The following is a 57,671-nucleotide window of genomic DNA, read 5'->3' as shown; positions in this document are numbered from 1 at the left end:
CCTCTATTCCACAAATTCAAACTCAAAGTCATTCATTCGAACCGTATCCCCGTCTTCTATTCCCATATCCTTAAGTTTTTGAATTATTCCATGTTTTTCCAAGACCTTATGGAAATATTTAAGGGATTCACTGTCATAAATGTTGGCGCTCATTAGAAGCCTATCTACAAAGGAACCACTGATAACAAAGGCTCCATCATCGTCTCTTTTAATTTCATATGTAAAACGCTTCTCTTCCGGAATAAACATCTCTTCTTCTTCAGCCTCTTCCACTGGAATAGTGTCAAGCAGGCTTGAAACGTACAGCATAAGCTCCCTTAGCCCTTGGTTGGTAGCTGCTGATATCTTAAATACTTTTATACCTATTTTATCCATCTCTTCTTTAAGCCTTTTTAAATTTTCCTCTGAGCCGGGTATATCTGATTTGTTGGCAGCGACCAATTGGGGTTTATTTGCAAGCTTCTCGCTGTATAGTTTAAGCTCTTCATTTATTTTATAAAAATCATCCACAGGGTCCCTTCCCTCAATGCCCGACACATCTATTACGTGTACTAAAAGTCTTGTCCTTTCAACATGTCTCAAGAATTCAATACCGAGACCTACCCCCTCGTGTGCTCCCTCTATAAGTCCAGGTATGTCAGCTAAAACAAATCCCTTTGCTCCATGTATATCAACCACTCCAAGGTTTGGAGTAAGAGTTGTAAAATGATAATTAGCTATTTTGGGCTTAGCCCCTGTCACCATGGAAAGAATAGTTGATTTACCTACGTTTGGAAAACCGATGAGACCTACATCTGCTAAAAGCTTTAATTCCAGCACAACCCATCTTTCTTCGCCGGGCATTCCAGGTTCAGCAAAATCCGGAGCCTGCCTTGTAGGAGTTGCAAATCTTGCGTTACCTCTTCCCCCTCTCCCGCCCTTTGCAACAGTTGCTCTCTGCCCTTCCTTTGTAAGATCAGCAATTATCCTGTTTGTTTCTGCATCTCTAATAACGGTACCAGGTGGAACCTTTAAAATTAAGTCTTCTCCATCCCTGCCAAACATATTGCTTCCTGCACCGTTAGCTCCACTCTGAGCCTCATATTTCTTTTTATATTTAAAGTCGAGGAGCGTTCTCATCCCATTGTCAACAACGAAGACTATATCTCCTCCATCTCCTCCATCACCTCCATCCGGACCGCCAAATGGAACATATTTTTCTCTGCGGAAGGAAACAGATCCATTTCCACCATCACCTGCTTTCACATATATTTTTGCAACATCTACAAACATTTTATCACCTGCCTATTGTTTGATCAGTTTTTGCCCACTTCGAGTATAACATATATGTCATTTTTTCTTCTGTTTATTTTCAAACTGCACTCTGACATGCTGTACAAAATTTCACTGTGTTCTGCAGATTTATCGTAGAGCACTTCCTTTTCTTTAGCGATATTAACATTAGAAAGAGATAGCTTAAAATGGTGCGGCTCTCCGGATAGATGAGCATATATTCTGTTTTTATCTAGTACCTGAAATACTCTATTTTCCTTTATCAAATCAAATGCTTTTTTTATATCTTCTATATTTTTTGATATGAAATCATTAGATATACATTCCAGCTCGCATGTGAACTCAAACTCACTTCCATTTTTCATGCAGTAATTCATATAGTCCTGAATAAGTAGTGAAAATTCAGGACATTCTAGATTAAAAACCATACTCATATCTGCCATTTTTCTGTTTATTCTCTTTATATAATTTACAGCTTCCTGAGACTTATTTACTTGTATATATCCATATATTATCTGCAGATAATTCATAAAGTCATGCCTTTGAATGCGCATCTGTTCAACAGCATATCTGAATTTCCAATCATCTTTTCTCATATTACCACTCCTTAAAATCAAAGGGTGTTAAGGATCAATTAAAACAAGGCTGACATTTTAATCAATAAAAAAGCACCCAAAAGGGTGCAAAATTATTGAGCTATATCAACGGGATATACGCTAACCTTCTTTTTGTCTCTTCCCATTCTTTCGAATCTAACAATACCATGAACCTTGGCGAATAGTGTATCATCCTTGCCGATTCCAACATTTTCACCAGGATGTATTTTAGTTCCCCTCTGTCTTACAAGTATGTTGCCTGCAAGCACATATTGTCCATCTGCCCTCTTCACTCCAAGGCGTTTGGATTCGCTGTCTCTACCGTTCTTGGAACTACCCACACCTTTTTTGTGTGCCATTAATAACACCTCCTTACAAAGGGTATATATGTTCATTAAGCTTCGATTTTTTCAATCTTAATTTGAGTATATGGTTGACGATGGCCCTGCTTTCTTCTATAGTCCTTCTTCTTCTTGAATTTGAAAACTATTATCTTCTTAGCCTTACCATGCTTTAATACAGTAGCTACAACCTTTGCTCCTTCAACCACAGGTGTGCCAACAGTTAACTTACCATCCTTTGAAACAGCAAGAACTTCGTTGATTTCAACAGTTGAATTTGCTTCAGCATTTAGCTTTTCAACAAAAAGAACATCTCCTTCTTGTACTCTGTACTGCTTTCCTCCAGTTGCTATTATTGCGTACATTTGAACACCTCCTCCTACCAGTCTCGCCGTTAGACAGGCACGCTGTGCGTTTAAAGCCTGCTCCGTGCGGTCTACAAATGCCATTCTATCATAGCTGTACTATGTTGTCAACTTTTATAGTGCATTTTTGGAATAAATTTGACTCCCTAATCATGAATTTTAATATCAATGGAAACTACACCTTCGTTGTTTTCTTCATATTTTATTACTTTTCCCATTATGGTTTTATTGTTCAATTCAACCTTTGCGTAATCTTCCTCATCATAATCTCTAAAACGATAATTTTCAATGAAATCTGCCTTAATAAATTCTAAGAATACACCGTATCGTTCTAACATGAGCTTTTGAAAGTCTTTATAGGTAGCTCCCAGCTCGTCAAACAAATATGAAGATACATGTAATCTAAATTTATTTTTATTATATTGCCTTGAAAGTCTGGCGCACGTGTTTTCAATACTTTTAAGTGCAAAGGCTGAACTATATATATCTTTCCCCTCGTCAAAATAAACAAGCTCCGAAGTTCTTTTTCCCTTCCTTGATCTTGCCATTTCCACGAGCCCAAGGGAGGTAAAACCGTATATTCTGCTTGAGATCCTGTCGCTTTTAAATTGCTCCTTTAAAAAAAGCAATATCTGCTCCCGTTCTTCGCTGATGCGCATATCAATAAAATCAATCAAAATTATGCCTGAAAGGTTTAAAAGTACTACAGCTTTCCTTATGGCGCTGCAGGCTTCTATGTTAGTATTAAAAATAATATCCTTATCTTCACTATTTGCAATAGAACTGCCTGTATTAACATCAATAGAAGTAAAGGCTTCAGTCCTGTCAATCAAAAGATATCCTCCCGAGGGGAGATTGATTCTTTTATTAAACAGAGCTTCAATATCCCTTTCCAATTTATCAAACCTGCTGAAGTTATACATGTCATACTTTACTTTAATACATGATGCGGGATAAAAATTTTTTATCATAACCTTAAGATGGGTTAAGTCCTCATCATTGTTTACATATATATATTCTATATCCTGTTTAACGAACTCCCTGAAAATGTAATCTATAAATCTTCTGGAGTTGAAAAGTAAAACAGGCGGTTTTATATATCTACACTTATTGACAATATCCTGCCAGAGCAGTTTTAAATATTCATATTCTTTTATTATATCCTCATCGCGAGCATTCGAAGCCTCACTTCTTATTATCAGTCCAAATCCCTCTTCGGCAAAATTCTTCGAAAGGTTTTTAAGACGGCTTCTTAAACCCTCATCACTTATTTTTCGGGATATGCCTGTATATCTGCTCCCTGGAAGGAGCACGATGTATTTACCCGGAATTCTTATCCTGCCTGTTACTCTTGGCCCTTTATCACCTGCCCCTTCCCTTATAACCTGAACGATTATATCCTGACCTCTTTTTAAATCGGATGTGCCTGCTGTGTCTTCAAAGTGCAAAAGAGCATTTTTACCAGTACCAATATTAACAAAGGCAGCGTTAAGTCCCGTTACAACATTCTCAATCCTTCCAATATATATATTACCAGCTAAATTGCCTATATCGCTGTTTTCAATATGAAGATCTATTAATCTTCCGTCTTCATATAAACCAGCCCTGCATTGTGTAATACCCCTATCTATATATAACTCCTTCATCAAATCACTTCCCTGAGAAGTACTCATCAAGCACAATCCATTTTTCATCCTCTATAGAATAAATGTCTTCCCTAACTATCTCCGGGAAGCCATATATTCTATTTTCTGAATACTCCTTGAGCACGTCAACAATAATCTCGGGATTAAGATTATACCTGCTTCCTGCGCATAAATAGCATTTAAAAACAACAGAATCAACGTTCCATGCTTTTATAGCTATATCCCTTATCAATGGCCTTATATTCACCATTTTTACTCCCGTCTTGGTTTTCTTTTCTTTAATAATTTCCTTTGATGACATTATACGGTTAACTACATCGGTTAAATCTTCAAATTTGAGATTGTGCTTTAGCTTTATGTGGTATTCTGCCCCCATCACTGCTGACATGGAAGGCGGAAGTTTTTTTTCAATATAGATAACTTTTAAAACCTGAATACCCTGCGGCAGCTGTTCATTGAGCCTTTTTATAAACTCCTCCTGTGGAATATATTCGCTAAGCTCAACGTCTGCATATTCCCCATTGCTTGATATACCAAGGGAAAGTGGTGCTGCAATTGACAAACTAGGGTGAGGATTATATCCCTTTGAATAAGCAACCTTAATGCCTGCCCTTCTAAAAGCCCTCTGAAGCGTTCTCATGGTGTCGAGGTGGGATATAAACCTGGCTTCGTTATTCTTGGTAAACTTTATTAAGATTCGCTCCATTGAAGCATTCACCGCCTTTCAAATATGCTGTAATACCGCAGCCGGTACACCCCAGCCTGCAGTCCCTGGTTAGCGCCCCTTCCTGTGCCATCTTAAGCTCTCTTTTAAGATAAGCTTTTGTCACACCGACATCTATAAAATCCCATGGAAGGATTTCATCAAGGCTTCTTCTCCTATATGCATAAAATTCGGGATCTACTCCGCATGCTTTAAAAGCCTCCATCCATTTGTCATAATCGAAGTATTCCTGCCATCCATCAAACTTGCAGCCAAGTTCCCATGCTTTAATAAGAACCTTCGTAAGCCTTCTGTCTCCCCTTGAAAATACGGCTTCTAGAAAGCTTATGGGAGATTCATGCCAGTTGTAGGTTATACTCTTACTCTTTATTTTCTCTTTGAGGAATTTCTGCTTTTCCACAAGCACCTCTATTCTATCCTGTGGTTCCCACTGAAATGGGGTAAAGGGCTTTGGAACAAAGGATGATGTACTAACGGTTACATTCAGCCCTTTTTTCCTTTTATTCTTTGGAATAGAATAGTAAGTATCAACAACCTTTTCAGCGAGTTTAGCGATTCCCTCTACATCCTCAAAGGTTTCAAATGGAAGCCCTATCATAAAATAGAGCTTTATGGAACTCCAGCCGGATTCAAAGGCGCTCTTTGCAGAATTTATGAGATCCTCCTCCGTAACCCCCTTATTAATAACATCCCTCATTCTCTGGCTTCCAGCTTCTGGTGCAAAGGTTAATCCTGTTTTTCTGATTTTTTGTATTTCATTGATCAAATCAACAGAAAATGAATCTATTCTAAGTGAAGGTAGCGAAATTCCTACCTTATCCTCTTCATGATTTTTTACAAGTGTTGTTACGAGGTTTTTTATATCGGAGTAATCACATATGCTCAGCGACGTCAATGAAATTTCATCATATCCAGTGCTCTTAATAAGTTTTTCAGCAAGTTCAGTGATGGTCGCTGTTTTACGCTCCCTGACAGGCCTGTAAATCATTCCAGCCTGACAGAATCTGCATCCTCTTGTACATCCCCTAAAGGTCTCTATCATGATTCTATCATGTACTATTTCAGTTAGTGGCACCACAAGTTTATCAGGATAATAACTTTTATCAATGTCTTCGATAATCCGCTTGGTTATTACTTCAGGATATTGCCTTTTCTTTTGCACTCTTCTTTTTATTGTTCCATCCTCGTTATATTCAATGTCGTAGAATGAAGGAACATAAATACCCTGTATTCTGCTAACTTCCTCCAGGAATTCAATCCTTGAAGCCCTGCTCTTTTTCCATTTAATATAAATATCCAGTATTTCATCGATTACCTCTTCAGCTTCGCCCAGAACAAAGAAATCTGCAATATCCGCCAGAGGCTCAGGATTATATGCACAGGGCCCTCCAAAAATAACAAAAGGCCCCTTAGCCCTCTGACTGCTTAAAAATGGTATTCCTGCAAGATCAAGCATGTTTATAATATTTGTATAACTCATCTCGTATTGAAGTGTAAAACCTACAAAATCAAATTTACTAATTGGATCCTTTGATTCAAGTCCATACAGGGGTATGTTATTCTCCCTCATTTTGCTTTCCATATCAGGCCATGGTGCAAACACCCTCTCACAATAGGAGTCTTCCCTATCGTTTATCTTATGATAAAGTATTTTAATTCCCAGATGCGACATGCCTACTTCGTACACGTCAGGAAAACACATAGCAAACCTGACATCCACACTTTTCGGATCCTTATATACTGCATTTATCTCTCCGCCCGTATATCTCGCAGGCTTTGAGACAGACAATAATATTTCGTTGCCAATATCCACCATTTTCATTCCTCCTGTGTATTTAAATATGACATACATCTCCCTAATGAAATGTTTCCATATCTCAAATAATACTTTATGATATCCATTTCGCTAATGGTAAAATCAGGCTTCCCTTGAAAAGCATTAAGAACCATATAATATTTATTAAAGCAAAAAAGCTTTATAATATCAACAAGGGTTATCTCATTTGAAAAAACTCTATATTCAACCTTTAAAAATTTAATGGAATTAAACATTCTTTGTTTATACAAAACATCACTTATAGTTTTTATAAGTATTTGCCCTTTATTCCATATACTTTTTATAATCACCATAACTCCCAGAAATATAAAAAACAGGTTCTCAATATCTAAGTCCCTGAACAACGACACAACAACTATTATACATCCCAGAAGCAATCCATTCAAATTGATTATTTTATATGCATAATAGAAGCTTATGTTGTATGATATAATAACTCTTAAAATTCTTCCTCCGTCAAGAAATCCTGCAGGAATTAAATTAAATATTCCAAGGACAAGGTTTATATTTTTCAAGAGCTCACATCCATTCAAGCCTCTTTTTGAAAGAATGTAAAAAAACACAAAAAAAACAAAATTTATTAAGGGCCCTGACATACTTATCTTTATATCATCAAGGGGCTTAATAAATTCATCCTCAAAATAAACATATAAGCCAAAGGGTAAAATATAGAACCTTCTGTACTTATAGCCTAAAAGAAGTCCCGTAATACAGTGGCTTACTTCATGAATAAATATAAATACCACATATAAAATGTAATTCTTTATCAGAAGTGAAGCAATGATGAGTACTATTATTGAAACAATATTTTTTACAATGTATTTATAATCCATAATAGCCTCAGTTCGTACTTGCTTTAAGATAATTCAAGGGATTTACCGGCTGCTTACCATCATCTACTTCAAAATAGAGCTTTACAGAATTCGAATTTTCAGGTTTTCCTGCTTTGCCTATAACAGTACCCTTTACAACCCTGTCATCAGTATTCACTTTAATATCCGATAAAAATCCGTACACCGATTTAAATTGATTTCCATGGTCAATAACTATTGTAACAAGTCCGGTTCCGGTCTCTACGCTTTCAACAACTCCATCAAACACAGCCTTTACATCGCTGCCTTCTTTGGTTTCAATCAAAATTCCATTGTTAAATACTTCCTTTTTAGTTGTTTCATCAACCGTCTTACCAAATTGGGAGACTATCTTGCCTTCAACAGGTAAAAACTCTAAACTAAATCCTTTCTTATCATTTCTATTAATTAGATTGTTAAACACTACTTCGCTGCTTTCTAATCGATTTTTAAAGACCTCGGTTACCTCCTTGGTCATATCCTGATAAAATATCTCACGTATTTTATTGTTTATCTTTACCGTATTTGGATTATCTGTAAACTTAAATAGCAGCAATATTACAAAAAATATAAGCATTATGCCAAGTTGTTTCGCAAGCTTTACTGAATAACTTTTCTGTGTTTTTTTTCTGTTAAATTGGTTTTGATAGTACATAACACTCCCTCCAAACATATCATATAAATATTATATTTATATGATAATGAATAAATTACATAAAAAAACAGCGTATTTTCAACGCTGCTTTTTAGCTACTTTATCGAATTTATTAAAATGTGTGCCGTAGCCAGATTGGTAGCAACCGGCACGTTATGGACATCACATATCCTGACAAGAGCAGTTATATCCGGTTCATGGGGCTGCGCTGTTAATGGATCCCTTAAAAATATTACGAAATCAATCTCTCTACAGGCAATTCTGGCACCTATTTGTTGATCACCACCAAGGGGCCCGGAGAGAAACCTGTGAACATTAAGTCCTGTTACTTCGCTTATAAGCTTCCCGGTTGTTCCCGTTGCAAAAAGTTTGTGATCTTTAAGCACTTCACTGTATTCCTTTGCAAATTCCACAATTTCATTCTTCTTTTTATCATGTGCAATAAGAGCTATATTCAAACTAATCCCCCCTAAAAATTAATTTTCTGCCTCCTCATCCCTACATTCAATATTAGTGATATAGACACTACGCTTGTAAGGAGAGAACTTCCCCCATAGCTCATAAAGGGAAGAGGTATTCCTGTAATTGGCATCAGCCCTATATCCATGCCTATGTTTTGAAGTATCTGGAATGTAAACATGGAAAGAACGCCAAATACAACGTATGTTCCAAACTTATCCTTTGAAGTTCTTGCAATCTTAATTCCCTTAAATATTATGTTAAAATACAGAGCAAGTAAAATTACAGAGCCAAGAAATCCCCACCTTTCAGCAAATACAGTGAATATAAAATCCGTATGGGCTTCAGGTATAAACTTTCCACCTGACAGAGCATCGCTGGATGAAAATAGAGAGAAAAACTTTCCTGAGCCAACCGCCATTTTTGCAAGCATTGCATTATACCCGCTTCCAAGCCTGTCAAGTTCAGGTTTGAAAAATACAAGTATTCTATTCTTCTGGTACGGTTCAAGTATATCAAAGTTCCACAAAACCAGGACTCCCGAAATAGCTGCAATAAGACCTCCATAGATAAACTTTAAATCAAGACCCGCAACAAAGAGCATGCCGAGTATAGTCATTGCAAATATAAGGTTCGTCCCTGTGTCAGGCTGCAGCTGAATAAGTCCTATTGGTATAAGAGCATACAGTGCTATTTTCCCAAGATTCTTTGGAGTGTTTATATTTTCCATATCCTCCATAATCTTAGCCAGCGTAATGATCGTTATAATCTTTGCAAACTCAGAGGGCTGAATTCCAAGAGAACCAACTCCAAGCCAGGCCTTTGCTCCGTTTCTCTCAGAGCCGACTAATAAAACAAGCAAAAGCAAAATATTTATCCCGACATATAATATTTTATAATATCCTCCGATAACATTATAGTCAATGATTAAAATGTAAAATCCAGCAGCACTGGCTATGATGAACCATATGATCTGAGTTATAAAAGTTCTTGATGCACTTAAGTTAATATATGGTGGTTGGAATGATATAGCGTTTGTTGCAAATCCTATTGAAATAGTTCCAAGTATAGCTATTGCAATTACACTAAATAAAATGCTGTAATCAAGATATTTGAAAAGCTTCCTGTTCATTTTCATTTATAACACCTCATATTGTATAATACCAAATTATATCATTTTTTTCTACTAACAAAAAATGAAAAAGAGATAAGACATGATCTTATCTCCCCATATCCTTCATTTTCTTTATTGGTATGTTTGCAACAAGGGCCGGAGTGCTGGAGTTTTGTTCTCCCGTCCTGGTCAACTTTATCTCAAGACCGTCCTGATCAATTTCAGCGTAATCGGATATAACCCTTATTATATCACCCTTTACCATTTCTAAAAATTGAGGTGAAACGTTGGCTCTATCGTGAATGAGTATAAGCTTCAACCTTTCCTTGGCAACATCTTTGGATGGAGATTCCTTGCTAAAAATTTTAAATAAATCCATACAATCCCCTCCTATCTTTTAAACAATTTTTTAAGAACACCAAAGAAACCTGTATTTTCATCTTCCAGATCCAAAAACGGTACTTCTTCTCCCAGAATCCTTCTTGCTATGTTTTTGTAAGCCTGTCCAGCTTTTGAATGATCATCCGTTACTGCTGGCTCACCCCTATTAGTAGAAACTACAATTTTTTCATCATCAGGTACTATTCCCAGAAGTTTTATTGCAAGAATATCCGTCATATCCTCTATATTGAGCATCTCACCTTTTTTTGTCATTTCATATTTTATTCTGTTAATAATAAGTTGATGGTCATCAAGCCCCTTGGCCTCAATTTTACCGATAATTCTATCGGCATCCCTTACAGCCGAGACTTCAGGAGTTGTAACTATAATAGCCCTATCGGCACCGGCCACTGCATTTTCAAAACCATGTTCAATTCCTGCTGGACAGTCGATAATGACATAATCAAACTCGCCCTTTAATGTTTCAACGATATTTTGCATTTGTGATGGTGTAATTGCCGTTTTGTCCTTAGTCTGCGCCGTTGGAAGAAGAAAAAGGTTGTCAAACCTTTTATCCTTTATAAGTGCCTGCTTTAGCCTGCAAGTTCCCTCTGCTACGTCTATAAGATTATAAACTATTCTATTTTCTAATCCTAAATGTAAATCAAGGTTTCTTAACCCTGTATCGGCATCCACAACAACAACTTTTTTCCCAAGCATAGCGAGTGCAGTACCTATATTAGCAGTTGTTGTAGTTTTTCCAACTCCACCTTTTCCAGATGTAACAACTATAGATATGCCCATACTTTAAATCCCTCCAAGTTATAAGTATTTGTTTGGTAAATAGGGTTCAATAATAATGATATCGTCTTTTATCCTTGCAACTTCAGGTATACTGGATTTTTCAGTTCTTTCATCCGGTGACCTTGCAATAATGTCAGCTATCCTTAACTGGGAAGGCTGAAGAATGTAGGCGGCAACAAAAGCTCTTTTATTGCCATTATAGCCTGCGTGAGCCATACCCCTAAGCGTTCCGAGCACGATGATATTGCCATTTGCTACGATTTCAGCACCTGAATTAATATCACCAATTACAACTATATTACCATTGTAGGTTATGCGCTGTCCTGACCTTATTGTATTTTTAAAGAATTTTGTTCTTCCCTCATATATACCTGAAAAAATCTTCTCTTTTTTCTCTTCTTTATCACCCTTCTGATATAATAAAGTTATTCCAAACTCCTCTCTAAGATAATTCTCTATTTCGCGGTAGCAATCTAAGGATATATTTTTTTGTTCATCTACTATGTACATCCTGCATCCTGTGAAAAAATCCCTTGCCCTCATTATTCTTTGAGCCAATTCTTCTCTAAGCTGCTGGTAGCTGCATGAATTAACATAAACCTTTAGCCCATCCCTATATCCTTTTATGTTTATACTGCTCATAGAAACCTCCAGATGTAGCATATATTTTATAATTCTTCATATTATCCAATTTTCCTTCTTTAATCCAGAATTATTTTATCTACTAATTACAATTTTATCATACATATATTAACATAAAAATATATTTTTCAAACTAATTAGACTAACCTAATCTTCTGTACAAGCGAGGCAGTGAATTTAAGATATTTTTAAAAATATATTTACTTTATCGTAACATCCCTAAAGAATTTCTAAAACGCGAGGTGGCCAACAAGCTTAGTCAATTCGTTAAACTAGTACACGTTCAAATATAACGAATTGACACTTTAGCTTTTCAGCCACCTCTTCTCTTAGAAATTCTAATTGTTTCGCCAAAATTTTATTACAATATTTTCGTGATTTCCTATGGTTTGTTTCTTAACAATATGTCAAAATGTCAGAAAAATCCTGCAAACCTTCTCTTTAAAAGTCCACTTTTTAAAAATTTTACTGACCTTCAACAGCCTGCGCCTTCTTAGCAAGATAATCCTGCATTCTAAGGTCATCCTTGAAGTATACATCATAGATCTCTTTCGCAACACCTGCCGCATAATTTCCGTGACCTCCGTCATATATGACAGTCACTACAACGATTTGAGGGTTATCAAGTGGCGCAAAGCTTATAAACCAGGCATAGTTATCTCTATACTGTTCTATCTTATCTGATCCTGGCTGGGCAGTGCCTGTTTTACCTCCTGTCTTTATCGGGTATGTGCTGTAAATTACTCTTGCCGTACCTCCAAGCTCCTGTGTAACCTTTCCCATACCTTCAATTACCATGTCCACGTTTTCTTTTTTTAAGTTGATTTTGCTAAGAACTTCCGGTTCAATTTCCTTCTTAATGGAACCATCGGAGTTTAAAACCCTTTTAACCAGATGGGCCTTATATCTCGTACCTCCATTTAAAATGCTTGCAAGGTACTGAGCCATCTGCACCGGAGTTAAAGCTACATAACCCTGTCCCATAGCCATATTTAGTACATCTACTTTATTTATTGCATTTTTCCTGACAAGCTCTATTTTGCTCTTAATATAGTTTTTAGCTGCCTTATTGGTGTATCCCAACTCATTAATCTTCTTTTCGTCATAACTACCTTCCACAAGCATATTGAATAACTCATCGTAGTATGCTGTTCCATACTCTATTGTATAACCACCGTATTTCGAACTTTTTAAAGTGTTGATTATATCTTTCATTACACTTTTGGCCATATTCTTCCTTATTTCCTCTGGAGTTCCAACACTTCCCGTAGATTCATTTATTTCAATACCCGTACTTGGCCTCCTATTGTTTTCATCCCTTGTCAATCCAAATTTCCTGGCCCATTCAGCAAATCTATCAAACCCCAGCCTGTTACCAACTTCATTAAAGAAATAATTGCATGAAACCTTTAAAGCCTCAACAACATTAACAGTTCCATGTCCAATACCTTTGTCTCCATATATCCAGCATTTGATTGGAGGCGCACCCTTTGCATATTCATATGTACCATCATCATAAACTGTTGTGTTCCTGTTAATTACGCCTTCTTCAAGGCCTACAATTGCAGTAAATGGTTTAAATGTTGAGCCAGGTATTACAGCGCCCTGAGTTGCATAGTTAAACATTGGCCTTGGAATTGTATCATATGGGTCGTTGTTTAGCTCTTCAGGATTATCAAGGAGATATTTTTTAATAATTTCATCGTCCTGAGGTCTTCCAGATTCTGCAAAATAGTTTGGGTCATATCCTGGCCTGCTTGCAAGCACAAGTATCTCTCCCGTGTGAATATCCATTGCTACCACAGCACCTCTCTGAGCCCTAAACCTTTCAGCAAATCCTCCATCTCTTATCCTGGCCATGATATCATCAAGGGCTTTTTCAGCAGCAGCCTGCATATCTATATCTATGGTCGTTACTACTGTGTCACCTGATATAGGTTCTATATTAGCAGCTTCTTCTATAACTCTGCCTAATTTATCTACTTTTACATAACTTACTCCCGGTTCACCCCTAAGTTGTATACCATATTCATTATGCTCCCTATTTTCCAGCGCATACTCCAGGCCACTTACTCCCACAAGCTCCTCACTTACGTCATACCCCAACCTTTCATAGGCCTCAGCGTTGCTTATTTTCCCCATATATCCAAGAAAGGCAGATCCAACTTCTCCATATGGATAATATCTTATTGGGTTTACCTGACTCGTTATTCCATAAAGCGTATTGCTCTTTATCTGTATCTCCCATACCGTTTCCTTAGAAACGTTTTTTGCTATATATACATCCTTATATTGCCTATATTCAGCGCTTTTTAGTAAGTATCTTAAAGCAACAACTCTATGAAGCTTTTCAGTATCCTCTTTAGCTAAACTATACTTATATGTAATCTTGCCATATTCATCTATCGATACAAGCTTGTATTCCTCGGCAATCCTATAGAAGGCTTCTTCAGCATCGTAATTCGGATTAAAGTCTGCAAGATATTTTTCATCAAAGGTTTTTATTTCATCATTTATTTTATCTTTGCTTATTGTTTTAAGCTTATTATCCATATTCTCTATTAGCGAATAATCGAAATTCTTATCAAAACTTGTTTTGATGTCATTATTATCTTTAAAGTTTTTTATTTTTTTATAAACATCAAACTTGCTATCTGAAGAAAAACTATAACCAAATTCTTTTGTTATTGAATCATAATTAATTGGAAAAGTATTTATAATCAGCTTACTCTGGTCATTGTTTTGATAAATGATATTTATAAATTCTATCAAACTTTTATTCAATTCATCTTCATCTTTTTTATTAGCTGGATAACTATAGGTAATTGCAAAACTAAGCTTGTTTGTAGCAAGTTTTTTACCATTTCTGTCTAAAAGTTCTCCACGTGGTGCTATTTCTGTTTTAGGTTTTTCTCCCATAGCTTCTGCCATTTCTCTATAGTAATCTCCGTTTATTAATTGTATATGTACAAGCCTTGATAAAATTATACCAAACACCAGCATTACCACAACGAGAAAGGCAGTAATTCTATTAAACTTTTTTTTCATAAGAATCATCCTTATTTAAAATTTCCAGTGGTGCTTCAATATCCTCAAGGAATCAAATTTCAAAACAAGCTTATAAATAAGTATGCTAACAATCGAGTTATAAATAGCTTCAAGCAAAATTATACCAAGAGCATATTCTCTTATGTTAAATTTGTAGGACATTATATGAAAGAAAAAAATATATATAAAACCTTTAATATATGTTAAAATGAAAGTAAAAAAAGAAGGAATCATGATACTGTCTTTATATATTCTCCTCTGAATAAATCCTACAAGATATGCTATTAATATGTAAATTAAAGTATTTAAACCAAATAACCCGGGGAAAAGGGAATCTTTAATTACCCCGGTGAATAAAGCAACTATAACACTTTCAACGCTATCCCTTATCAATGAAAAGCATATGATATATACAAAGACTAAATCAAGGCTGGTGCCCATAATTGATATACGGGCAAAGACGGCTGATTGAATCATTATTATAAAAATTGAAATCAAGAACAGAAATAAAAACTTCTTCACATTCTTTGGCTCCTTTTACCTTGTTATTACAAATACCTTCTCAACGCTGGAAAAATCAACAGCTGGCTTTAATATAGCCGCTTTTTCAAGGTTAGGCTTCTCATTTACCAAACTCTGTACTGTTCCGATTATAATTCCAGCAGGTATAAAAACGCTGTCATCCTTTATGATGTTTGAAGTAATTGCTATATCTCCCTGCTGTGCTTTGGAATCTACTGGAAGATAGTTCATTTTTGCGGCCCTTATATAATTATTATTTGATTGCATGCCTGTAACTATTCCATCTTCGCCGGCAGATGAGAGCCTTGCAGGTACGTTGATTCTCTCATCCAGTATAGTCATAACTTTCGATGTGTTGTAAGTTGTCTCTATTATCTTACCAACAAGGCCATCGTTTGTTACAACATACTGCCCTTCCGCTACTCCATCAGCCTTTCCGACATCAATTATAAGAATATCAAACCAGTTTTCACCTGATTTTCCGATGACGTTCGCACCTACAAACTTTAAATCATTTCTCTGATTCTTAAATCCCAGAAGTTTATTTAGCTCTTCATTTTGTCTTTTATAGGTATCATATTCTACTAATTTTTGCTGAAGACTTTTAACTTCAGACTTCAATCTTATGTTTTCAGAATAAGCAGTTGAAACTGAGGATACAAAATGAAATATATTACCTATCCTTTGTCCTGCTGCATATATATACTTTTGTATCGGAGCTATTATCGAAGTAACTACTCCAGGTACTGCACCTGTATTTTTTCTTGCGTTTGCAGTTACTCCTATGAAAATTGTAAATGCAAGACAAAGAACAAGTACTATGGTAAGTAACTTGTTCTTTAAAAAATTCATTTAGATTCCTCTCCTATCTGGTCCTATCTGGATACTTGATATGAAACATAACCTTTTCCTGAATCAAGTTTATCAAAATAATCCAACGCCTTTCCAGCACCTAAAACAACACAGTCAAGGGGGTTTTCAGCTATATTTACTGGCATATGAGTTTCCTTGTTGATTAACTTATCAAGCCCCTTAAGCAATGCACCTCCACCGGTTAGCATTATACCTCTATCCATAACATCTGCGGCAAGTTCAGGTGGAGTTTTTTCAAGTGTAGATTTAATTGCATCTATAATAGCAGTGACAGGCTCTTTAATTGCAGTTCTTATCTCCTCGGATGATATCGTTATAACCTTTGGAAGTCCTGATACAAGGTCTCTTCCTTTAATTTCCATAGTCTTTTCTTCTTCTTCAGGGAAAGCCGATCCAATTTGTATTTTTACCTGCTCAGCAGTTCTTTCACCAATCATAAGATTATATTCCCTCTTTATATATGCGACAATTGATTGGTCAAGTTCGTCTCCAGCAATTCTAAGTGACTTGCTTGTTACAATACCCTGAAGAGAGATAATGGCTACCTCGGTTGTTCCTCCTCCTATATCGACTACCATACTTCCAGTAGGTTCATTAACAGGAAGTCCTGCACCAATTGCAGCCGCCATAGGCTCTTCCATCATATGAACCTTGCTTGCCCCCGCCTGCATCGTCGCCTCGTAAATTGCCTTTCTTTCTACTTCTGTCACACCTGATGGGAAGCATACGATAATTCTTGGCCTACCTCCAATAATTCCCTTCTTTGTAACTTTCTCAATGAATTTTTTGATCATCATCTGTGTTATGTCGAAGTCTGCAATAACTCCATCCCTTAAGGGTCTTATCGCCACAATATTTCCAGGTGTCCTTCCTATCATCTCTTTAGCTTCGTCACCAACCGCCAATACTTCCTTTGCATTTTCTTTCTTAATTGCCACAACAGATGGTTCTCTGAGCACTATTCCTTTGCCCTTTACATAAATTAAAGTATTCGCAGTACCCAAGTCTATTCCAATGTCCTTGTTAAATCCAAATAATGCCATTTTGTCTACTCCTTCCAATTAGTTCAAATTATATTATTTATATTATGCCCTTTTCTTTAAGGCTTATATAGTTGCCATCACCTATGATGATATGGTCAAGAAGCTCTATTCCAACGAGCTTTCCAACTTCCCACAGCCTTTTTGTTATGCTTATGTCTTCCTGGCTTGGAGAAGGATCGCCAGAAGGATGGTTATGGCATACAATTATTGATGAACTAATCTTTCTTATCGCTTCTGAATAAACTTCCCTTGGATGCACTATAGAGGAATTTAAACTTCCTATAGATATGTCTTTAACGTCTATAACAACATTTTTAGTATTTAGAAAAATGACCTTCAAATGCTCTTTGTTTAAATATCTCATATCCTCCATAACCAGCCATGCCGCGTCTTCTGGTTTTCCAATCCTTGGGGCCGGACCCGATCGAAAACTTCTGAGCCTTCTCCCAAGTTCTACTGCAGCTTTGATCTGAGCAGCTTTGGCGCTTCCAATACCTTTTATACTGCTCAACTCCTGCACAGAACAGCTGCATAGAAACTTAAGGCCATCGTAGGAACTTATTAATCTGTTTGCAATATTTATTGCACTTTCTGACTTTGTTCCAGTTCTTAATATAATAGCCAGGAGTTCAGCATCAGAAAGGGCTTCAGGTCCATTTTTTATAAGCCTTTCTCTGGGCCTGTCGTCAAGGGGTATATCCTTAATCAAAAGGTTTTTATTTCCCATTTTTTACTACCTCGGTTAAAATATTTATTCCAAGTTCCCCCATCATCGTATATAATTTATAAACAGGAAGCCCCATTACATTAAAATAGCATCCATCAATTTTTTTTACAAATAAACCGCCAAGGCTCTGTATGCCATAAGCACCAGCCTTGTCTATAGGTTCGCCTGTTTTAATATAATTCCATATTTCATCATCGGATAGTTCTTTAAAATAAACTGTTGTTTCCTCGTAGTCTGCAACCTCAAGTTCATTAATATTATCTACAATGCATATGCCAGTCACTACTTTGTGACTGCTGCCGCTTAGCTCCCTGAGCATTTCATATGCTTCATTTTGAGATTTTGGTTTTCCAAATATTCTTTTATCCTTTACAACAACGGTATCAGCGGCAATTATTATGCTGTCACTGGGAGCCTTTGATATAACATCCTTTGCCTTCGATTCTGCCAGCTTACATACAAGCCTTTGGGGCTGGTCATCTACTAATGATTCTTCAAAATTAGAAGGAATAACTTCAAATTCAAGCCCCAAGTTTTTAAGTATTTCAATTCTTCTTGGTGAAGAGGATGCTAAAATTAACCTTTTCACATAACCACCTACAACTTTTTATAGATAAAATATCCCATTATCATTCCCAGTAAAGATAGCAGGTTTATATTAAAGTTAATTCCAAAAGTAAAAGACACTAGCCTGAGGTTTAATACTACTGGCTGTGACATTCCAACAGAAGTGTAATTTTTCAGGAAAGATAGAAGGCCAATATTCTGCCCTAAAAGCTCCCCAATCAGTCCTCCTGCAAGTCCACATAATAAAAGCAAAAGAATTAACAAACCTGTACCTTTACCAGGCCGCCCCCCCATATGTATCCCCCTTTATAATTATTGAGTAATTATTCAATTTTTAAACAGGCAAGTTAAATTTTCTACTTAAATAGTTTAACATTTAATGTTAGTCTGTACAAGTCATTTAAAGTTTTAATAAAAAACTTTCACATATTTTTAATAATATAAAATAAAAAGGACCTTTACAGCCCTTTGATTCATAAATTAGCGCTTATACGCTCAAGTCCTCGTAAACATACTCTTTAATTCAACTTAATACTTCAGATGTAAATATATTTTTAACAATTCCTCTAATCCCTCTGCTTTCAAACATATACCAAAACGTCTTTTAAGGATAAAATTAGCTCCACTTGAAACAAAATTCACCACAAGATTTGAAAACAGTTTCAATATTAAAAATCTAATCTTAAGCTAAGAAAGCTTTTATATTCACCTTAACGTTTTGCAGTATCTAAGGGTCGATAAAAAAATATATGAAATTCACATTTTTTCAAATCCCGAGCCTTAGAACTTCTTTGCTAAGCGTACTGGTGAATGAAATATATTTTTTATCGCAGCGCCTACCTGTATATATTTTCTGCTTTTTGCCAATGGGCTTTTCAGAGTAGTGCAAAAAGTGAATTTAGCCCATTGTATTAAAGGAGATATTGCTGTGTAAAATCTTTAAAAAAGTTGTAAAGCATTATAATTTCCTCAGAAATTATCTGGTTGGCGCACTCTCTGTTATTCGAATTCATACTGGAATCAAATTTAGTCATCCTTTCCATGAAAGAATTATTGAAGGAATCCAGATTTGATTTAATGTCGTTTTTTATATTTAAGTCCATTACCTTTTCATATTTTTTTTTAAGCATTAAAAGGGCATCGTCGGATTTAATATCCTTAATCTGAGATGAATCACTAGCATATTCTGCCTGGGCTTTTATAATTCCTGATACAGCCGTCAAATATTCCTTTATAAATTTTAATTCTTCCTTACCATCTTTGTCCAAAAGTTTAAGATTTACCTCATTTATTAATCCATTATAGCCTGCTGCCTTTAATTCTTCTTTCCTTTTGTTTAATTCGTTTGCATCATCAGAATATCCAACAACAATCCTATACTTTTCCTGATCCTGCACTAAAGCTGCAGCAAAACCCCTTTCTTTTAATCCATTAACTAAAAAATTTGCATTCTCCTTGTTTGAAAAAACTCCCGCCTGTAAATAATAAAGACTATTAGTTTTTTCTATTTTATATGCAGATACGGTACTCTTATCGTTTCCCGCAAGGCTTCTTTCAATTTGGGGTATAATAATAAATCTTGTAAGTAAATTTCCTATTAAAAGGGCAAGAAGCGGCAGCACAACAAAAAATTGTATAATTAGTTTCGCCGTTTTTCCATAATATTTTTTTTGTATGTCCAGCCTCGTATATCTCATATTTTTCCCTCCCGTTTTATTTTGAAATGAATTGATTTATTAAAAAGGTTTACGTTTATTTATATACTTAATTTATATTAAATAGCACACCAAAAAATTAAAAAAGAGCGAAACCAAAATCGCTCTTTTTTGAAAAATATTTCTTATAACTTTATATCCCACTTTAAAAGCCAAAACTGGCATGGTAAATTTGTAATTTTTAATTTATGTGCTTTAAACCTAATACCCCAATTCCTCTTTAACAAGTATAACTATTCCTCGCCCTTTGACGTTTTGTCTGTAGGTCACTACGTAGTAGTTGCATATTCTATCACCCGATGAACAATCCATACATACTCCAGTTTCTGTACAAGGTGTTTTACGGGACAGCCTTTTACAATTTTTAGGTGCTGCACAGTTTCTCACCCTATTATAGGCTTCGTTTAGATCCCTGACAATTTTGTTGTACCCTGCAACAATAATTACCTTCTTAGGACCAAAAATCATAGCTGCGGCTCGATTGCCTGTTCCATCCAGGTTTACAAGCTCTCCATTTTCAGTAATGGCATTGCTGCTTGTTATATAGTAGTCAGCAAAAAAGCTATCCCTGAAAACCTTCTGTATTTCATCAGGAGTTAGACCCTCCTTGTATCTATCAAGAAGGTTTAAATCGCACTTTCTCAAAGCCTCTACCATTCCTGAATCAATTACGGTCATAGACCCTCCAAAGGAAACTGTACTGCCTTTCTCTATCAGGTCAATTACTTTAGAAAGAGCTTCTTCTTTACTTTCAACTATATAAACATCATAATTCTTTTTTACAAGGGCTGCCTTTGTTCTCTCAAGTTTCTTTTCAATATACCACACAGTATTTTTGTCCACCTTATATTCCCCCTTTTTTTTCAAAGATACTTATTCCCATCTCTTCTTTTAAATTGACTCCCTGTGTGATACGGGTCAGTTTATAATGATTTTTTACCCAGAATCGCTGTGCAACTAAATTGTCTTTCATTACCATGGCACAAAAATTTTTGATTGAGTAGTTGCTTTCAAAATACTTTTCAAAGCAACTAATAACTCTGGATCCCATCCCCTTTCTTCTATATTTTTCTAATAGTACAAAAGACAGTATACACAGCTCTTTTGGATTTTTGTTTTCAATTCTCCCCTTTATAATTCCTATCATTACGTTGTTTTGATAAATGCCACAGAAAAACTCCATTGAATTTATAAGAGTCTCTATATATCTTTGCTTTAAGTCCTCTATGCTTATCTCTGATTTTCTACCAAGAGCCTGAAGATTATCACGTGATTCATTTATGCAATCCAGTACCAAACCAAGTTCGTTCATTTCGATGTTTCTAACAACTATACCGCTGCAGTCAATATTAATAGGTATCATATCATCACCTAATTCCCTATAACTATATATATTTATCATTATTCTATATTTTTTATCAAAATCCTTTTTAATTTAATTTATTTTAATTTTCAAACTTATAAAACATAAAAAAAAGACCGGAAACCCGGTCACTTGGTGCGGAGAGCGGGACTTGAACCCGCACGGGATACCCACACGCCCCTCAAACGTGCGCGTCTGCCGATTCCGCCATCTCCGCCTGACATAACTAATTTTATCAGCTCGATTAAATGCTGTCAATATTTTTTCAAAATATTTTTGTTGTAGTTATGAAAGTACTTCTATTACATTCGCTGGCTGTACAAAAACTTATATATCTTATAATTTTTTTTAACTTTATAAACATAACTTTTGGTTTCAGAAAAGGGAATATCTTCGATTTTTAAATATCTAGTGCCATCACTTTCTTCCCTTAACCACTTCCTTACATTACCTTCTCCACCATTATATGCAGCAAGTATAATATCAATATTTCCATCAAAATCCTTGTAAAGTTTTGATATATAAAAACAACCGTATCGTACATTAGTATCAGGATCATAAAGTGTATCTGCATTAAATTCCTTTTCACCTATGAGTTTTGATATATACCTTCCTGTTTGAGGTGTAATTTGCATAAGCCCAATGGCACCCTTGCTGGACTTTGCATATGGATTAAACTTGCTCTCAACTTTTATAAGAGAATACACAAGCCTTGAATCAATATTATATTCAGTAGAATATTTTTCAACTATGTTGCTGTAAATAACAGGATAGAAGAATTTCATAATATTTTTAACATTCAAAACTAGCACGAATACTACGATCAAAACCACAATAACTGCTTTTTTAAACATTTAGCCCCTCCATCGAACATATTCCTTTAATCACTCTGTCAACCTCCCTTCTGGTGTCTTCGATACTCCCGCTATTATCTATTATAAAATCAGCGTACTTCTTCTTTTCACTGAATTTCATCTGGGAAGATATTCTTTTTTTTGCTTCTCCTTTGCTTAACCTATCTCTGTCCATTAGCCTTTGAAGCTGAGTTTTATCATCCACGTAAATTAACACGACATAATCTACTATGTCAGTAAATCCTCCCTCTATCAGTAAAGGTACATCTATAACACAGCAGCTTGTGTTTCTCTCCCTCAAAGCTTCTATCTGTTTTATGATTTCAGCTTTAATAACAGGATGTGTTATCATGTTAAGTTTTTTAAGTTTTTCTTTATCGCTAAAAACAATATCGGCTAACCTTTTTCTGTTCAAAGTGCCGTCATGATTTAATACATCATCTCCAAATTCACTGATAATTCTATTAAGCACAGGGCTCCCCTTCATAACTATTTCTCTTGCAATTATATCTGCATCTATAACAGGTATGTTATATTTTCTTATCATATTCGAGATTGTACTTTTACCGGAAGCTATGCCTCCGGTAAGTCCAACGATAACCATTACATCACCTACTTAGCATCATACCAGTTGTTTCCTTCATTGATATCCACTATTAGGGGAACGGAAAGTTTTACCGCCCCTTCCATTTCCTCCCTTACTAACTTTTTTACATATGCCAGTTCATCTCTGTGTACTTCAAGAACCAACTCATCATGAACCTGTAAAATAAGTTTTGACTTGAGCCTCTCTTCTTTAATTCTTCTATAAACTTTAACCATGGCAATTTTTATTATATCTGCAGCAGTACCCTGTATTGGAGTATTCATTGCCAGTCTTTCTCCAAGGGATTTTACATTTTTGTTTGATGATTTAACCTCTGGTATATATCTTATTCTATTCATCAAAGTCGTAACATATCCTTTTATCTTTGCAGTATTTATTGTGTCTTCCATGTATCTTTTAACCCCGCTGTATCTTTTAAAATAGTTTTCTATATATTTTTTTGCTTCCTTACGCGATATTTTCAAATCTTTAGAAAGCCCATAATCGCTTAATCCATATACAATACCAAAGTTTACAGCCTTTGCCCTGTTTCTCTGAAGGGTTGTTACCTCATCCATTGGTACCCCAAAGACTTCAGAGGCTGTTCTTCTATGTATATCCTGTCCCTGCTTAAAGGCATCAATTAGGTTTTTATCCCCTGATATATGAGCCAGGACTCTAAGTTCGATTTGTGAATAATCCGCTGAGACAATTATATAATTGTCATTTTCAGGTATAAAGGCTTTTCTTATCCGCCTTCCCTGTTCCATTTTTATAGGTATATTCTGAAGATTAGGCTCTGTACTTGATATTCTCCCCGTAGCAGTAACAGTTTGATTAAAGCTTGAATGTATCTTTCCATCTTCATTTATGCTGCTTAAAAGGCCGTCAATGTATGTAGATTTAAGCTTTACAAGCTGCCTGTAGCTTAAAATCTTTTCAACGATGGCGTGTTTATCCGATAGTTCATCAAGCACCTCTGCATCCGTTGAATATCCAGTTTTGGTCTTTTTTATAACCGGCAGCCCAAGCTTTTCAAACAATATCACTCCCAGCTGCTTTGGAGAATTTATGTTAAACTCCTCTCCAGCAAGATCGTATATTTCGCCGGTAAGACTGTCTATCTCTTCGCTTAAATCAAACCCAATCTGTCTGAGAGTTTCCCTATCAACTTTGAAACCTGTAATCTCCATTGAAGCCAAAACCTCGATAAGAGGCATTTCAACTTTCCTTAGGAGTTCCAGCATACCATGAACTTCGATATCCTTAAGCATTTTTTCCTTTATAATTTCTAGATTGTTAACAAAAAATGCTGTTATACTGTTGATATTTGCACCCTCTCCTTCATTTATTGTTATACCAGCATAATTTCTGAGGAGGCTTGATATTTCATACCTGTTTTCAGAAGGATTCAGTAAATATGAAGCAATTTCCGCATCAAAATCAAGATTTTCAAGTTTTATACCTGCTTTATTTAAAAATAGATAGGCCTGTTTTGCTCCAAATGTGTTTTTCTCGATTTTCGGTGATTCAAATATTCCTTTAAAGCATGATATTTGTTCTCTTTTAATAAAATAACCTCCATCAATTATCATACCTTCAACAGTTTTGTCGATTGATATAAATACAAAATTCAGTACTCCTTTTTTCAAAACATTCTTTAATATCAATTCAATGTCATCAGCTTCTTTTATTTCAGGGAACTCTATGCCAGAAGTATCTTCTCCATTCTTATCCTTTAACCTATCTAAAAGGCTTTTAAATTCATATTCTAAAAATAATTCTCTAACTCTATTAACATTTATGTTTTCTACCTTTATGGATTCTATATCCACATCAATAGGGGCGTTCCTGTCTATAGTAGCAAGTTTTTTGCTGAAAAAAGCATCCTCCCTATGAGTTTCGAGATTTTCTTTAAGCTTTTTTCCTGACACTTTATCCAGGTTGTTATATAAATTTTCCAAACTTCCAAATTCACTTAAAAGTTTTACAGCAGTTTTTTCTCCAACGCCTGCAACACCAGGAATATTATCGGACGAATCTCCCATTAGCCCCTTTAGATCAATAATTCCCTCAGGAGTAACGTTGTATTTCTCTTTAATTGCCTTTACATCATATACATCAATGTCAGTTATTCCTTTTCTGGTTATCATAACTTTTGTGTAATCCGAAACAAGTTGAAGTGCATCTCTGTCCCCCGTAAATATTATAACTTCAAGGTCATTAGACTCATACCTTTTAGCTATTGTCCCTATGATATCATCAGCCTCATAACCATCCATTTCAAATATTCCAATGTTAAACGCCTTTAAAAGTTCCTTTGCAGGCTCAATCTGCTGTGCAAGCTCATCAGGCATTTTTTTTCTGCCCGCCTTATAATCTTTATACTCAATGTGTCTGAAGGTAGGAGCCTTTCTATCAAAGGCTGCTGCAATATAATCGGGTTTAATATCGTTTAATATCTTTAAGAGCATAGTTGTAAAACCATATATTGCATTGGTAGGATGGCCCGTTGAAGTTGACATGGGAGGCAATGCATAAAAAGCTCTGTTTAACAGACTGTTGCCGTCAAGTATCACTAACTTTTTCTTTTTCAAAGCTATCTCTCCTTTATAACAAATAACTCTAGAAATATGTCTGTAAGTTACTCACATTATCTTTTTGCACAGATTGTTTATAAATAAGGCTATTAAATTATTCGTATCCATATAAGTACATTATATATAAACTAATAGAATATGTAAAAACATACATAAAAAAAGTAACCATCAAAGAGTTACTTAATATTAATTTTTATAACTTTATATACTCCTTCTTCTTCTATTGATTTTAGCCTCTCCTTTGATATAGCTGCATAGTTAACGTCAGGTATTATATTCTTTTCATCAAGCATCTTTTTCAATATTTCAAAATCAGAAACTTTTATTTTATACAAATTGCTTTCGAGCAATATGCCTCTGCTTTTGATAAAATCTAAGGCTTTTTTGTTGCTGTTGTTGATGTCTATCTCAAATGCGTAATCTCCTCCGAAATTTAACGCATTACCACTTAATCCCCTCTTCTCTTTGGAATCTTTTGGCTGTGCCTGCTTACTAAAATCCGAATTCTCATTCAAAACAATTTCTTCGTTTTTTTTCTCTATATCTGCAGCACTATTTACTGCACCTGTACTTTGTTTCTTATATTTTCCGGAGAAGATGCCGGATATCATACTTATAATTATTACAAAAATTATCACTGCAGCAAAGGCAGAGCAGTGGCGTTTAATCAATTGAAGTCTGGTCCCTCTGTTTCTGTATATTGCTTCCATTATATTGCTATGCAGCATGGAAGGTTCATTCTCTTCAAGATCTGCAAGCATTCCACATTCTATATCATCGTTTTTTTCAAGTTTATCAATATATTGTTCCAGCTTCATGATTTCACCTCCTGATTATACCGCATTTAATTAACTCGGCCTTTAATGCTTCCCTTGCCCTGCTTAACCTTGATTTTACGGTACCAACCTGAATTCCAAGTACGTCTGAAATTTCCTGATATGATAGGCCGTTAATATCTCTAAGAAGTATAATTGTTCTAAAATCATCATTCAGGGCCATTATACATCTTTTTATGTCCTGCCTAAGTTCCCTGTTTTCAATCAAGCTCTCCACCTTTTCCACAGACAAACTCTGTTCAGGAACATCATCAAAGCAAGTACAATTTTTCTTTTTTTTAATGTAATCCATGCATGTGTTATATGTAATTCTATATATCCAGGTTGACAGCTTGCTTTCCCCTTTAAACCTATCTATGGATTTATATATCTTTAAACATGCTTCCTGGGCAGCATCCATTGCATCTTCGCTGTTTTTTAAAGTATAAAAGCAGAGGTTGTATATCTTCTTCTCATATAATATAAAAAGTTCCTCAAGGGCCTTCAAATCTCTACTCCGGCATTTTTCAACCAGAGTCACTTCATCCATATTCCTCCCTCCCCTGATATTCTATCTGTATAATAATCATTGAAATTCTGTTCATCCTCTAATTAATCTTCTTTACGAATGCTCAATAACTTTTATAATATTTTACCATACTGAACACTTTTAATCATCAAAATGCTCTTACAAAGGATAGAAATCGATAAAAAACTCATATGAAATTCTTAAATATGTTGATATAATATATACGAAAGGAGGAATACTATGAAATGGTTATATTTTATAATGACATTTATAATTCTTTATGCTGTTTCACTTGGTCTTTATCAACTGATTAAAATGTTTATTCTGAACAAATACAGAATAAATAAAAGAATTGTATTTGTAATTTCAATGGTTATTTTATTGTTGCAGATTATATTTTCTAATGTGCTGAGCAAATATGTGGTTTTACAGTTTACATTTACTATACTATTTATTGTTTTTATGTTCACATATATGGAGCTATTAAAAAGGGATAGAATAGAAAAAAATAAACCCGTAGTTGGCAGGCCAAAACCAAAGCCAGGCAGAATAAAAAACATGAATAATAAGTAGAGGCTTCCTATTCAGGAAGTCTTTTAAATAGGCTTGCAAAATATAAAAAAATATGATAATATATAAAAGTAGCTTGCCGCTGTGGCGGAATTGGCAGACGCACACGACTCAAAATCGTGCGGGAAACCGTGTGGGTTCGAGTCCCTCCAGCGGCACCATTATTAAAAAAGAACATTGGATAAAATCCGATGTTCTTTTTTATTTACGCCGATATGTTATTCTTATCCTTTGCATTTTCTCTTTCTGCCTCCCTTGCTGCATAGCAGAGGGAAGCAAGAAACCAGCCTATTGCAGCACCTATATACAGGCATATAACATGTTCAAGATTAAACATTGTCCACTACCCCTTTAATTCTTCTTTACCTATAATATGCCTATATATATTTTTTGTTAACTTCATTCTTTATCATTTGGATCCCTATTCTTACAGATTGAAACCACATTCTTATTTTTAAAATATTTTCTATAAATATACCATGCTGCAAACCCCAAAATGATCATCCATATGATATTAGCGGCAATAAATATTATTAATCTTTGAACACCGACAATTAAATATATTGCTGAATTTACAACTCCTCTTGATATAGCCTTAAAAAAATCGCTTCCTTTGATTATGCTTATTTTGTTTTCCTTTATAATTTCTTTTTTATTAGCACTTATTAAAATAGTAACATACTCAATCTGTCTATCCCACATTTTTTTCATAGCCTCAAGGGATTCAATTTCGCCCCTTAGTTTATAAAGTTCCTCCTGCACCTTTAGTATATCCTCTACCCTGTTTGCCTTTTTTAATATTTCAAGTATCTGTGCTTCCTGGGCCTTTAAATTTTTAAGCCTTGCGTCGTTATCCGTATAGGCCTGTGTAATATCCTCAGTCCTTGATTTTTTGTTCTTAACCTCATAGGTTTTATCGATATACTCCACAAACTTTTCAGCTTCTTGTTGTGGAATTCTTACTGTAATGCTGCAGCCGTATTCATTTATATCTTCATTTTGTATATATCCACCCATTGTCCTTGCTTTGTCCTGGATATCCCTTGAGAGTATTTTTAAATCCTCAACCACTACATATATTTCATAATTCTGTGTTATTTTCCTACCATTCTGCTCTCCAGATGATACATCCCTAGCCTCATTTTTTGTAACTCCCTGATTACCAGAACTCACTTTTTGCATATCCGATACTGCGTTATTAGCCGATCCAGATTGCTTTTTGAGCCCACATCCAGCCGAAAGCAACAATATAATTCCTAATATAATAGCCAGAGCTTTTTTGCTCATGTTACGCCTCCTTAGTTTTAATTCTATTTATTTGACTATTATATTAGCCTTTTTGTTCCATATTAATTAAATTTTGCCACATAAAAAACCCGCTGAAAAGCGGGTTATAAGATTACATGTTAAATGTATTTAAAAAATACTTTGTAAGCCTTGTAAGCTTCATAAATATCGGCTTTGCTTGCAATTTCCCATGGTGCGTGCATGCTTAAAAGAGCAACACCACAGTCCACAACTTCCATTCCATATTCGGCCAGTATGTAGGCGATTGTACCACCGCCTCCCTCATCAACCTTGCCAAGCTCTGCCGTCTGCCATGTAATGCCATGTTCATTAAATACATCCCTTACCTGTCCCATAAATTCAGCATTGGCATCGTTTGAGCCGGCCTTTCCTCTTACACCAGTATACTTTGTAAGAACAATACCTTTTCCAAAGTATGCTGCGTTCTTCTTCTCGAGAACTCCTGGATAATTTGGGTCATGCGCTGCAGTAACATCCGATGACAACATCTTTGAATTTGCAAGTGCACGTCTTAGCTTTAATTCGCTATACTGGCCGGTAAGCTCCATTATTTCCGCAACAACATTTTCAAAGAACCTTGAATGCATTCCTGTAGCACCATTGCTTCCTATCTCTTCCTTGTCAACAAACAGTGCAACACATGTCTTCTCAGGTTTTTCAATTTCAACTATAGCCTTAAGTGAAGTATATGCGCATACCCTATCGTCATGTCCATAGGCCATAACCATGCTTCGATCAAGGCCTACGTCCCTTGATTTTCCTGCAGGTACAACTTCAAGCTCTGCAGTTACAAAATCCTCTTCAGTCATGCCATATTTTTCATAGAGATGCCTGAGGATATTTAACTTGACCCTTTCCTTTGCCTCTCCGTCTTTAACTGGTATGCTGCCAAATAATACGTTAAGATCCTCACCTTCAACCCCCTCAGAAAGCTTCTTTACCATTTGTTTTCCGGAAAGGTGTATAAGAAGGTCGCTTATGTAAACAACTGGATCGTTTTCATCTTCACCTATAACAACTTCAACCTTTTTTCCGCCTTTTTTCATTACAACACCGTGTATGGCAAGTGGGATGGTAACCCACTGATATTTCTTTATTCCTCCATAGTAGTGAGTTTCGAGCATCGCAAATCCTTCATCCTCGTATAATGCATTTGGCTTAAGGTCAATTCTTGGAGAGTCTATATGTGAACCAACTATGTTAAAGCCTTTTTCCATTGGCTGCTTTCCTATAACAAATAAAGCAACAGCCTTTCCCCTATTTACTGCATATACCTTATCTCCCGCATTTAGCTTCCTAGCCCCTGATACTGCTTCCTCAAGGGATATGTATCCATTTTTCCTGGCTATTCTTACAATTTCATCTGCTGCCTCCCTTTCAGTCTTTGATACGTCCATAAACCTTTTATAACCCTCCGAAAACTGCATCACTGCATCCAACTCAGCTTCATTAAGTTTATCCCATATAAGACCGTATTTTTTCGTTAACCTTTCCAGTTTTTTTATTTCCATAATTTTCCCCCTTCAATATCTATTTAATCTTTTTTATATTTTACAATAATAAATTAAAAAAAACAAATTAAAGCCATTTTTTTCTCTTAAAATATATAAACAGTACAAGAGAAACAAAAGCCATAAGGCCCAGGGAATAAAAATAGCCATATTTCCACGATAACTCTGGGATTTTAAAATTCATACCATATATACCTGTAATCAGGGTTAACGGTGAAAAAAACATGGCGACAATGGTAAACAGCTTCATTAACTCGTTTGTTTTATTGGCAATCTCTGCCTCAAAGGCCTCCCGTACAAGCACTATATATTGAACAAGACTTTCCAGTGAAAAGATGAGCTTATTTATCTTTGAATTTATTCTATGAAAATAATTTATGCTTCCACAGTCTATTACTCCATTTTCATTTGAAAGCAGATTATCTCCAATGTATCTTAGCGGGGCTATACATCTTCTTAAAGTATGAACCTGATGCCTTAGGTGCAAAAGTGCATGAACAAACTGCTTATCTGGATTTTTCATTATTTGTATTTCAAGGGAATCCGCAACGTTCTCCAGTTTATTTATTATGTCATAATCGTTTAATATTAACTTGTCAAGAATGTAATAAAGTATCTTTGAAGGAGACATTCCCTTTGAAAAAACGACACTATTTTTATAATTTAGAAGTTCATCCTCGAGTTCCTTTATTATTTTGACATCATGTCTTGAAACAGTAATAATGTATTTCCTTCCCAAGAAGATATTGAATTCATCTGGAGCTACAATTCCCTTTTCATATTTTAGTGAATTCAGTACAAGGAAAACATATTCATCAAAGAAATCAACCTTTGCAACCTGGCTTATACTTTCACATTCATCAACCGTTGAGGGATTGAATTCAAAGATATGTTTATTAAGTTTTTTAAGTTCATCAGGAGTTAGATTAAGCCAGTAAAACACATCCTTATTGAAATCAATTTCTTCCTTCCTTATTTCCTCTATTTCACGTTTAAGGGAGTATATTTTCATCAATTATCACCAGTATAGATTATACCCCTTTCTGTAATTAAATAATCCATTTTGACATCATGTTCATCCGCATATACATCTTCAACCATTTGAATACTATAACAAACTCCTGCCTTTATTCCTTTACAGTCCTTCAGAAACCTGTCATAATACCCGGCACCATATCCGATTCTATTACCGTTTCTGTCAAAGGCAATACCAGGTACAATGATCATATCAATTTTATCCTTATCAACTACATTTTCTCCAGAAGGTTCAAGTATTCCAAAGGAAGTCCTGCTGAGTTCATTCAATGAATTTATTTTGCATGGAAGTATTTTAAAGCCATCCTTTATAGTCTTTGGAAGTATAACGTCTTTTCTCTTTTCAAAACAATAATCTATTATATCCCAAGTTTTTACTTCATTTTTAAAAGATGCATAAATCATCACCATTTTGGCATCCTTAAACACATCCCAATTTACGATTTTGTTATAAATATCTTCATTCCACTTCATTAATTTTTCTTTATCAATGTTTTCACGCAGGAATAGCATCCTTCTTCTTATTTCTCTTTTCATTTAATCACTCCTAAGCAATAATACCTGAGATTAAAAGGCTTATTGTAGAACAGAAAAAACCATAGAAAGTTTTCTTCTTATTACTTCTCTGACTTTAAAATGCTCATCCATATTATCCTTGTATGAACTACTAACCTGACATTATTTCAATTTTATTGTTTTAACAGGAGTATAAATTCTTTTATTACCTATTTGCTCACTTTTCATTATTATGACGCTGTCAAAAATCAAATTATCAATACAAAATCCGCAAAGCTCCTCTTGAAGTATTTTAAAGGGTTTATTTAGTTTTACATTCTGTGCAATTGTTACATGGGGTGTATAATTTCTTTCAGATTTAAAACCGTATTTGACAGCGACTTTCTCTACTGCCGCGGCCAGATTATACAGCATATCCTTTTGCCCTTCGACTCCAAGATATATAGTTCTTATAATATCCTCCTTTCCAAAGGCATTAATTCCCATTATTTTTAGTTTGAATTTTTTCATTTCATTTAACTCCAAAAGCAAGTCGTTATATATAAGCTCTACAGTTTCTTCCTCTACTTCACCTAAAAATTTCAAAGTTAAATGAAAATTATCAATATGCTTAAATCTTCCCCTTTCGCTATTTTTTTTAATTATATCCTGAACTGTTTTAAGCTTTTCCCTTGCGCTTTTATCAAACTTTAGAGTTATAAAGATTCTCATGGCTTTACCCCCTTTTATAAACGTTCGTAATTATATATTAGCAAATATTTTATAGGCGATGTAGTGCTTGTAAAAAGATGCAAATTTGATTTGTATAGAAAAAGTGGGCATAATCCAAAAGATTATACCCACATAAACAATTAATGATCTTACATGACCCTTCCAGGAATTATCAAATTAATTAAACCTATTAGAAGTGCACCAATTATAGCACCCCACATTGTAACCGTTACACCAGCAACAAAATATTGAGTTAAATAAATGATTATTGCTGCCACAATGAAACCTGTAATTCCCCGTCCAAAGGGCGTAGCATCGATTTTAAATACCATCTCCACAAGATAATCAAGAACAGCAATAACCACAGCTGCCAGAATTGCAGTTCCCCAGCCAGCTACAAAAAATCCTGGCACCAGGGCACTTACTATTAACAATACAATAGAGTTTACAATTATTCTAATTATTAACCCTAAAATTCCTGGCCTTCTTTCATCCATTTCCTTTGCCATAAATTCACCTCCATCACTATTATTTGTAAGAATTAATAAAATATACGAAAACCGAACAAAAAAATAAAAAAACCCTCAAATGAGGGTTTTTTTATGGCAGTCCTATGGGGATTCGAACCCCAGTTACCGCCGTGAGAGGGCGGCGTCATAACCACTAGACTATAGGACCATCATGGTGACCCTATGGGGATTCGAACCCCAGTTACCGCCGTGAGAGGGCGGCGTCATAACCACTAGACTATAGGGCCACGCTACATTAATAAGTTTATCATAAATTTTTAATTTGTCAATACAAAAATTCCCGACATGCCGCTACCTGTTAATTTCACACCCGCCACCTGGCAGGTGGGTGTCCTGTGAAAAGCTTCTGTCTTTCTGAATATCGTAAAACTCAGACATGACATCTACTTTTCAACTCCGGACTCCCTAATTCATTTTGTCGGTTGAAATTACAGGCTCTACGGACATCTCAGGATTCATCGTACTTTTATTATATATGAATTTTCTCGAATTGTTAATAGGAAATTGATGTTATATTAGCCACTTTCCATTTATCTTTTGCAAATAAATAATCGGTCAAGGGGGTATGGGTTATATGACTCTATTTATAGGAGTCAATCAAAAGTCCCTTTATTTCTTCAATCTTATCAGCAATTTCAATTGTTTCCTTCTGTTCCTCAATTAAGTTTTTAGTAAGTTCATCCAGTTTTTTATTTATAATTTCTATTCTTGTATGTACTCCATAATTAAAGGGTCCGGGTTCTCTTTTTAGCACATATATATTTTTAACTATAAATCCTATGTATTCTTTAACCTTTCTTTTGTATTCCTTTGCATCCTCGACACTTCTGGTGGAGATTAGCCTCTTACCAATGTTTTCAATATCCTTCAACATATCCTTAAGCCTCTCCTCGGTTTGCTCACGATTTGCAAGATCTAAAGCCACAGAAAAACAATTGGTTTTTGATGCTTTTTCGAAGGTAACGTTTTTCATATCCCTTCTTCCGCTAATTCTATTTACTCTCATGATAAGCCTCCTGAAGAATGGTCATTGAGGTTTAAAACCATCGTGTTAATTATACTATGTTTGCATTTAAAAAACCATATTAAAAGGAGCAGCCTTAGCTGCCCTTTAACTAATAATCGGTCCGGCGCTTTTTATATTATCGGAAACGTTTTTAAACTTCTCAAAGTTTTTATTAAATTTAATCGCCAATTCATTTGCTTTTTTAAAGTACAAGTTCCTGTCTTTCCATGTACTTACAGGGTTCAATATTTCATCCGGCACTAGAGGACAGCTTTTTGGTATAAGGACATTGAATACAGGATGTTTCTCATAAGCTACATCTTTAAGTTGTCCATTAATTGCAGCTGTAACCATAGCCCTTGTATATGAGAGCTCAATTCTTTTGCCAACTCCATATGGTCCTCCCAACCATCCTGTATTAACAAGATAAACGCTCACATCGCTTCTATCAATCTTTTCTCCCAACATTTTTGCGTAAAGGACCGGATCCAAAGGCATAAATGGTTCTCCGAAGCAGGCCGAAAAAGTAACCTGAGGCTCTTTAATCCCTCTTTCAGTACCGGCTAGTTTGCTGGTATAGCCAGACATAAAGTGGTACATGGCCTGTTCCCTTGTAAGCTTGGCAATTGGAGGAAGAACGCCAAAGGCGTCTGCTGCCAGGAATATTATTGTATTAGGTTCCCGCCCCACTCCTTCCAAAACTGCGTTTGGAATATAATCAACCGGATACCCTGCCCTTATATTCTCTGTATATCTCGCATCGCCGTAATCCTCATATCCATTATCATCGCAAACCACATTTTCAAGAAGAGTACCGAACTTTATTGCATTCCATATCTGAGGCTCACTTTCTTTTGAAAGGTTTATGCACTTGGCATAGCATCCTCCTTCAAGGTTGAAGATACCATCATTAGACCAACCGTGTTCGTCATCTCCGATCAATCTTCTATTAGGGTCTGCAGATAGAGTTGTTTTACCCGTGCCTGAAAGCCCGAAGAAAAGTGCAACGTCACCTTCTTCTCCTACATTGGCTGAACAGTGCATTGGTAGTATGCCTTTTTTTGGTAGAATATAGTTCATTACTGAAAAAACAGACTTTTTGATTTCTCCTGAATAACAGGTCCCACCAATGATGATCATTCTTTTTTTAATATTTATAATTACAAAAGCTTCGGAGTTAGTTTTGTCAATTGAAGTATTCGCCTTGAATCCCGGGGCTGCTATGACGGTGAATTCCGGCTCAAAACTATTAAGCTCACCTTCCTTTGGTCGTATAAAAAGCTGATGAACGAAAAGGTTTTGAGCTGCAAGTTCATTTATAAACCGTACTGACATTGAATATCTTCTATCTGCGCCAACAAAGCCATCAAATATGTACAGGTTTTTGTTCTCAAGATAAGCTAGAAGCCTTTCGTATATCCTCTCAAAATTCTCCTGAGACACTGGTACGTTTATCTTTCCCCAGTTTATATCATCATGAATATCCGGATGATCAACAATAAATCTATCCTCCGGGGAACGTCCTGTGTACTTTCCGGTATTAATATTAAAGGCTCCACTTGATGTCAGTCTGCCCTCTCCATTTATAATTGCATGTTCAACAAGTTTGTTTACAGATAAATTTCTGTAAATATTTTTAACCCCAACAAACCCCAGATTCTCCAGAAAGCCCTTCAAATCCATTTGCCCGTCTCCCCTTCATTTTTATATATTAAATTTTATAATTTTGACAGTAAAATTGCAACTGTCGCAATTTATTTTATATCTATCCTTCAAGTAATAATAACAGTTAAAAGGACTGTTATAAGCTCCTCTCAACTTCATCCATCGCCTCGTTTGCAAGTTCATCGCATCTGTTGTTAAGCTCGTTGTCCGAGTGGCCCTTTACTTTGATAAACTCAATTTCATGTATTTTAGAAAGCTCCACAAGCCTTTTCCACAGTTCCATATTTTTAACCGGTTCTTTATTGGATGTTTTCCATCCATTTTTCTGCCACTTATCTACCCATCCCTGTTTAAAACCATTTACAAGATATGCAGAATCGCTGTACAGTTTAACTCTGCATGGTTCCTTTAGCATTGAAAGAGCATCGATTGCTGCAGTAAGTTCCATGATATTATTTGTAGTATTTATAAAGCCTTTTTTAATTTCCTTTTTTATATTTCCATATATTAGCACTGCGCCATAGCCTCCAACGGCCGCATCCTTTCCATTTCCTCTGCATCCACCATCCGAATAAATTATTACTTCCTTCTTCATTTGTATACACCTCTATCCAAGTGGTTTTATACCCTGATCTCGTGCCTTTTTTATATCAATTATTCTTAAATTTTTATTATTTTTATTGCTGTTATAAAACTTAACCCCATCCTGATATGCCTTCTGAGAACTCTCCGTTAAATCAGTCGTTTCCCAGAAAACATATTCATTTGAACCTGGAGAAGTCTCAACTCCCAGTATTGCATGATTTTCATTAATAAGTATTACAGGGTTCATTCCTGCTGCTTCACAGGCAGAAGCCATTGTAACTACTGTTTCGATACATAGCCCGCTTCTTAGTTTGAGGACCTCTTCAGGGAATTTTATGCTTTGTGAATTGTCGCTCCTTCCCGTTTCAATATCCGATACATACCTTATTTTATATCCATCCTTCATGGCATCAAAAATGGCAGCCATCTGTGCAAATATCAAATCCTGTTTTTTAACATTGGTCTGATTAACATAGCCTGCAATAGCTTTAAGCGTGTATTTTGCTCCCGTTTTTTTAGTATCACTTAGCTTATATCTGTCAAGATAATCAACAGCCATCCTAAGTAGCTTTCTAACCTCAGCGTTTTCAGGTGTGACCCATGATGCAATAAGAGGAGAAAGGTCGCTTCCATCAGACAGCTTCCATATCATATCGTTTCGTGAAAGCATCCTTACCTTTTCACTTTTAACATAAAGCCTCTTTCCTGAAGGATCCTTAACTTCAATCTTAAATTGAACATCCTTTGCCTCCTTAAATATTTCATCAACCTGTGGAAGCAATACAGGTTTAATGTTAAACTCTTTCCTACCCGTGACTAAGAAGCTCTGTTCATAGGGTAGCGTTATTCCGGTAAACTCAACATTAATAGTGCCGCTAACTGGCTTCAAAGATGATACAGTAACCTTAACTATGCTGTCTTCATAGTTATATATAGCCGGTGATAGAGGCGAAAGAACTCTATAGCTGATTTCCACATCATTTACAGGAATTTTGATATTGAAAGTACTCAATACATTTTCAATTTTGGTTAAATTAATACGGTTAACAATATATAAAAATACCAGGATAACTATTGCATACTCAAGCAGCTTTTTAATAATTTTCATAAAACCACCTGCAGCTTTTCACATTTATTTTATCATTCACATATTTAAAATTATATTCATTTTTTTATATATTAAGACAGTATTAATGAAAATTACTTTTTATTTTATATTGCATAGCTTTTCTATACAATCGAAGCAGAGTTTTCTAATATTATCTATCCACTCCCTGTCGTCCAAAATTTTAGAATGTATAAGGGCATTTCTTTCATTTTGAAGTCTTATCAAATTTCCAGCAAGTACAATCAATTCGTTAATCTGTAAATTATCATATTCGAGACCTAAATAGTTATTATATGTGCCATAGAATAAAAGAAGCATACCAGCACTTTTACTTCCATCTATAGGATCCTTTCCCGTTTTTATGCAGTGTGAAATGAATTTCAACTTATCCCAAGGCATAACGTGCTCTTTTCCCTTAAACTCCTTTCTCAATATATTGTTTTTATTTATTTCCATAAGATAGGGGCTGCACTGAATGTCAAAATAATTTTTAAACTTATATCTAATTAGCCCTCCAACATCAAATGTGTTGATACCTATTTTATTATAATCGCTCCTTTCATTGATTACGGGCATGTCCTTCCTGTGCCTATTAAAATAAGGTATCAACTTATGCCTGCACAACATTTCTATACCCTTTGAATACAAAAAAACTATATGTGAGTAGTCAATATCACTTTCCTGTGAGGCCTTAATATGCAGCGTCTCAGCAACTTTAACAACCTTCTCAACCTCATCTGGCAACCCATATTTTTCAATCCTGCTTGCAAACTTTTTAGCTTTTTTATCTTCAATATAAAGATTAAGCTGTCTTTCTCCATTTATTATATATGAATTAATATTCTCCAGATCCTGTTCTAACACTCTTTTTTCATCATCAAAGAGTCTTCTGGCCTGAGCAATAAATTCAGTAATTCTTTTAAATAAATTTTTATTTTTTATCTCTATATTATCTATCTTTTGATAAAGCTCCATCGAGTGTCTGAGTATCTCACCAACTATTGTACCTCTAGAGTAATAATCCTCTATGAATTTATTTTTGCTTTCTATTCCGGATAAGCGGTCGATTATTCCTTCCCTGATCTTCTTCAGGTTATCATTCCAGGGCTGTATATCAACTGCTTCATTGATAGTTTTTAAAGCTAAAACATACTCCTCCATTCTATACTGACAAAGGCATACATATGTTAAGGCGAAAACCTTCTTATCACCGTGGAAGCATTTACACGCTGCTTTAAAATATTTTTCTGCATCCTGGTATCTGCCTCTGTTAAAACTTTCAAAGGCTTTATCAAGTATGTCCTTATTTTTAGCATCTTCTTCCACCAATATAAGTTTCAAATCATTATTTTTCCCATCCTTTAAACATAATATATACTCAAGCTTTTCTCTATATCTCTCGTCAATACTATTAATATCAACAGATATATTTTCACCTTTTAAAATCCTGTAATAATCTGCAATAGTTTCGTCTACTCCTGCTGCCCTGCATGCCTCAATGGCAGCATCGTACATATGCCTATTTTCAAGTGCATCCAGTATTTTATATAGAACTTCACTGCTCATAGTCCCACCACCCTACATATTATTTTATATAACATTAAATAACATGGAAATCATTATGTAAATAATTTTACATTTATACTCATTCCAATATAATATATTATGTAAACTAAGTACAGGAATTTTTACGAGGGGGGGATAAAATGAATAAGCATAAAAAGGCAAGTATAATAATCCCGGCTATATTTGTTGTAATATTTGGAACTATTCTGCTGAGTTATAGAGCATCAATAAAAAATAAAAGCATGATACCTTATAAATCATTCATTTCTGAAGTCGAAAAGGGAAATGTTTCTGAAGTATATATTTCAAATGGAGAAACATTAAAAGTTAGGTCCAAAAATGGTATTACTTTTTATACAGAAAACCCGAGATCCCAGACTTTCAAAGAAAGGCTGCTTTTAAAAGGTGTCAGGGTGCATGAAGGGGGTACCTTAAGCCCTGTTGAAGTAATTCCAGTATCCATCTTCTTTGTGTTAATGTTTTCATCAATTGTTTACTTTACTGTTAAAGGTTCTAAGGGCCAAAGCCGTGCCTTTAAGCTGTCTTCAATAGAGGCAGAACCTGTAAAGGATACAGGTATTTCCTTTAACAACATCGCCGGTAACGATGAAGCAAAAGAGAGCATGAAGGAGCTTGTAGATTTTATAAAAAACCCCGAAAAATATGCAAAATATAATGCAAGAATGCCTAGAGGTGTTATACTTTATGGCCCTCCTGGAACAGGTAAGACATTATTGGCAAAGGCTCTTGCCAGAGAGGCTGGTGTACCATACTTTGCCGTTAATGGTTCAGACTTTGTTCAGATCTATGTGGGTGTTGGTGCAGGAAGAATCAGAGACCTCTTTAAAAAAGCAAGAGAAAAAGGAAAGGCTGTAATTTTTATTGATGAAATTGATGCCATAGGAAAGAAAAGAAGTGCAAGGGCTGAGGGTGGTTCAGATGAAAAGGATCAGACTTTAAACGCCCTTCTTTCTGAAATGTCAGGTTTTAAAGATAGGGAAGGAATAGTTGTGGTTGCTGCAACTAACAGACTCGATGTACTTGACGACGCACTTCTTCGTCCTGGAAGATTTGACAGGCATATTGAGGTTGGTCTTCCTGATATAAATGCAAGATATAAAATATTAAAACTTCACGGCAGAAATAAACCTCTGGGCGAAAACGTTGATTTGAAGAGGCTCGCACAGATGACAGTATATTTTTCTGGCGCCATGCTTGAAAATTTAATGAATGAAGCTGCAATACTAGCAGCCAGGGAAAATTCAGAATATATTACTATGGAACATCTTAATAAAGCATATAGCACCGTTCTTGCGGGTGCTGAAAAGAAGGACAGAAGCTTTATAAACGATAGAGATAAGCTGATTACAGCCTACCACGAAGCTGGACATGCTCTCGTTACAAAGCTTGTGTCACCTGAAAATAAGGTAGAAAAGGTAACAATAATTCCAAGCACTAAGGGTGCAGGAGGTTATACTCTAAACATTCCTCCTGACAGAATATACCATACAAGAACACAACTTTTAAACAACATCAAAATTGCACTAGGTGGAAGGGCCGCCGAAGAAATAATTTTCGGCAAGGACGAAATAACAACCGGTGCATCAGGTGATATTCAAAACGTAACGAACACTGTTCTTGCAATGATAAAGCAATACGGAATGTTTAAGGATACAGGCCTTTTAAACTATGATATACTTGAAAGCCAAGGTACTGTAAGTTCTGGTGAAATCTTAAAGGTATGCAGCTCTACCGTTAATGAACTTTACGAAGAGGTAATTAATTTACTAAGTACAAATAAAGACAAACTTAATAAACTAGCACTAAAACTCCTCGAAAAGGAAACTATTTATTCAGATGAAATTGATTCCCTTGTTGCGTAATGGCCTGAGTCGCACTATGCGATTCAGGCTTTTATATTTCTAAATTGCTTTTATAAAAATAAAGCATTCCTCTATCATATTTGAAAAACGGTTTGCCACTGGGAGGCTCTATTCCCTCACCAAAGATTTGAAATTTCTTGAGGATTTCATTTTTAATGTAATTGAGATTGATTGCTTGTCCAGCAAAGAAAATTTTGTACCCACTCTGCTCACTTACATAAACGGTAAAGCAGTCCTTGCTTCCCCACTTCTGAAGGCTGTCTACAATATTTAAAAGTTCCTCCAATACCGCCGTATTGCTCTTGACTACAATAAAATTAGCATCCTCCTTCTCATGTTCATTAAGTTCCAATCTTGGGTAACATCCTTCCGTGGTTAAACTGATCATGTAATTTAACCTTTCAAATATCCTGCTGTCGATATTAAGCAGTGCGGAAAAACATTTAATGCATTGCTTTTCATCATATATAATAAAATGCATAAAAACTTCCCTTCTGCTCATAAGCTTTTTTAAATTATCCCTATGCCTATTGTCACTTAAGTCAAACAGAAAGACGTAAGACTTGTCCAATCCACCTACACTCAATTCTATGCCGGGCCCATTCATGTCTCTAAATACATAAATGGATTTGGCGCCTTTCATGACGCTTTCTATTTGCTTTCCTGAAATTATCTTAATAAGAAAATTGACTGTTCCTCCCTCGTCTACAAAATGATATGTATCTTTATACTTTAATTTCCTGTACACATAATCATAGTCAATTCTGCTTAAAGGCAACATATGCCTGGTAAAATTAATGGATTTATACGCATTATCTTTTTTCCCATCTTCTTTTTCAACCAGTATTTCCAAAGTTATCACCTCATAATATCAACAGTCATATCCCCTTTTACTTTATTTTACTACCATTAAATGTTTTTCGCATCATAAATTTATGTAAACCAGCTAAACCCCTATGAGTTTTTCACAGGGGTTTTAATTATCATTTTTTTTATGCTCTTTATTAGCTCCTCTACATTATTCAAAGAGCAAGGTACATTTTTTCGTATCTTTTTAAATATTTGAAGAGCACTTATAAAATCACCCATATAGAAGTAGCATAATCCCAGATTATAATAAATTGATAAATATATATCCGAGTCAGAATGTTCATTAATAATGTAAAAATTCTCATCCTTATCCATGAGATTAAGGGCAAATATAAAGGTGTCTTTAGCCTTTTCGTATTCCCTTCTTTTTATATAAACGCAGCCTATAATGTTATATGCTTCTAAATTATTATAAACCACGCTTATTACGCTGTTTGCAATATCGTATGCCTGCTGAAAGTTTCCTCTATCATAGCATTCCCAGCATTCCTCCATAAACCTGTTATATTCATCCACAAGATCCCGACTGTAATATTCAAATATCTTTTGCCCTGCCTTAGTGTTAATGAACTTTGTATCACCATTTTCCTCTGAAATTTTTACAATGCCTATGGGCTCAAGAATGTATTTTACGATATATTTAATCGTTTTTGATTTAGTTATATTCCTTAGAGGTACATTAATATTAAATTCAATGGGTTCAATGTGATTAAATTCCTTAAATAGCCTTTCAGAGGAATTATAAGTAAATAGTAGCGACAAATATATTCTTGCATCCGGTTCTATTAACCTGTTCCCTTCATTCAGACCTGAAAGCATTCTCCAGTCACAATTCTCCCAGAAATAGCTAAACATATCAGCAGATGCTATGGTTTTATCTGTTATTGTAAAAAGCCTCCCCATTTGAGTCAATACAAGCCTTCCGTCCAAAACATCAATATGTTTTTCATCAAACAGGAATTTGAGTATAACATGAACCTGCTCGCAGGGTAAATCTACTTTTTTTGATATGTTGGCTACTATTATATTATAATTTTCATATGTCCATTCTATATCAATGTTATCGACTAGCTCAAGTATTTTAAATGTCCAATCGATTAGGGCATTTGATTTTATATTGTTTTCCTTAAAAATCCTATTAAGTCCTTTAAATTTTTTATTAAGATACGCACTTTTAAATGGAGCTATAACTGTTGTCGTATTCTTCTCCATCATATTCCTCCATTCTTCTGTATGTCAGTGTAATTATAGCACAGCACCTTTTCTATTGCAAAAATATGACTATATATTTCATTTGCTTTCAAAGAATATAAATAAAAGATTTGCAAAAGATAAACCCATGGAGGTGATAAAATGACAAGAAAAAGCCATAAGGGCATAGTCGGTAAAGCTATGCCTACTGTATCACGAAGATATAAAGTTGGACCTGGTATAGATTTCGTTGATGAAAATTTAACCAGAGGTTCAGAAATAAATAAGGCTATCCATAAGGAAACCAAATCCAGAGATCTGTAAGCCTGCATGGCTTACAACTTTTTAAGTTTACATATAAAGAATCCCTCCATAACCTTAGATGGAAGTATCCTGACTGCTCTTTTTATAGACATATTGTCCTCAATACTAAATCCAGGAACCGTACCTGGTAAATTCACTTCTATGTTCAATATTTGAAAGTCAAACCTCTGTGCTGCCCAATGTATTACTTCTTCATTTTCCTGCCTGTTTAAGGTACATGTAGAATATACCATGATCCCACCTTTTTTCAGTGCTTTATAAGCACTTTCAAAAAGTTTCTTTTGAAGCTTGGATAATCTTTTAACCTCTCTTATGGACCAATTCTTATATGTTCGAGCATCCTCCAATGTAAACCTCCCTTCTCCACTGCATGGGGCATCCAACAATACTTTATCGAAATATTCTGGATATTTATCACCTATTAAAATTCCGTTTTCCACATGCACTTCCGCTGATAATGCCTGTTGAAGTAAAATATTGTATTTTAATCTTTCTGCCCTTATTTTATCCACTTCGTTTGCCAGTATAAATCCATCATTTTCTATAATCGATGCAATTTGAGTAGTTTTACTGCCTGGCGCCGCAGTTAAATCTAGTATTTTATCTCCTTTTTCCGGCTTTAAAACCAAAGGAGGTATCATACTTGATAAGCTCTGCAAATATATCATGCCTTCGCAGTAAATTGGCAGCTTTCTAATATCCTTTTCCTTTGCATTTTTGATTATCAGGGCATCCCTGTACCATTCCACTCTTTCAAACTTAACATTTATTCTATTGAAGTACTCCATCAGGCTATTTATGTCATATTTGATATTGTTAACCCTCAGAGTGGTTACCCTCTCCTCACCTATCCCAATCAGTACTCTATCGGCTATTCCAGGCGAAAATAAACTATATAAGTTGTTGATAAATTCAACGGGTATTTTCTTTTTAACCTGTCCAATAGACGGCAAAAATAACACTCCTTCTTCTTAAATAATCGCACTACCTGCTTTCTATAATTCTCCAAATTAAAAAACAAAATTACCTTAATTCATAACTTGAAGAATTGTATAGGATTCAACTTCTTTTTATTTTTAATTTTATAATTGTAAACCTATATTTTTAATTTAATTATAAACCAACAGGTTCCAATTTAAAAGAAACATGGTGGTATATATTCATAAAAATATTGTAATAGCCCATATATAGTATTAAAATTATATAAGACGTTGAAGAAACTGCAAATATAAATAGCATATCCCTGTTGCATTTAGTTGAAAGGAGTAAATAATATGTCGTGCTTTTTTGACTGGAAAGAAGATAGAAACTTAACACTGCTTGTGGATTTTTATGAACTTACTATGGCAAATGGTTATTTAAAAAAAGGCGTTGGTGAAAAAATAGCATACTTCGATATGTACTTTAGAAAGGTACCTGATGACGGTGGATTTTGCATAATGGCGGGAGTGCAGCAACTAATTGAATACTTCAACAATTTGAAATTTACAGATGAGGACATATCATATTTAAGAAGTAAAGGAATATTTAGTGAAGAGTTCTTATCGTATCTAAAAAATTTTAAATTTTCATGCAACGTATGGGCTGTTCCAGAAGGCACGCCTGTATTCCCTAATGAGCCTCTAGTTATTGTAAGTGGACCGGCCATACAAGCTCAATTTGTTGAAACTATGGTGCTTCTAACGATCAACCATCAGACATTGATAGCAACCAAGGCAAATAGAATAGTTCGTGCTGCAGCTGGCAGACCTATTTTCGAATTTGGTTCAAGGCGTGCCCAGGGATATGATGGTGCAATATTCGGTGCTAGAGCAGCTTATATAGGAGGATGCGTAGGCAGTGCCTGCACTATTGCAGAAAAACGTTTTGGTATACCTGCTGTAGGTACAATGGCTCACAGCTGGATACAACTTTTTGATAGTGAATATGAAGCCTTTAAAGCCTGGGCTGAAACATACCCTGACAACTGCCTTCTCCTTGTTGATACTTATAACGTTTTAAAATCAGGTGTTCCAAATGCCATTAGAGTATTTGATGAAGTGCTTAAACCAATGGGATTAAGACCTGTAGGTATTAGAATAGATAGCGGAGATGTTAAGTATCTTACAGAAAAATCAAGGAAGATGCTTGATGATGCAGGTTATCCCGACTGTAAAATAGTCGTTTCAAACTCAATGGATGAATATATAATAAGAGACGTACTTTCTCAAGGTGCTAAAATAGATAGTTTTGGAGTTGGAGAAAGGCTGATTACTGCAAAATCAGAGCCTGTTTTTGGTGGAGTTTACAAGCTGGTTGCGATTGAAGAGAATGGAAAAATAATTCCCAAAATAAAAATTAGTGAAAACCCTGAGAAAATAACTAACCCCGGATTCAAGCAAATTTACAGACTGTATGACAGGGATTCAAATAAAGCCATTGCCGATTTAATTACCCTTGCTGACGAAACTATTGACGAAACAAAGCCTATCGAAATATTTGACCCTGTTTTCACTTGGAAAAGAAAAAAGGTTGAAAATTTCTATGCTAAAAAGCTTTTAGTTAAAATATTCGAAAATGGTAGATGCGTATATGAGTGCCCAAGTGTTAATGAAATAAGGGATTATTGTGCAGCTCAAATTGACACTCTGTGGGAAGAAGTTTTAAGATTTGAAAATCCTCATAAATATTATGTGGATTTATCAACCAAACTGTGGTCTGTTAAGCAAAGACTTTTGAATCAATTTAATATTCTATACAATAAATAAAAGCCTTCCTGCGAAGGCTTTTATTTGTCTATAGCAGCTACAATCATTCCGAAAAATGCAATTCCGTTTCTAACCGGTACTCCGTTTGAAGGACCTTTTCCTGGCGCAACTAGATTTAAACTTACAATGTCAAAAACGTAGTTCTAAGCCCTTTCCATTGCTTGAAGTTTTTCTTCATATACTTTCATATCCTCCTTAATCCTTAACTTTCTGCAGCACAAAATCAAATGATAGAGCAGCGATTTCGAAGCCCTTCCTCTTTTAGAAGATTTTTCGTATCCGTGTTTTAAAACCATATATGCATATCTATAGCTTTTCTTTAAAAGGAGCAACTGACCAAGATAATCCCATATAATGGTGTTACCTCCATAGACAGTAATGTAATTTAATATTTTCTTTTCAGCCATGTCATATCTTTTGTTCTTTATTAAGTATCCTATCGATTCTATTTTATCCTTAATATCTGAAGTAGCTTCTAAATATATAAGCTTAAATATTTCCTGACTAAAATCGCTCACCCTGTAAGTAACCCTTCCATTTTTGCTTTCAACATCCACTAATCCCATTCCTGTAAAGCATATATCAAATATTTTGTGGCTGTATTGCAGTGAGTCTACTCTAGCCATTCTAAATTGCTCTGATGATATCTCAATTAATACTTCTTCTTTCGTTAATTCCCTTTTTGTATTATGATCAATTGAAACCTCTTTTTCCTTTCTAAATATAGATGCAAGTATGCTAATCATATCATTAAACCCCATATATTCATCATCTTTAAAGAAGGATTTTATAATGCTTTCCCAATCAACGCTATAAAGCATAAGATATAATAGAGCCCCATACCTTTTCTCGGCTGAAAGCCTTGAAATGCCTCTGCCCTTTTTGGTTGCTTCCAGAGCTCCATTTTTAACCTCAAGAAGTTCCAGATCAGTTAAAATAGATATAAGTATAGGTATCTCATCATCTAAATCTTCTTTACTCAGCGGCACATCGTTTAAAATTTTATCAATTCTGTCCAATGTCTTGAATTCATAAACATTTATGTATTCCACAACTTTTATAACCTGAGAACTAAACCTATTATTTGTTACCATTTTGATAAAATCCTTTGTATTGTCCTTTCTTCCAGTCATCATATCATATTTATCCATGTAGTAATCAACATCGGAAAACATCCTCTTATAGTGGGCAATTTTGCCTCCCTTTATGAGTTTATTCTCCTTGAGAAACTCTGTAAGTTCAAGCATGGCATTTAGCATCCTTTTAATTCCATTTCTCCCCCCAAGATGTTCATCTATAATTCTTACCATATCTGTAAACTCTTCAAAACTATATGTATCTATGCTTTCAAGTCCCTGATTAAAAAATCTTAGAACTTCCTGAGATAGTATTTTAACTACGAGCAAATTGTATTGTATAACCTCTTCATCAAATCCTCTATCCCTCATATATTTTTCAAACATAATTATTTTTTCTTTATCCGTCATAGGCAACCCCTCCTAAGATTCATTTCATTATGATTATTAACTAAAAAAATTTTTTTAATCATTTATTTTCTATTTTTATATGAATAAAAAATAGGTTGTTCAAATACGAACAACCTATTTTTTACTTATTTCGCTCTTAACTTTTAACACAGTATGTTGACTCAAAGTAGGTTATAGCTTTATCAATGTTAACTATTCCATTTTCATTTAGAAACAGAGTTACTTTAATTTTAGCCACTCCTCTAATATTAATATCCTCTATTTGAACCAAACCATACCAACTCTCAAAAAAATTTGATCCGAAATTTTCTTTTTCCATTATGATATATATTCTTCCATATGCTCTTGACCTATTATTACCAAATAGAATAACTTCTACATTTTTAAATACATCAATATTGACAAACTCTAATGGTTCAAAGGGATTTGAGTAAAAAAAACGGAAGTCGATATTATCATCAAGCCCATCCCTCATACCATCATAGATTAAAAGATTTTTACGATTACACAGAATATTTTCAAGCTCCCTTTTTAAACTATGATCATTAACAGCTTTTTCACTATTCATATGCATTCCCCCGTCGTCAGCAATAGCTTTTACATGATAACATATTAACCAATAGTTTGCAAGTAAGGCATTCATAATGTTGCCCCCAAAGCATGTCTTATAAAAAATAAAATTATAGTATTTTTCTCTATTTTTATATTAAATTAACGCCCTTTCCAGTTTTAGCTCTAAAAGACATAAAGAAAAAACCCATGTGAATGCATGGGCTTTTTCATAATGCTAAATTATTTTTTTGTATACATTAAATCATAATACTCCTTAAGCATTCTCTCAGCAGAGAATTTATACATGGTGCTTGAAATGCTGTTTTTCATCATTTCTCTCCATTTATCCTTATTTTCATAATATGTTGGGAGGACTTCCTCAAATAATACTTTGTATAGAGCCTCAGCATCATGTTCATCTACTTCCTTCTCATCTTCACTTTCAAACCCGTCCCCAAACTGCCAACCATTAACTCCGTGCTCACATGCTTCAGGCCACCATCCATCAAGTATACTACAGTTCAAAACTCCATTCATAGCAGCCTTCATTCCAGAAGTCCCGGAAGCCTCCATAGGCCTTCTCGGATTATTAAGCCAGATATCGCACCCCTTTGTAAGCATAGCACCGATTTCCATGTCATAGTTTTCAAGAAATACTATGCTATTTGGATATCTTTTCGACATTTTAACTATATTTGCAATTATTCCTTTTCCTGTATAATCATTTGGATGGGCCTTCCCTGCAAATATTATCTGAATACTACCGCTTTCAAGGTAAGGCCTTACTCTCTCCTCGTCATAGAATAAAAGATCGCTCCTCTTATAAGGTGCTGCCCTTCTTGAAAAGCCTATAAGCAGTTTATCAGGATCCAGCTTAACACTTGTTCTTTTCTTAACAAACTTTATAAGATTCATCTTTAAATTCTGGTGAACTTCTAATAAATCTTCATTCTTTTCATAGGCTTCTCTGATTCTCACATCCTGCCATGTTTTAACGTGTACACCATTTGTAATACCTATTATTGGTGCCTTTTCTTTTACATCCTTCCACATATTACAAGCAGTTTCCTTATGAAGCTGAGCTACTCCATTGGCTATTCTTGATATTCTAAGGCCTGCAACTGTCATATTGAAAGGATCTCCTCCAAGGGCAATCATTTGTTCCTGACTGAGGTTTAAATATGCCCCCATATATTGTAATAGCTTGTGTGAGTGAATTTCATTTCCAGCAGGGACAGGAGTGTGTGTTGTAAATATAATATTTTCCTTTACCTCCTTCCATGCACTTTCGAAATCCAAGCCTTCATCCATTTTTTCTCTAATAAGCTCTATACCCGCAAACAATGGATGGCTGTCATTAAAATGATATACATCTATATCGATTCCCAATTCTCTTAATGCCCTTATTCCTCCAACACCAAGTACAAGTTCCTGTGCTATTCTTTCTTCCGAAAACCAGCCATAAAGCTGTCCAGTTATATACCAATCACTATTTTCGGGCAAATATGTATCAAGAAGATATAAAGGTACGTTTCCAAATTTATCGACTTTCCATACCTTGCACCAGACCGTCCTATCTCTAATTTCAACTGGTATCTTTATTTTTGTATCCTCAAGGAAGTCATATTCATATACGTGATATGTGTCATAGGGATAGCCATTCTTGTCAATATACTGATCAACATATCCCTGCCTCCATCTTATTCCTATACCAACCATTGGCATATCCATATCTTTCGCAGCTTTAATTATATCCCCCGCGAGTATTCCAAGTCCTCCAGAATATATTTTAAAATTAGAGTCAAGACCATATTCCATACAAAAGTATGCAACCCTTGGTAATTTATTGACCATATTATTCCCTCCTTTATGAAAACATATCTTAATATAATATCGTTGTATATATTTTAGTAAATATTTCGAAAACACGCAATCGTTTGCACGTATTTTTATATAAATTTTATAAATTTTTATATTTATCTTAATTTCATATATAATTAAAGATAACAGCTTGAATACTTCCCACTGTTATTTTATTTTTCAAAAAAATAAATTATCCTCTATATATTTCTTAAATACAGAGGATAATTTATTCCACAAGGATAATAACTCCATACAGATTTATATTAAAATAAGGATTTAACAGCTTTTTAATTATTATTTATCGTTGCTTTAAATTTAGTCTCTATCGATGGTGCATGTTTATATGCTATCCAATATGCAGCCCCTACAAAAACTGCTCCCCCAATTATATTTCCAAGCGTTACTGGAATAAGGTTATTTACAGCATGTATTAAATCTACATTCGCAAGCTTTTCACTGGAAAGTCCTGAAGCCTTAACAAATTCAGGATTCAGTTTTGCCAACATGCCCGATGAAAAGTAGTACATATTGGCAACACTATGCTCAAATCCAGAAATTACAAATGCCATTATGGGGAACCAAGCCATAAATATTTTTCCAACAACATCCTTTGCTGCAGAAGCTCCCCAAACAGCAAGGCACACTACAAAATTACAAAGTATTCCGCTGGCGAAAGCCGTGCCAAAGGTCAATCCTCCCTTATTTGCAGCCACCTTTATAGCATAACCTCCTAAAAGGCCGAAGTTGGTAGCAAAAAGGCCTGCTTCAAAAATAATAAAGGCTATAATCAATGTACCTATTAAATTCCCCACATATACTAAAGTCCAATTCTTGAGCAATCCCTTTAATGTTATTCTCCGTTCAATAAGTGCGATTGAAAGAAGAGTATTTCCTGTAAAAAGTTCAGCTCCACATATTAAAATGAGTATAAGGCCTACTGGAAATATGGCACCTGATACGAGCTTTGATAACCCCACGTTCTTAATACTATGGGAAGCAGCGGATGAAGCAAAGCCTCCAATTGCAATAAACGCTCCTGCCATAATTGCAAGTATAATCGTTTGAAAGATATCATTTTTAGTTTTTTTAATTCCCGTTTTTATTGTTTCCTCACATACTTCAGCTGGCAGCAACATTCTTTTTTCCATAATACATCCCCTTCTTTTGTAAATTATTTCCACGGAAATAAATATTGAATACTTCCTCTGGAATAAGGTCACATAATATCTGTTAGCTATTTAACAATAAAATAAAATGCAATAAAATCATAATCGATTTTATTGCATTTTTCAACATTTTTTACTATATTAATTTTCCTCTTTCATGCAGGTTTTCGCGTTTTCGCAGCTATCAGGTAATGCAGATTCTTTTAATTAAGTTGCTTTTTACATCAAGCTTCATAACGATCACTTCATATTTTTCCATTATTGTTAACTTTATATTATATTTTATATAAAGCACTTTCAAATATAGAGTATATATAAAAGCTTTATTAATAGAAAAATCATAAAAATATTAATATAATTATACTAGAGATCTTTACCATATTCATTTAAGCTTAAGGGGGATAAAAATGAATGGCCAGCTTGAAAAAGAACTCTATGACAATTTGTTATATGAACTACTGAACAATGAATTTATAAATAGACATCTGCTCAGCAAGGAAATGCTGAAAGAATTCCTATACAGTGAAGAGGTAAAAAGCCATATTAGGTCGATGGTCGAAAAAAAGGATTTTAGCTGTTTTTCCACTTTAATTCTAATTAAAAACTTGATTGACCTAATAGCTCCTGTTCAAAATAATATGGAGTGGCTTATGAATGTATACCAGTATGCACTTAGTAAATCCTTTCCCCACGCTTCAACGTTAGTATATACGTCAATAGATGCACAATCATATGAAATATATTTAAAGGTGCTTAAAATAGCATCCCAAATTCAAAAGCATTCAAATGACGGAACATGGCAGAGCAAGTATCCTCTTTATTTTCTATCCCAGGAAGAGATTAATTCCCTTGAAAATCCAGATGAATACTTAAAATTTCTAAACTCATTCGATGAAGAATATATTTATGAAATGATGAAATTGAATCAGGAGCTTTTAGGATATAACACCCTGGATCATATTTGCGGTGTACACTACCTTGCCATGTTTTTAGCCAGACAGTTTCAGTCTTTGGGCCTTCCGATAGACCTTGGCAGAGTATCCGGAGCCTCTGCAGGCCATGATATAGGTAAATATGGATGTACGGGTTCAGAAATAAAGCGAGTACCCTATCTTCATTATTATTATACTGATTTATGGTTTACAAGGCATGATATACTCTACATAAGAAACATAGCTTTGAACCACTCAACCTGGGATCTTGAACTGGAAAATCTTCCTCTGGAATCCCTAATACTCATTTATTCCGATTTCAGGGTTAAAAACCTGAAGGACAAGAACGGAAAGGACACCATGCATTTTCTCACTTTAAAGGACGCATTTAACGTAATACTTGATAAGCTCGATAACGTTGATGACATGAAGCTTAACAGATATAAGCGAGTATATTCTAAGCTTGAAGATTTTGAAAGTTTTATGATTAATATTGGAATAGAAGTTAACACAGATTTTTCAGATAGGGTTGACAACGAAGCTTTAAAAATCCGGAAAAAGTTTAGCTATCCACTTATGCACGGCCAGGAAGTTGTAGAAAATCTCAAATATGTTTCAATAGAAAATAATATAAAACTTATGTACAAACTGAGAACAGAATCATCCCTTAATTTCATCCTTGATCTTGCAAGAAGTGAAAATGACTGGAAAAATCTCCGCCAATATCTTCAAATATTTGAAGAGTATTCGACATATTTAACTCAAAAGCAAAAGCTTATCACACTAAATTTTTTATACGAGGAACTCACTCACCCTGAGGAGGATATTCGAAAAAAGTCTGCTGAGCTTATCGGTGTTCTAATAGCTGAATTTGATGAAGATTATAGGAAAGAGCTGCCTTCAAGTGCAAAACTTGGATCTCCTAAATTTACAAGTGTTGATCTTTTGAATAAATACTTAGGGTTATTCCTGTTCCCTGACCATAAGATTTTGCTGGAGCATAGAAAATGGATAGTATACACTCTGCCAATTATGATTTCTTCACTATTTAATAATGCCAAAAGTAATCTTATTGACGCTTATTGCGACGTTATATTTAAATATTATGATAAAGAAAAATACAGCACAAATGACAATAAACTCACCTTACTTTATGCTGCAAAATATATACCGTTTTCAGAAAACAAGGATTCACTCGTAATTTTCAATTATATACTGGATATGCTTGATTCTAAAAATTCCATTTTAAGAATTGCTGCACTTGATGTTTCTAGAAGTTTATTGTATAGACTGAGCAGCGATTTTATTTTTATTATAAACCTCAAGACAAAGCTTACACATAAAGTTAACTATTCCAAAATACCTGCTGAGAATTTTCTTAAGGAAAAAATCGCAAATCAGTTGGATTTGGACGATGCCATAAAAAAAAGATTTTCAGATTTCTGTAAACGTGATTTAAAGAAAATACCTGATATATACTTGAGCAACCTAAAAACAGCAACGGATTGGATAATTAAAAAGATACAGGTTGAGCTTTTGCTTGACCATTCCTTGAAGCATCCAAAGGAAAATGCATTTTATACTGCACTACACTACTGCAATCTTCTAAAGGTTAGTGCAGTTGAAAGCGTTAGAAACTTTGCCGGTGACGCCCTTGTCAGGATTATTCCGCATCTTTCACCAGAGCAGAGAAACGACGTTGCAATTGAACTTCTAAGAGCCCTAGAAATAGAAGGTCTTAGATTTGCTGAATTTATTCCTTATTCCCTTGGACAGATCCTGCTTTTCTTAAAGCCCATTGAATTAGATGAGGTAACAGATGATTTAATCGGTAAAATAAAGCAGTCTGAACCCAGAGTTAAATCCCTTATTTTAAAGACAATCGGAATAGTAATAGCTAACTACCCAAAATATAGATATATGTTTAATGAAGATGAAAAGAATTTTAAAAACAGGCTGATTAAAATGCTGGGGATACTTTTAAACGGTCTTGTAAACTACAATGTTCAGGTTAAACAGATGGCATACAGAGTAATTGGCAAGGATATATTCTGTTCCAGATGGTTGGGTTTAGAACAAAAATACAACATATTCAAATTGATCTCTAAAAAGCTCCTTACCCTCATAGTTGACGATTCTGATGAAGAGCTGCTCTTTCTTACTAAAGCTGCTTCTCTTAACCATATATACAGATTTATTTCAGAATATACATGCATCCGGGGAAAAATCGAGTTACAACATCCTGACAAGGTTGCCTTTTTTCCTGGAACCTTTGATCCCTTTTCCTTAAGCCATAAGGAAATAGTAAAGGCCATAAAAGATCTTGGATTTGAAGTTTTCCTTGCAGTTGATGAGTTTTCCTGGTCAAAGCAAACAAGGCCCCATATGATTAGAAGAAATATAATTAGTATGTCCATTGCAGATGAACTTGAAGTTTACCTTTTTCCAGAGGATGTTCAGATTAATATTTCAAACAACGATAATTTGTCGACTTTAAGAAATGCATTTCCCTGTTCTGAAATTTATATAGTGGTAGGAAGCGACGTTCTTTTAAACGCATCTGCCTACAAGAAGAGCAAAAGTGAAAATTCTATACATTCCTTTTCACATATAATATTTAAGCGAAATATGAAGCCTGCTGGTAAGAAACACAGGCTTGATGATGTATTAAAACTGATAGATGGAGAGATTATTTATCTCTCCCTTGCGCCCCAGTATGAGGATATAAGTTCAACTCGAATAAGGGATTATATTGATAAGAATATGGATATTTCAAGTTTAATAGATCCACTTGTACAGAGGTACATGTATGAAAATGGCTATTATCAGCACGAGCCTCAGTATAAATCTCCTATTCAAACCGTTTCTGTCGACGTGGAAGTCATTAATAACATTAATGAAGGCATCATTGATGAAATCTGTTCCCTGCTTGAAAACAGGCCGTATGATTTATATGAAAAATTAAAGAATTTCTCCAAAAAGCCATCAGCTCGAATTGTTGCGCTCCGTTCAGTAAATGAGAACAATTCTATAGTAGCCTTCTCACTAATACATTGGATAAGGATAAGCGAGCTTTATCGCGAGCTTCAAAATGTATTAGTTTGTGAATACATAAGAAAAAATGCTGCAGGTAGAATAGTTCTTATAGGCGGCATGTATATAAATAAAAACACAAAAATAAAAAACCTTGAGCAGATGCTCCTTACCGAAACTCTAGCATTCTGCCTTTCCAGAGATTATGATTACGCAGTATATAAAAGCATAATACTCGACTTTTCTTCCAGACAAATTGAAGATGTACTGAGACTGCAGGGGTTTATAAAACTACCATATAATTCCAATGATTCACCCTTCTATGTAGTAAATATGAGCTCACCCTGTACCCTGAATCTTGACATAAAAACAATTATAAAGGAGCCCTTTCGAAGCAATAATAATATAAATAAAGTTATTAAAACATCGAGAAAAAGGCTTCAAGAGGCACTTACAAAGCTTTACCCCGGTAATCTGGTGCTTTCCTTTAATAGAAATATGATGTATGAAAACATTATTAAAAAGATATGTAGAGAGAACGGGGTCCCTACAACTCCACTTTGTCCCAGAAGCTTTGGCAACTCAATGTGCGTTCCCTTTGGAAACATACTTAAAAGAAATATAGTTCCAAACACTATAACTAAATCTCTTCACACAGAAAAATATTTCTCGAGGGATTTGAAAAGCTATACCATAGGACCTTTTCCAAACTATCTGAGCCTTGAAAATCAGATTAGGATGCTTAAAGCATTTGACAGGCCTGTTATTTTAGTTGATGATATTCTTCATAAAGGCTATAGAATAAGAGCACTTGACCCTCTTCTCAACAAAGAAGGTATAAATGTCCAAAAAATAATAGTGGGAATACTCTCTGGAATGGGAAAAGAACTTATGGATATTCAAAATAGAAGCGTTGATAGCGCCTACTATATCCCCAAACTCAAAGTTTGGTTCAATGAAAGCCTTCTATACCCCTTTATGGGAGGGGATACCGTCTGGCAGGGGGATTATCCCCGTAGGAATCTTATTCCATCGATAAACCTCATACTGCCATATGCATCACCAACCTTCATAAAGGGAACTTCAACAAGTTCAATATTCAACCTTTCAAAGGTTTGTATAGAAAACGCCCTGGATATTATGGCTGCCTTGGAAAGCGAATATCAATTTATCCAAGAAAGGAGCCTTACTCTTGGGCTGTTAGGCCAGGTATTTATGTCTCCAAGATGTCCTGATCATGGTTACAACATGAATTATGATTTAAACCTTAATGCTTCACATTATCTTAAAAACGATCTTGAGCTTTTAAGCCGAATTGAATATCTGTTAAATAAGGATTAGGAGGCAGTTATGTATTACTATAGTTTTAATAAACACGTTTTTATCTCAAATAAAAAATACGATGATTTCCATAGAATATCGGAAGATGAAGCCCGAATCTCAGAAGGATATATATATGCTCTAATGGATTTAGATGCATTAACATCACGAAGGAGTTTTGTAATCACTGACCCATCCCTACTTTATATTGAGTCAGAGGGGGTAGAGCTTTTAAAAGCTGCACCGGAATCTGCGGTTAACGTTCCTTCATGGATTATAGAAAGAATCAATTTCAGAAAAGTAATAGCATTAAACAAAAACTATCCTGGCTGGGAGGATGTTACTAAAACATCCTTTCCCGATAAATGGAGAGTTAACATTGCAGGCCTCGGAGATGTAGGTGGAATGCTTATAACTGGTCTCAGACTTCTTGGAGGGGACTGCATTTCAAGTATAGGTATATATGATATTGACATCAACAAAGTAAACCGCTGGGAAAGGGAAGTCAGCCAGATACTGCCAGCATTTCATAGTGAGCCCATGCCCTCTGTGATCAAAATTGATGAAGACGATATTTTTAACTGTGACATGTTTATATTTTGCGTATCCCGTGGTGTTCCCCCTATAGGTGAGGAAGGCATGGATGTTAGAATGGCACAATTTAAAGGAAATTCTAAAATAATAAATTACTACGCAAAAAAGGCTAGAAATTATGCATTTAAGGGCATATTCGCGGTTGTGTCCGATCCAGTTGATCTCCTGTGCAAGTCGGCGTTTCTATCCAGCAACACCGATAAATCGGGTAAGTTAGATTTTATGGGGCTTGCACCTGATCAAATAAGAGGTTATGGGCTTGGAGTTATGAATGCAAGGGCTGCATATTTTGCACAGAAGGAACCAGAGTTGGAGCACTTCCTGCATGAAGGCAGAGTGTTTGGGCCCCACGGAGATGGATTAATAGTAGCAGACAGCATAAGAAACTACAACCATGAGCTTTCTATTTATCTAACCGAAAAAACGAAAAAAGCCAACCTCGAAATAAGGAAAGCCGGGCACAAACCCTATATTGCACCCGCACTCTCATCCGGAAGCTTATCCCTGTTGGCAACAATACGGGGAGAGTGGCACTACAGTGCTACTTTTCTCGGTGGAGTGTTCATGGGGGCAAAAAATAGATTGACATCAAAGGGAACTGAACTTGAAAGATTAGATATTCCTGATGCTCTATTTGAACGTATTAAGCTTGCCTATGAAACGCTGGCT

Annotated in this window: 54 protein-coding genes, 4 tRNA genes and 1 other RNA gene (1 of these 59 only partly in view); 7 read left to right on the top strand and 52 right to left on the bottom strand. The window is 35.0% G+C overall.

The genetic code is table 11. From position 1 onward, the window contains the following. Nucleotides 1-3: 3 nt before the first annotated feature. The 30 genes from obgE to EDD71_RS06440 form a co-directional block, all read right to left on the bottom strand. Nucleotides 4-1,272 carry a GTPase ObgE gene (gene obgE, locus EDD71_RS06585; protein WP_133627954.1) on the bottom strand — a complete coding sequence of 423 codons (1,269 nt, stop codon included), beginning with the start codon at nucleotides 1,270-1,272 and terminating at the stop codon, nucleotides 4-6. Between the two features lie 23 nt (nucleotides 1,273-1,295). Then, nucleotides 1,296-1,868 (bottom strand): Spo0B domain-containing protein, encoded by a 573-nt coding sequence (locus EDD71_RS06580; RefSeq protein WP_133627953.1) that lies wholly within the window; start codon nucleotides 1,866-1,868, stop codon nucleotides 1,296-1,298. A 92-nt stretch (nucleotides 1,869-1,960) separates the two neighbouring features. After that, nucleotides 1,961-2,263: a 50S ribosomal protein L27 gene (gene rpmA, locus EDD71_RS06575; RefSeq protein ID WP_423244804.1), complete on the bottom strand. Its 303-nt coding sequence runs from the start codon at nucleotides 2,261-2,263 to the stop codon at nucleotides 1,961-1,963. After that, nucleotides 2,263-2,574, bottom strand: a complete 312-nt coding sequence (gene rplU / locus EDD71_RS06570; protein WP_133627951.1) for a 50S ribosomal protein L21 — start codon at nucleotides 2,572-2,574, stop codon at nucleotides 2,263-2,265. The genes rpmA and rplU overlap by 1 nt, the downstream gene beginning before the upstream one ends. A gap of 146 nt (nucleotides 2,575-2,720) precedes the next feature. Next, complete coding sequence (locus tag EDD71_RS06565; protein WP_166636369.1) at nucleotides 2,721-4,220, bottom strand: Rne/Rng family ribonuclease; 1,500 nt, start codon at nucleotides 4,218-4,220, stop codon at nucleotides 2,721-2,723. Nucleotides 4,221-4,224: 4 nt separating this feature from the next. After that, nucleotides 4,225-4,926 carry a TIGR03936 family radical SAM-associated protein gene (locus EDD71_RS06560; RefSeq protein WP_133627949.1) on the bottom strand — a complete coding sequence of 234 codons (702 nt, stop codon included), beginning with the start codon at nucleotides 4,924-4,926 and terminating at the stop codon, nucleotides 4,225-4,227. Further along, on the bottom strand, nucleotides 4,892-6,760 hold the full coding sequence (locus EDD71_RS06555; RefSeq protein WP_133627948.1) for a TIGR03960 family B12-binding radical SAM protein: 1,869 nt from the start codon (nucleotides 6,758-6,760) through the stop codon (nucleotides 4,892-4,894). The genes EDD71_RS06560 and EDD71_RS06555 overlap by 35 nt, the downstream gene beginning before the upstream one ends. 2 nt (nucleotides 6,761-6,762) lie before the next feature. After that, nucleotides 6,763-7,614: a site-2 protease family protein gene (locus EDD71_RS06550; RefSeq protein WP_133627947.1), complete on the bottom strand. Its 852-nt coding sequence runs from the start codon at nucleotides 7,612-7,614 to the stop codon at nucleotides 6,763-6,765. 7 nt (nucleotides 7,615-7,621) lie between these two features. Next, entirely contained in the window at nucleotides 7,622-8,287 is a 666-nt protein-coding gene (locus EDD71_RS06545; RefSeq protein WP_166636368.1) for a murein hydrolase activator EnvC family protein, read from the bottom strand. Between the two features lie 95 nt (nucleotides 8,288-8,382). After that, the gene (locus tag EDD71_RS06540) at nucleotides 8,383-8,745 is read right to left on the bottom strand and encodes a methylglyoxal synthase (RefSeq protein WP_133627945.1); all 363 of its coding nucleotides are present in this window, start codon (nucleotides 8,743-8,745) and stop codon (nucleotides 8,383-8,385) included. Between the two features lie 11 nt (nucleotides 8,746-8,756). Then, nucleotides 8,757-9,884 (bottom strand): rod shape-determining protein RodA, encoded by a 1,128-nt coding sequence (gene rodA / locus EDD71_RS06535; RefSeq protein WP_133627944.1) that lies wholly within the window; start codon nucleotides 9,882-9,884, stop codon nucleotides 8,757-8,759. An 82-nt stretch (nucleotides 9,885-9,966) separates the two neighbouring features. After that, nucleotides 9,967-10,239 (bottom strand): cell division topological specificity factor MinE, encoded by a 273-nt coding sequence (gene minE / locus EDD71_RS06530; protein ID WP_133627943.1) that lies wholly within the window; start codon nucleotides 10,237-10,239, stop codon nucleotides 9,967-9,969. A gap of 11 nt (nucleotides 10,240-10,250) precedes the next feature. Further along, on the bottom strand, nucleotides 10,251-11,045 hold the full coding sequence (gene minD, locus EDD71_RS06525; RefSeq protein ID WP_133627942.1) for a septum site-determining protein MinD: 795 nt from the start codon (nucleotides 11,043-11,045) through the stop codon (nucleotides 10,251-10,253). A gap of 18 nt (nucleotides 11,046-11,063) precedes the next feature. Continuing rightward, entirely contained in the window at nucleotides 11,064-11,687 is a 624-nt protein-coding gene (gene minC / locus EDD71_RS06520) for a septum site-determining protein MinC (RefSeq protein WP_166636367.1), read from the bottom strand. Between the two features lie 465 nt (nucleotides 11,688-12,152). Next, nucleotides 12,153-14,735 carry a penicillin-binding transpeptidase domain-containing protein gene (locus EDD71_RS06515; protein ID WP_166636366.1) on the bottom strand — a complete coding sequence of 861 codons (2,583 nt, stop codon included), beginning with the start codon at nucleotides 14,733-14,735 and terminating at the stop codon, nucleotides 12,153-12,155. 15 nt (nucleotides 14,736-14,750) lie between these two features. Next, entirely contained in the window at nucleotides 14,751-15,212 is a 462-nt protein-coding gene (gene mreD, locus EDD71_RS16100) for a rod shape-determining protein MreD (RefSeq protein ID WP_423244806.1), read from the bottom strand. Between the two features lie 60 nt (nucleotides 15,213-15,272). Continuing rightward, nucleotides 15,273-16,109 (bottom strand): rod shape-determining protein MreC, encoded by an 837-nt coding sequence (mreC, locus tag EDD71_RS06505; RefSeq protein ID WP_133627938.1) that lies wholly within the window; start codon nucleotides 16,107-16,109, stop codon nucleotides 15,273-15,275. A gap of 23 nt (nucleotides 16,110-16,132) precedes the next feature. After that, a complete protein-coding gene (locus EDD71_RS06500; RefSeq protein WP_133627937.1) occupies nucleotides 16,133-17,173 on the bottom strand; it encodes a rod shape-determining protein in 1,041 nt (346 codons plus the stop codon). A gap of 37 nt (nucleotides 17,174-17,210) precedes the next feature. After that, nucleotides 17,211-17,900: a RadC family protein gene (gene radC, locus EDD71_RS06495; RefSeq protein ID WP_133627936.1), complete on the bottom strand. Its 690-nt coding sequence runs from the start codon at nucleotides 17,898-17,900 to the stop codon at nucleotides 17,211-17,213. Beyond that, complete coding sequence (locus EDD71_RS06490) at nucleotides 17,890-18,489, bottom strand: Maf family protein (protein WP_133627935.1); 600 nt, start codon at nucleotides 18,487-18,489, stop codon at nucleotides 17,890-17,892. The genes radC and EDD71_RS06490 overlap by 11 nt, the downstream gene beginning before the upstream one ends. A gap of 8 nt (nucleotides 18,490-18,497) precedes the next feature. After that, nucleotides 18,498-18,761 carry a DUF4321 domain-containing protein gene (locus tag EDD71_RS06485; protein WP_133627934.1) on the bottom strand — a complete coding sequence of 88 codons (264 nt, stop codon included), beginning with the start codon at nucleotides 18,759-18,761 and terminating at the stop codon, nucleotides 18,498-18,500. Nucleotides 18,762-19,378: 617 nt separating this feature from the next. Next, nucleotides 19,379-20,164: an SPOR domain-containing protein gene (locus tag EDD71_RS06480; protein ID WP_133627933.1), complete on the bottom strand. Its 786-nt coding sequence runs from the start codon at nucleotides 20,162-20,164 to the stop codon at nucleotides 19,379-19,381. A 219-nt stretch (nucleotides 20,165-20,383) separates the two neighbouring features. Continuing rightward, nucleotides 20,384-21,025 carry a lactate utilization protein gene (locus tag EDD71_RS06475; protein WP_133627932.1) on the bottom strand — a complete coding sequence of 214 codons (642 nt, stop codon included), beginning with the start codon at nucleotides 21,023-21,025 and terminating at the stop codon, nucleotides 20,384-20,386. 1 nt (nucleotide 21,026) lies between these two features. Next, complete coding sequence (locus EDD71_RS06470) at nucleotides 21,027-21,584, bottom strand: GNAT family N-acetyltransferase (protein WP_133627931.1); 558 nt, start codon at nucleotides 21,582-21,584, stop codon at nucleotides 21,027-21,029. Nucleotides 21,585-21,678: 94 nt separating this feature from the next. After that, nucleotides 21,679-21,762 (bottom strand) — tRNA-Leu (locus EDD71_RS06465). Nucleotides 21,763-21,847: 85 nt separating this feature from the next. Beyond that, nucleotides 21,848-22,399, bottom strand: a complete 552-nt coding sequence (locus tag EDD71_RS06460; RefSeq protein WP_133627930.1) for a lytic transglycosylase domain-containing protein — start codon at nucleotides 22,397-22,399, stop codon at nucleotides 21,848-21,850. Next, nucleotides 22,392-23,003 (bottom strand): dephospho-CoA kinase, encoded by a 612-nt coding sequence (coaE, locus tag EDD71_RS06455; protein WP_133627929.1) that lies wholly within the window; start codon nucleotides 23,001-23,003, stop codon nucleotides 22,392-22,394. The genes EDD71_RS06460 and coaE overlap by 8 nt, the downstream gene beginning before the upstream one ends. 8 nt (nucleotides 23,004-23,011) lie before the next feature. Continuing rightward, complete coding sequence (polA, locus tag EDD71_RS06450) at nucleotides 23,012-25,582, bottom strand: DNA polymerase I (RefSeq protein WP_133627928.1); 2,571 nt, start codon at nucleotides 25,580-25,582, stop codon at nucleotides 23,012-23,014. 179 nt (nucleotides 25,583-25,761) lie between these two features. Next, nucleotides 25,762-26,403, bottom strand: a complete 642-nt coding sequence (locus EDD71_RS06445) for a hypothetical protein (RefSeq protein WP_133627927.1) — start codon at nucleotides 26,401-26,403, stop codon at nucleotides 25,762-25,764. A 4-nt stretch (nucleotides 26,404-26,407) separates the two neighbouring features. Then, complete coding sequence (locus EDD71_RS06440; RefSeq protein WP_133627926.1) at nucleotides 26,408-26,950, bottom strand: RNA polymerase sigma factor; 543 nt, start codon at nucleotides 26,948-26,950, stop codon at nucleotides 26,408-26,410. A 219-nt stretch (nucleotides 26,951-27,169) separates the two neighbouring features. Here EDD71_RS06440 and EDD71_RS06435 point away from each other — a divergent pair, with 219 nt between their 5' ends. Together EDD71_RS06435 and EDD71_RS06430 are read left to right on the top strand one after the other, a co-directional pair. After that, nucleotides 27,170-27,502, top strand: coding sequence for a hypothetical protein (locus EDD71_RS06435; protein ID WP_133627925.1), 333 nt, complete (start codon nucleotides 27,170-27,172; stop codon nucleotides 27,500-27,502). 75 nt (nucleotides 27,503-27,577) lie between these two features. After that, nucleotides 27,578-27,660 (top strand) — tRNA-Leu (locus EDD71_RS06430). A 44-nt stretch (nucleotides 27,661-27,704) separates the two neighbouring features. On the opposite strand, the gene EDD71_RS15920 is transcribed toward EDD71_RS06430, so the two are convergent. The 15 genes from EDD71_RS15920 to EDD71_RS06360 form a co-directional block, all read right to left on the bottom strand. Further along, nucleotides 27,705-27,836, bottom strand: a complete 132-nt coding sequence (locus tag EDD71_RS15920; protein WP_279233009.1) for a hypothetical protein — start codon at nucleotides 27,834-27,836, stop codon at nucleotides 27,705-27,707. 62 nt (nucleotides 27,837-27,898) lie between these two features. Further along, complete coding sequence (locus tag EDD71_RS06425; protein ID WP_133627924.1) at nucleotides 27,899-28,786, bottom strand: DUF4349 domain-containing protein; 888 nt, start codon at nucleotides 28,784-28,786, stop codon at nucleotides 27,899-27,901. A gap of 119 nt (nucleotides 28,787-28,905) precedes the next feature. Then, nucleotides 28,906-30,318, bottom strand: coding sequence for an aminopeptidase (locus EDD71_RS06420; RefSeq protein ID WP_133627923.1), 1,413 nt, complete (start codon nucleotides 30,316-30,318; stop codon nucleotides 28,906-28,908). A 67-nt stretch (nucleotides 30,319-30,385) separates the two neighbouring features. Continuing rightward, nucleotides 30,386-31,330: a magnesium transporter CorA family protein gene (locus EDD71_RS06415; protein ID WP_133627922.1), complete on the bottom strand. Its 945-nt coding sequence runs from the start codon at nucleotides 31,328-31,330 to the stop codon at nucleotides 30,386-30,388. After that, nucleotides 31,330-31,890: a 5-formyltetrahydrofolate cyclo-ligase gene (locus EDD71_RS06410; protein WP_133627921.1), complete on the bottom strand. Its 561-nt coding sequence runs from the start codon at nucleotides 31,888-31,890 to the stop codon at nucleotides 31,330-31,332. The genes EDD71_RS06415 and EDD71_RS06410 overlap by 1 nt, the downstream gene beginning before the upstream one ends. 141 nt (nucleotides 31,891-32,031) lie before the next feature. Further along, nucleotides 32,032-32,580 (bottom strand): RNA 2',3'-cyclic phosphodiesterase, encoded by a 549-nt coding sequence (gene thpR / locus EDD71_RS06405; RefSeq protein WP_133627920.1) that lies wholly within the window; start codon nucleotides 32,578-32,580, stop codon nucleotides 32,032-32,034. 149 nt (nucleotides 32,581-32,729) lie between these two features. Continuing rightward, entirely contained in the window at nucleotides 32,730-33,089 is a 360-nt protein-coding gene (locus EDD71_RS06400; protein WP_133627919.1) for a phage holin family protein, read from the bottom strand. Nucleotides 33,090-33,183: 94 nt separating this feature from the next. After that, nucleotides 33,184-33,258 (bottom strand) — tRNA-Glu (locus EDD71_RS06395). 4 nt (nucleotides 33,259-33,262) lie between these two features. Beyond that, nucleotides 33,263-33,337: transfer RNA gene (locus tag EDD71_RS06390), tRNA-Glu, on the bottom strand. A 46-nt stretch (nucleotides 33,338-33,383) separates the two neighbouring features. Further along, nucleotides 33,384-33,568, bottom strand: a non-coding RNA gene (gene ssrS / locus EDD71_RS06385) — 6S RNA. 122 nt (nucleotides 33,569-33,690) lie between these two features. Continuing rightward, nucleotides 33,691-34,116, bottom strand: a complete 426-nt coding sequence (locus EDD71_RS06380) for a YaaR family protein (RefSeq protein ID WP_133627918.1) — start codon at nucleotides 34,114-34,116, stop codon at nucleotides 33,691-33,693. Between the two features lie 105 nt (nucleotides 34,117-34,221). Further along, entirely contained in the window at nucleotides 34,222-35,799 is a 1,578-nt protein-coding gene (pckA, locus tag EDD71_RS06375; protein ID WP_133627917.1) for a phosphoenolpyruvate carboxykinase (ATP), read from the bottom strand. Nucleotides 35,800-35,917: 118 nt separating this feature from the next. Next, nucleotides 35,918-36,376, bottom strand: coding sequence for a ribonuclease HI (rnhA, locus tag EDD71_RS06370; protein WP_133627916.1), 459 nt, complete (start codon nucleotides 36,374-36,376; stop codon nucleotides 35,918-35,920). Nucleotides 36,377-36,388: 12 nt separating this feature from the next. Next, nucleotides 36,389-37,474, bottom strand: coding sequence for a hypothetical protein (locus EDD71_RS06365; RefSeq protein WP_133627915.1), 1,086 nt, complete (start codon nucleotides 37,472-37,474; stop codon nucleotides 36,389-36,391). 99 nt (nucleotides 37,475-37,573) lie between these two features. Beyond that, a complete protein-coding gene (locus EDD71_RS06360; RefSeq protein WP_133627914.1) occupies nucleotides 37,574-39,040 on the bottom strand; it encodes a hypothetical protein in 1,467 nt (488 codons plus the stop codon). A 140-nt stretch (nucleotides 39,041-39,180) separates the two neighbouring features. On the opposite strand from EDD71_RS06360, the gene EDD71_RS06355 reads away from it, so the two are divergent. Continuing rightward, nucleotides 39,181-40,923, top strand: a complete 1,743-nt coding sequence (locus EDD71_RS06355; RefSeq protein WP_133627913.1) for an ATP-dependent metallopeptidase FtsH/Yme1/Tma family protein — start codon at nucleotides 39,181-39,183, stop codon at nucleotides 40,921-40,923. A 31-nt stretch (nucleotides 40,924-40,954) separates the two neighbouring features. On the opposite strand, the gene EDD71_RS06350 is transcribed toward EDD71_RS06355, so the two are convergent. Together EDD71_RS06350 and EDD71_RS06345 are read right to left on the bottom strand one after the other, a co-directional pair. Beyond that, nucleotides 40,955-41,776 carry a hypothetical protein gene (locus EDD71_RS06350; protein WP_133627912.1) on the bottom strand — a complete coding sequence of 274 codons (822 nt, stop codon included), beginning with the start codon at nucleotides 41,774-41,776 and terminating at the stop codon, nucleotides 40,955-40,957. Nucleotides 41,777-41,877: 101 nt separating this feature from the next. Then, the gene (locus EDD71_RS06345; RefSeq protein ID WP_166636365.1) at nucleotides 41,878-43,005 is read right to left on the bottom strand and encodes a tetratricopeptide repeat protein; all 1,128 of its coding nucleotides are present in this window, start codon (nucleotides 43,003-43,005) and stop codon (nucleotides 41,878-41,880) included. Between the two features lie 141 nt (nucleotides 43,006-43,146). On the opposite strand from EDD71_RS06345, the gene EDD71_RS15260 reads away from it, so the two are divergent. Further along, nucleotides 43,147-43,308 (top strand): hypothetical protein, encoded by a 162-nt coding sequence (locus EDD71_RS15260; RefSeq protein WP_166636364.1) that lies wholly within the window; start codon nucleotides 43,147-43,149, stop codon nucleotides 43,306-43,308. A gap of 11 nt (nucleotides 43,309-43,319) precedes the next feature. Here the strand turns inward: EDD71_RS15260 and EDD71_RS06340 are convergent, their stop codons facing one another. Further along, nucleotides 43,320-44,261 (bottom strand): RsmB/NOP family class I SAM-dependent RNA methyltransferase, encoded by a 942-nt coding sequence (locus EDD71_RS06340; protein ID WP_166636363.1) that lies wholly within the window; start codon nucleotides 44,259-44,261, stop codon nucleotides 43,320-43,322. Between the two features lie 321 nt (nucleotides 44,262-44,582). Between EDD71_RS06340 and EDD71_RS06335 the strand changes: the two genes are divergently transcribed. Further along, nucleotides 44,583-46,055: a nicotinate phosphoribosyltransferase gene (locus EDD71_RS06335; protein WP_133627909.1), complete on the top strand. Its 1,473-nt coding sequence runs from the start codon at nucleotides 44,583-44,585 to the stop codon at nucleotides 46,053-46,055. A gap of 143 nt (nucleotides 46,056-46,198) precedes the next feature. On the opposite strand, the gene EDD71_RS06330 is transcribed toward EDD71_RS06335, so the two are convergent. The 4 genes from EDD71_RS06330 to EDD71_RS06315 all read right to left on the bottom strand — a co-directional run bounded on the left by EDD71_RS06330 (nucleotide 46,199) and on the right by EDD71_RS06315 (nucleotide 51,105). Further along, the gene (locus EDD71_RS06330; protein ID WP_133627908.1) at nucleotides 46,199-47,542 is read right to left on the bottom strand and encodes a hypothetical protein; all 1,344 of its coding nucleotides are present in this window, start codon (nucleotides 47,540-47,542) and stop codon (nucleotides 46,199-46,201) included. Nucleotides 47,543-47,678: 136 nt separating this feature from the next. Further along, nucleotides 47,679-48,185: a hypothetical protein gene (locus EDD71_RS06325; RefSeq protein ID WP_133627907.1), complete on the bottom strand. Its 507-nt coding sequence runs from the start codon at nucleotides 48,183-48,185 to the stop codon at nucleotides 47,679-47,681. Nucleotides 48,186-48,334: 149 nt separating this feature from the next. Continuing rightward, on the bottom strand, nucleotides 48,335-49,948 hold the full coding sequence (gene glgP / locus EDD71_RS06320) for an alpha-glucan family phosphorylase (protein WP_133627906.1): 1,614 nt from the start codon (nucleotides 49,946-49,948) through the stop codon (nucleotides 48,335-48,337). Nucleotides 49,949-50,244: 296 nt separating this feature from the next. After that, nucleotides 50,245-51,105: a formate/nitrite transporter family protein gene (locus EDD71_RS06315; protein ID WP_133627905.1), complete on the bottom strand. Its 861-nt coding sequence runs from the start codon at nucleotides 51,103-51,105 to the stop codon at nucleotides 50,245-50,247. 425 nt (nucleotides 51,106-51,530) lie between these two features. Between EDD71_RS06315 and EDD71_RS06310 the strand changes: the two genes are divergently transcribed. Both EDD71_RS06310 and EDD71_RS06305 read left to right on the top strand, forming a co-directional pair. Further along, complete coding sequence (locus EDD71_RS06310) at nucleotides 51,531-56,429, top strand: nucleotidyl transferase family protein (protein ID WP_133627904.1); 4,899 nt, start codon at nucleotides 51,531-51,533, stop codon at nucleotides 56,427-56,429. Between the two features lie 9 nt (nucleotides 56,430-56,438). Continuing rightward, nucleotides 56,439-57,671 carry the 5' portion of a lactate/malate family dehydrogenase gene (locus tag EDD71_RS06305; protein WP_133627903.1) on the top strand. Its footprint extends 12 nt past the window's final position, so the window shows 1,233 of its 1,245 coding nt (coding positions 1-1,233); it begins with the start codon at nucleotides 56,439-56,441; its stop codon lies beyond the right edge, outside the window.

This window comes from Fonticella tunisiensis, assembly GCF_004364155.1.
Taxonomy (GTDB): domain Bacteria; phylum Bacillota; class Clostridia; order Clostridiales; family Caloramatoraceae; genus Fonticella; species Fonticella tunisiensis.
Note: the sequence above shows the minus strand (reverse complement) of the source record. Positions and strands in the feature narration are given on the sequence as shown.

Excerpts from the sequence above, each read along its gene's own strand:
- obgE (WP_133627954.1), bottom strand. The coding sequence starts at position 1,272 with ATGTTTGTAGATGTTGCAAAAATATATGTGAAAGCAGGTGATGGTGGA.
- EDD71_RS06580 (WP_133627953.1), bottom strand. The coding sequence starts at position 1,868 with ATGAGAAAAGATGATTGGAAATTCAGATATGCTGTTGAACAGATGCGC.
- rpmA (WP_423244804.1), bottom strand. The coding sequence starts at position 2,263 with ATGAACATATATACCCTTTGTAAGGAGGTGTTATTAATGGCACACAAA.
- rplU (WP_133627951.1), bottom strand. The coding sequence starts at position 2,574 with ATGTACGCAATAATAGCAACTGGAGGAAAGCAGTACAGAGTACAAGAA.
- EDD71_RS06565 (WP_166636369.1), bottom strand. The coding sequence starts at position 4,220 with ATGAAGGAGTTATATATAGATAGGGGTATTACACAATGCAGGGCTGGT.
- EDD71_RS06560 (WP_133627949.1), bottom strand. The coding sequence starts at position 4,926 with ATGGAGCGAATCTTAATAAAGTTTACCAAGAATAACGAAGCCAGGTTT.
- EDD71_RS06555 (WP_133627948.1), bottom strand. The coding sequence starts at position 6,760 with ATGGTGGATATTGGCAACGAAATATTATTGTCTGTCTCAAAGCCTGCG.
- EDD71_RS06550 (WP_133627947.1), bottom strand. The coding sequence starts at position 7,614 with ATGGATTATAAATACATTGTAAAAAATATTGTTTCAATAATAGTACTC.
- EDD71_RS06545 (WP_166636368.1), bottom strand. The coding sequence starts at position 8,287 with ATGTACTATCAAAACCAATTTAACAGAAAAAAAACACAGAAAAGTTAT.
- rodA (WP_133627944.1), bottom strand. The coding sequence starts at position 9,884 with ATGAAAATGAACAGGAAGCTTTTCAAATATCTTGATTACAGCATTTTA.
- minE (WP_133627943.1), bottom strand. The coding sequence starts at position 10,239 with ATGGATTTATTTAAAATTTTTAGCAAGGAATCTCCATCCAAAGATGTT.
- minD (WP_133627942.1), bottom strand. The coding sequence starts at position 11,045 with ATGGGCATATCTATAGTTGTTACATCTGGAAAAGGTGGAGTTGGAAAA.
- minC (WP_166636367.1), bottom strand. The coding sequence starts at position 11,687 with ATGAGCAGTATAAACATAAAAGGATATAGGGATGGGCTAAAGGTTTAT.
- EDD71_RS06515 (WP_166636366.1), bottom strand. The coding sequence starts at position 14,735 with ATGAAAAAAAAGTTTAATAGAATTACTGCCTTTCTCGTTGTGGTAATG.
- mreD (WP_423244806.1), bottom strand. The coding sequence starts at position 15,212 with ATGATTCAATCAGCCGTCTTTGCCCGTATATCAATTATGGGCACCAGC.
- mreC (WP_133627938.1), bottom strand. The coding sequence starts at position 16,109 with ATGAATTTTTTAAAGAACAAGTTACTTACCATAGTACTTGTTCTTTGT.
- EDD71_RS06500 (WP_133627937.1), bottom strand. The coding sequence starts at position 17,173 with ATGGCATTATTTGGATTTAACAAGGACATTGGAATAGACTTGGGTACT.
- radC (WP_133627936.1), bottom strand. The coding sequence starts at position 17,900 with ATGGGAAATAAAAACCTTTTGATTAAGGATATACCCCTTGACGACAGG.
- EDD71_RS06485 (WP_133627934.1), bottom strand. The coding sequence starts at position 18,761 with ATGGGGGGGCGGCCTGGTAAAGGTACAGGTTTGTTAATTCTTTTGCTT.
- EDD71_RS06480 (WP_133627933.1), bottom strand. The coding sequence starts at position 20,164 with ATGAGATATACGAGGCTGGACATACAAAAAAAATATTATGGAAAAACG.
- EDD71_RS06470 (WP_133627931.1), bottom strand. The coding sequence starts at position 21,584 with ATGATAAATATATATAGTTATAGGGAATTAGGTGATGATATGATACCT.
- EDD71_RS06460 (WP_133627930.1), bottom strand. The coding sequence starts at position 22,399 with ATGTTTAAAAAAGCAGTTATTGTGGTTTTGATCGTAGTATTCGTGCTA.
- coaE (WP_133627929.1), bottom strand. The coding sequence starts at position 23,003 with ATGGTTATCGTTGGACTTACCGGAGGCATAGCTTCCGGTAAAAGTACA.
- EDD71_RS06445 (WP_133627927.1), bottom strand. The coding sequence starts at position 26,403 with ATGAAGCTGGAACAATATATTGATAAACTTGAAAAAAACGATGATATA.
- EDD71_RS06440 (WP_133627926.1), bottom strand. The coding sequence starts at position 26,950 with ATGGATGAAGTGACTCTGGTTGAAAAATGCCGGAGTAGAGATTTGAAG.
- EDD71_RS06435 (WP_133627925.1), top strand. The coding sequence starts at position 27,170 with ATGAAATGGTTATATTTTATAATGACATTTATAATTCTTTATGCTGTT.
- EDD71_RS15920 (WP_279233009.1), bottom strand. The coding sequence starts at position 27,836 with ATGTTTAATCTTGAACATGTTATATGCCTGTATATAGGTGCTGCAATA.
- EDD71_RS06425 (WP_133627924.1), bottom strand. The coding sequence starts at position 28,786 with ATGAGCAAAAAAGCTCTGGCTATTATATTAGGAATTATATTGTTGCTT.
- EDD71_RS06420 (WP_133627923.1), bottom strand. The coding sequence starts at position 30,318 with ATGGAAATAAAAAAACTGGAAAGGTTAACGAAAAAATACGGTCTTATA.
- EDD71_RS06415 (WP_133627922.1), bottom strand. The coding sequence starts at position 31,330 with ATGAAAATATACTCCCTTAAACGTGAAATAGAGGAAATAAGGAAGGAA.
- EDD71_RS06410 (WP_133627921.1), bottom strand. The coding sequence starts at position 31,890 with ATGAAAAGAGAAATAAGAAGAAGGATGCTATTCCTGCGTGAAAACATT.
- thpR (WP_133627920.1), bottom strand. The coding sequence starts at position 32,580 with ATGAGAATCTTTATAACTCTAAAGTTTGATAAAAGCGCAAGGGAAAAG.
- EDD71_RS06400 (WP_133627919.1), bottom strand. The coding sequence starts at position 33,089 with ATGGCAAAGGAAATGGATGAAAGAAGGCCAGGAATTTTAGGGTTAATA.
- EDD71_RS06380 (WP_133627918.1), bottom strand. The coding sequence starts at position 34,116 with ATGAGAGTAAATAGAATTAGCGGAAGAAGGGATATGAAAAACGTTACC.
- pckA (WP_133627917.1), bottom strand. The coding sequence starts at position 35,799 with ATGGATTTGAAGGGCTTTCTGGAGAATCTGGGGTTTGTTGGGGTTAAA.
- rnhA (WP_133627916.1), bottom strand. The coding sequence starts at position 36,376 with ATGAAGAAGGAAGTAATAATTTATTCGGATGGTGGATGCAGAGGAAAT.
- EDD71_RS06365 (WP_133627915.1), bottom strand. The coding sequence starts at position 37,474 with ATGAAAATTATTAAAAAGCTGCTTGAGTATGCAATAGTTATCCTGGTA.
- EDD71_RS06360 (WP_133627914.1), bottom strand. The coding sequence starts at position 39,040 with ATGAGCAGTGAAGTTCTATATAAAATACTGGATGCACTTGAAAATAGG.
- EDD71_RS06355 (WP_133627913.1), top strand. The coding sequence starts at position 39,181 with ATGAATAAGCATAAAAAGGCAAGTATAATAATCCCGGCTATATTTGTT.
- EDD71_RS06345 (WP_166636365.1), bottom strand. The coding sequence starts at position 43,005 with ATGGAGAAGAATACGACAACAGTTATAGCTCCATTTAAAAGTGCGTAT.
- EDD71_RS15260 (WP_166636364.1), top strand. The coding sequence starts at position 43,147 with ATGACAAGAAAAAGCCATAAGGGCATAGTCGGTAAAGCTATGCCTACT.
- EDD71_RS06335 (WP_133627909.1), top strand. The coding sequence starts at position 44,583 with ATGTCGTGCTTTTTTGACTGGAAAGAAGATAGAAACTTAACACTGCTT.
- EDD71_RS06330 (WP_133627908.1), bottom strand. The coding sequence starts at position 47,542 with ATGACGGATAAAGAAAAAATAATTATGTTTGAAAAATATATGAGGGAT.
- EDD71_RS06325 (WP_133627907.1), bottom strand. The coding sequence starts at position 48,185 with ATGAATGCCTTACTTGCAAACTATTGGTTAATATGTTATCATGTAAAA.
- glgP (WP_133627906.1), bottom strand. The coding sequence starts at position 49,948 with ATGGTCAATAAATTACCAAGGGTTGCATACTTTTGTATGGAATATGGT.
- EDD71_RS06315 (WP_133627905.1), bottom strand. The coding sequence starts at position 51,105 with ATGGAAAAAAGAATGTTGCTGCCAGCTGAAGTATGTGAGGAAACAATA.
- EDD71_RS06310 (WP_133627904.1), top strand. The coding sequence starts at position 51,531 with ATGAATGGCCAGCTTGAAAAAGAACTCTATGACAATTTGTTATATGAA.